The sequence below is a fragment of the Plantibacter lichenum genome (assembly GCF_050587525.1).
Classification (GTDB): domain Bacteria; phylum Actinomycetota; class Actinomycetes; order Actinomycetales; family Microbacteriaceae; genus Plantibacter.
The window spans coordinates 57672-114190 of record NZ_JBOBFT010000013.1 but is presented as its reverse complement, the minus strand read 5'-3'; the positions used below and the strand labels follow the sequence as shown (position 1 = coordinate 114190).

Here is a 56519-nt window from a genome sequence, read left to right as displayed (position 1 = left end):
GCATCGACCGCGAACCGCAGACTCGACACCTTCCCGACGACGCGCTGCACGAGCGGATCCTCCCTGGGCGAGGAGAGCCCGGGGACGCCGAAGGTCCGTGTGCGGGGGCGGACGAAGTCGATCGCCTCCCGCTCGGCCGCTCGTCCGATCCCCGCCAGCGCCGCGAGCAGGATGAGCTGGTACAGGCCCGCGATGTAGGCGTGCGGACGGACGGCGTCGTTCACGCTCGACGGCAGGATCTCCGCCGGATCGATCTCGACGTCCTCGAAGACCGTCGTCCCGCTCCCCGTCAGCCGTTGCCCGAATCCGTCCCAGTCGTCGATGCGGGAGACTCCGGCCGCCGTCGCGGACACGGCGAGGGCGACGAGCTCGCCCTCGTGGTGCGCCATGGACCAGATCCAGTCCGCGTAGAGGGTGCCCGTGGAATAGAACTTCCGGCCGTTGAGGAGGAGCCGTCCGTCCCGTTCGGTGATCGCGGTCGACGGATTCGTGGCTTCGCCGAGTTCGGCTTGCGCGTTGCCGAAGAGGATGTCCCGGTCGGCGATGCGACGGAACCAGCGGTCTCGACGCTCCGTCTTCGGGAGGGCGAGTTGCGTCTCGACGAACGCCACGTGTCCGCGGAGGAGCTGCGGAAGATTGGAGTCCGCGGCCCCCAGTTCGATGAGCAGCACGAAGAGTTCCTCGAGGCTCAGCCCGAACCCGCCGAACTCCGTCGGGATGCGCAGGGCGCCGAATCCCGCCGCCTTGAGCGCATGAACGGCGTCGAAGGGGAGGTCCCGGTCCGTCTCGCGTCGGACGGCCGTCTCGGCGATGTCGGCGAAGATCGGCCGGAAGAGCGCTGCGACGTCGTCGAAGCCGTGTGCAGCTGGGCCACTTGTCTCAGAGCCTTCAGCGGCGAGCCTGGTGGTGGTGGGGATGGTCATGGTGTGGTGCTCCTGATCTAGTAGCGGAGGACGCGGCGGGACACGCGGTTGCCGATGAACTGCACGAGCTGCACGATGATGACGATCACGGCGGTCGCCACGAGAGTGACATCCCACCGGAACACGTTGTACCCGTTGACGAGGGCGAAGTCGCCGAGGCCGCGCCCGCCGATGACCCCGGCGAGGGCCGACATGTCGACGATGCCGATGACGACGAAGGTGTAGCCGAGCACGAGCGGGCCGAGCGCCTCGGGGATGAGGACCGTGAGGATGATCCGGAGCGGGCGGGCTCCGGCGGCCCGAACGGCTTCGATGACGCCGGGATCGATGCTCACGAGGTTCTGCTCCACGATGCGCCCGATGTAGAACGTGGCTGCGACGATCATGACGAAGATCGCCGCGTTCGTCCCGATGTGGGTTCCGACGACCGCTCGGGTGACGGGGAGGAGGGCGGAGATGAGGATGATGAACGGGATCGGCCGGACGATGTTCACGAACAGGTTGAGGCCGGCGAACACGAACCGGTTCTGGAGAAGGCCGTTCGGGCGGCTCGTATACAGCGCGAGCCCCAGCAGCATGCCGAGAATCCCGCTGACGAGCAGCGTGACGGACACCATGTAGAGGGTGATCCAGAGGTTCGCCAGGAGTTTGGGGAGCAGGATGTCCCAACCGGTGTTCACGCGGCGACCTCCTCGACGCTCGTGACCGATCTGAGCGCGGCCACTCCGCGGTCGACGGCTGCCGTGTCGCCCGTGAGCGAGAGGGTCAGGCTTCCGAACTCACGGTCCTGCAACGAGTCGATGCCGCCGAAGGCGAGGGTCACCCCCACGCCGATCTCCTTCAGGTGGGCCAGCTGCTCGCTCAGGGTCGCGATGTCGTCGACGTCGACGATGACGACCCTGCCCGGGTGGTTGCGGCGGATGCGGGCGAGGTCCTCCTCGCTCGGACGGGTTCGGACGACGGTCTGCAGGAATCGCCTGGCGGTCGCCGTCTTCGACTCGGCGAACACGTCGTAGGTCGAGCCGAGCTCGACGACGCGGCCCTCGTCGAGCACTGCGACGCGGTCGGCGATCTCACGGATGACGTCCATCTCATGCGTGATCACGACGATCGTGACGCCGAGCTCGCGATTCGTCTTCGTGAGGAGGCGGAGGACGTCCTGCGTCGTCTCCGGGTCGAGGGCGCTCGTGGCCTCATCGGCAAGGAGCACGCTGGGGGAGACGGCGAGGGCCCGCGCGATGCCGACCCGCTGCTTCTGGCCACCGGAGAGCTGCTCCGGGTAGTCGTGCGCTCGGTCGAGGAGTCCGACGAAGTCGAGCAACTGGGCGACGCGCGCCTTCCGTTTCGCTTTCGGCCAGCCGGCCACCCGGAGCGGGAACTCGACGTTGCCGGCGATCGTGCGTGACCGCAACAGGTTGAACTGCTGGAAGATCATGCCGATGGTGCCACGAACGGGTGGAAGCTGTCGTTCGCTGAGCGCGGTGATCTCCACGTCGCCGACGCGGATGGTGCCGCTCGTCGCGCGTTCCAGTCCGTTGATGAGCCGCACGAGGGTGCTCTTGCCGGCTCCGGAGTAGCCGATGATCCCGAAGATCTCGCCGGCCTCGATGGCCAGGTCGACGTCGTCCACCGCCGTGATCGTCGTATTCCCGGAGGGGAATGTCTTCGACACTCCTTGGAATTCGATGATCGATGCCATGGTCCGCCTCTCGTCCTGCTCGCTCCGGTCGGAGTCGACTCCCGACGATAGGCGGCAGGAAGGACCGGTTTCCGGGCGCTCGGGAACATTTCGTAACCCGGTGTCACTCGGCTTCACACGATTCGTCCGGCGCATGCCCGGCCGCCACCATGGGGCACTCACCCGCCGATCGCCGATCGAGCCCAGACTCGAAAGAGGAACCATGTCGAACGACTCCCCAGCACCCGTCCTGCCAGAGAAGGCCCGCACGGGCAGACGAGGACTCGTCATCGGGATCGCCGTCGCGGTCGTCGTCGTCATCGTCGCGGCGGTCCTCATCATCCCGAACCTGTTCAAGGGCACGAGCGACGATGCGGCTGCCGCCGGCAAGCCCGTGACCGTGAAGCTCGGTGTGGTGGACGCGGGCAAGAGCTTCTGGGACATCGTCGTCAAGCGCGCGAAGGAGGACGGCATCAACCTGGAGATCGTCTCGTTCAGCGACTACACGACGCCGAACCCGGCGCTCACCAACGGTGACATCGACATCAACAAGTTCCAGCACGTGCGCTACCTCGCGCAATACGACGCATCGCAGCGCGAGGACCTCGTGCCGATCGGTGCGAGCGAGATCTACCCGATCGGCTTCTACTCGAAGAAATGGACGTCCGTCGCGGACATCCCGCAGGGCGCGGAAGTGACGCTCAGCAACAACCCCGCGAACCAGGTGCGTCCGCTGCTCGCCCTCGAGGCGGCCGGGCTCGTCACGCTCAAGGGCGACCCGGGGTGGAACGCGACGCTCGACGACGTCGACTACACGAAGTCCCGCATCGGCACGATCACCCCGATCGACCCGACGCAGACCGCCGCCTCGCTCGACAGCGTCGACATCGCGTTCGTCGACTCGAACTTCGCCCAGGCCGCCGGTCTCACGGTTGAGCAGAAGATCTACGAAGAGGATGCGGATCGCGACGACCTCGGCCAGTACATCAACATCTTCGCCGTCCGGGCGAAGGACGCAGACAACGCCGCGCTCACGAAGATCGTCGAGATCTACCAGTCGGATGAGGTCAAGAAGGCCATCCAGGCCGAGGACGGCTTCGAGGGCATCTTCAAGGACACCTCGGTGAAGGAACTGAACAGCATCCTGGAGCAGCAGAAGAAGCAGTTCTAGCGCCCGGCCGACACGCAGCAGCGCGGTCGACGGTCGCGGTGCTCAGCACGCGCACACCCGCCGAGGTGAGGCTTCCGGTTGCCCTGGGGGCGCGAAAACGACCGGAAGCCTCACCTCGGCGGCGAGGAAGTGAGGCTGAAGGGCGCACACGGGGCGCACACCGTACGCTGTCGGAAGACGAAACGAGGCGCACCGTGATCGACCCCGAACTGCTGGAGACCTTCCTCGTGGTCGCACGCACGGACGGCTTCAGCAGCGCGGCTCGGGAACTGGGCCTCCGGCAGTCGACCGTGAGCGGACACATCATGCGCCTGGAAGGACAGATCGGAAAGCGACTGTTCGACCGGGACCCGCACCGCGTCGAGCTGACCCCTGACGGCCAAGCGCTCGTCGGGTTCGCGCGCACGATCCTCGACGCGCTCGCCGCAGCCGAGGGCTACTTCGAGAGTCCGGACACGACGCAGGTGACCGGAAGCGTCCGCTTCGGAGCGTCCGAGGACCTCGTCGCGGAGGACCTCCCGCACCTGCTGCTGGAGTTCCGCAGGGCACATCCGCGTGTCGACCTCGAACTCCGGGTCGGTCTCAGCGAGACCCTCCTTGAACAGGTGCGCACGAACCACCTCGACCTCGTCTTCATCAAGCGGAGGCCGGGGGAGCAGCACGGAACCCTCGTCTTCGACGACGAGCTCGTGTGGGCGGGGCGCCCGGACGACGAGCAGGAGCAGGCGCAGGCGCAGCAGCAGTCGGCGGCGGCGACGGGACCGCGCGCACCGGAGCACGCACCGGAGCGCGCACCGGACACGAGCGCACCCGTCAACATCGTCACCTACCCGCTGCCGAGCCTCACGAGGCAGGCGGCACTCGCAGCCCTCGACGCGGCGTCCCTCGGCTACCGGATCACCTGCGTGACCGACAACCTCCTCGGGCTCCGAGCCGCAGCCCTCGCCGGCCTCGGGAACATCGTCCACGCCCGATCGCTCCTGCCGTCAGGGCTCGTCGAACGCACCGATCTGCCGTCACCCGGCCGAACGGAGTTCGTGCTCGTCACGAGACCGGGACCCGCCTCGCAGGCCACGGCGGCGCTGTCGAGACTCATCCTCGAGAATCGTGACCGCATCGGCCATGGCTCACGGGCGTGGAGTGCCAACGGCTGAGGTGGCGTCCGCCGCATCGGAGTCGACCTCCTCGCCCTCCAGCGCGGCCGTCCGCTTCGCCATCCGACCCGCGAGCACCGCGCAGACGATGAGCTGGATCTGGTGGAACAGCATCAACGGGACGATCGCCATGCCGAGCCCGGCGGCGCTGAACAGGACACCCGCCATCGGCAGACCGGCTGCGAGACTCTTCTTCGATCCGCAGAACAGCAGCACGATGCGGTCCGCCCGCTCCAGCCGGATGAGCTTGCCCAGCAGCACCGAGATCCCGAGGACGGCCGCGAGGACCACGATGCACAACACGCCGGTGAGGACGATCGATGCGGGTGGGAGGGCGTTCCAGACGTCGTCGCGCATCGCCTCACTGAACGCGGCGTAGACGACGACGAGGATCGAGCCGCGTTCGACGAGCTTGAGGACGACCTTCCGGCGTGACATCCAGCCGGCGAGCCACCGGTGCGCGATCTGCCCGGCCACGTACGGAGCGAGGAGTTGCAGGGCGATCGACACGATCGAGGACCCGTTGAGGGCGAGGCCGTGGCCGGTTCCGAGGACGAGGACGGCGAGCACGGGCGTCACGATGACGCCGAGGGTGTTCGATAGGGATGCGGCGACCACGGCCCCAGGCACGTTGCCGCCGGCGATCGAGGTGAACGCGATCGACGATTGCACGGTCGACGGCAGGAGGCACACGAACACGAGGCCACCGAGGAGCGCAGCGGGGAGGACGTTCTGCAGCGTGAACAGCAGCACGAGGCCGATGAGCGGGAACACGAGATACGTGACCGAGACGACCGACGCCTGCAGGCGCCAGGAGCGGAGGCCGTGCATCGTGTCGGCGAAGGAGAGGCGTGCGCCGTAGAGGAAGAACAGCGCGCCGATGAGGATCGTCGTCGTCCAGTCGGTGACGGGGACGGCGATCCCGCGCGCCGGGAGGAAGGAGGCGATGACGACGGTTGCGAGGATCGACAGGACGAAGCCGTCGATCGGCAGGCGGCGGAGGAGAGTCACCCGACGACGGTAGGACGATGCGGCGGCCATCGGCTACCGCGTCGACGCGTTCACGATGATCACGCTCCGTGATGGTAGCCCCACCCGAGGCGAGCGGCCTGCTCAGCGCTCGGCGATCGCCTTCAGGGCCGCGAGCGCAGGCGGCCACATCTCCTGGAACATCTCGGTGAACTCGTCGATCGAGTCCACTTCGACGGTCACGGTCGTGATGCCGTCGTGCTCGCGGAAGGAGTAGTTCTCGTGGCAGCCGATGAGCTTCTCGGCGAATTCGCTCGTCGTGTCGTCGACGCCGTCCTCGATCTGGCCCGTGTACTCGATCGACACGAATTCGTTCGGCCGGTTCGCGACGATCTTCCCGAGCATGCCGCTCTCCGGTCCTTCGTCCTCCGCACCGACGAATCGGATCTCGTCGCCGAGGTTCCAGCCGCCCGTGTAGCGGGAGCCCTCGTGGAAGGCGCCCGTCCATTCGCGGTAGGTCTCCTGATCGAGCATGGTCGACCAGACGCGGTCGGCGGGGGCGTTGATGTCGACGGTGAACTGCAACGTGTCCATGCCCGGCAGGGTACCTCCGCCGCTGCGCCGGGGACAAGGGGGATTCGGGCCGGTTCAGCGCCAGGGCGACTGCACGGCGAGCTCCACGACGATCCGCTTGTCGTCTCCTGGGTTCGTCCGGTCGTACCAGATGCGGGTCTCCTGCCCGTTGACGACGGGATCCTCGGCACGGATCAGCACGGGCCGCTGCACCCAGCGCTGAACGCCCTGCGGATCGGTGAAAGTGAAGGTCACGTTCGTGAGGATGCGGTTGCTCTCGTGGAAGACCGTGTAGCCCCTGTCGCTCACGGTGGCCGTCGTCGGGACGCCCGTGCGCATGATGTCGGCCTCGCGGCGTTTCGCTGTGGAACGACGACGGCTCGCCCAGACGCCGAAGCCGAGGAAGAGGACGGCGAGGGCGATGCAGGCGATGGCGATGACCGTGAGGAGGTACGGCTGCCCGACGCCGCGCGCCGCGAGCGCCACGCCGATGCCGCCGCCCAGCCAGAACGCGCTCCACCCGAAGAAGATGCCGAGTTCCGGCCGCTTCATGATGATCCCCATCCAGAGGATCGAGCCGATGATCGCGACCGGGAGGCCGCCGATCACTCCGACGAGCGATGAGGCGGCCGGCTCGAAGGTGTCCTCGCCCTCGAACATCGTCGCTCCGAAGAGGCTCAGCCACCCGTAGCCCATGCCGAGGCCGCCGGCGAACTGGAGGACGAGTGCGATGACGACGCGCGCGTTGCCCGGGCGACGGTTGCGACGGGCCAACCGGACGGCCACGGGATCGATCGTGCTCATGGCAACACCCTATCGAGCGGGTGCCGTTCGTGTACCGATTCACTCTTGTTATGGTGACCCACCATATGTCATAGTGACCTATGGTCACTGAGATCTTCATTCTGAGCGTGCTCCGATCCGGGCCCGTTCACGGCTACGAGCTGAAGCGTCGTGTCGCTCGGCCGCTCGTCGCACCCATGAGCAACAACACCCTCTACTCGGCGTTGCGTCGGTTGGAAGCGGAAGACGCCGTCACCCACGTGGTCGAACTCCAGGAGGGAAAACCGGCTCGGAAGGTCTACACGATCACTGATCGTGGGCTCGAGCTCCTGCATGAACGCGTTTCGGTGCTGCCGGCGACGCTCGCCAGGGATACCGAGGAGTTCCTCGTTCGGGTGAGCTTCTTCGGCGAGCTGACGCCGGAGCAACGCGCCGGAGTGTGCGATGCGAGGCGCCGGGTGCTCGACACCGCCGAGGCCCAACTGCGGCACGTTATCGACGAGAGCGCGATCGTCCCGGAGCGTGCGTGGCGGAACCTCGCGATGCGTCGGGTGCTGGACGACGTCGAACGCGAACTCGGATGGCTCGACGAGCTGGGTGGGCACGTCGACGAGGAATCGCCGGCGATGTGATGTGATGGCCTCCGCAACAGCTGCCTCCTCCGCAGGACCGGGCGCAATTCGCACCCTCGCGGGACTGGGACTGCTCGCAGGGCCCCTGCTGAGCATGATCGATTCGTCGATCGTGAACGTCGCGGTGCCCGACATCGGTCGAGAGCTCCACGCCGGTGTCGGCGAGGTGCAGTGGATCGTCAGCGGGTATCTGCTGTCGCTCGGGATCACGCTCTCCGCTACGGCATTCCTCGCCCGCCGGTTCGGCACGCTCCGCGTGTACCGGGTGAGCCTCGTGTCGTTCCTCATCGCCTCTGCCGGTTGCGCCCTCGCAGCGACGATGTCATGGCTCATCGTGTTCCGCGTCGCACAGGGGATCGCAGGCGCCCCGCTCATCCCACTCGCCCTCAGCATCCTGCTTGGGGGCCGCGGCGTCGGGGCCTCCGGCAGGATGCCGATCTCTGCGGCGCTCGTCCTGTTCGCGGCGCCGGCGCTCGGACCGTCCCTCGGAGGGCTCCTGATCGGTGCGGGCGGCTGGCGATGGATTTTCCTGATCAACATCCCTATCGGCCTCGTCGGGTGCCTCCTCACGGCCAGGCTGCCGAAGGACCTCGGACACCGTTCCGACCGAGCGGCACGGCTGGACGTCGTCGGCCTCCTGTTCCTCGCAACTGGCGTCGCCTCCGTGCTGTTCGGCGCGGCGACGGGCGCGGCGGACGGGTGGGGAGGCGGCGTCCCCGTGGCGGGCGTGCTCGTTGGCACGGTCTTCCTGGGCGGCTACGCGATCCGGTCGCGGCGGAGCGACCACCCGGTCCTCGACCTCCGTGTCCTGCGAGGACGCAACGGCCTGCTCGTCATCGTGCTCCAGACCGTGTGTTCCATCGTCGCGTTCGCGACCCTGTTCATCGTTCCCGTCTTCACCCAGGGCGTTCAGGGGCACAGCGCGTTCGCGACGGGCATCGCGCTCCTGCCCCCGGGCATCGTGATCGGTGTCGGGACGATCGTCGGGCAACGCCTCGCAGCCCGACTGCCGCTCGTGGTGCTCGTCGCGGGAGGCTTCGGTGTGCTCGCCGTGGCGAGCATCGCGCTCCTCCTGCTCCGGCCCGACACCCCGCTCTGGCAGACGGCGCTGCTCCTCACCGGTCGCGCGGTCGCGATCGGGCTCGTCACCGCGCCATTGCTCCGGACGATGCTGGCGCCGCTCGCCGACGACGAGCTCGCCGACGGCAATACCGTGTTCACCATCACGCAACGCATCGGGGGAGCGCTCGGGGTGAGCGTCTTCGCCTCCCTCCTCGTCACCACCGGTGGGGAGGCCGCCGTCATGGCGTCGTTCCGTCTGGTCGGCGGGGTGCTTGTGGCGCTCGCGCTCGTGGCAGCGCTCGGAGCGCTCTTCCTGCGATCCGAGGAGCCTCGGCCCGGCTCACGACGCGGTCATGAGGCGGTCACGACCCCTCGTCGGCGGATCGGAACACCGTCGCCCAGTCGTCGCGGACGCTCACGACGGTGATGCCCTGCCCGGCTGCGCCCGAGAGCGCCCGCTCAGCGCCCGCGTCGTAGGGAGCATCGCCTCGTCCGCCGTCGTCGTCGTGGTGGATGAGCAGGCTGAGACTGCGGGGATGCGTCTGGGGATAGCGCAGCATCGGCACGTCGCCGTTCGAGTTGCCCGCGGCGAGGATCGGTCGTCTGCCCGTCCTCGTCCAGATGCGCACGGGCTTCTCCGGTCCGTCGTTCATGAAGTCGAATGACGTCCCGTACTGCACCTGGTTCGCGTCCTGGTCGTAGTGCAGCCCGAGGGCGGAACCGATCACGCGCTCCGCAGGGATCCCGTAGTACTCGGCCGTCATGGGGCGCATGAAGTCGCGGTCCCCGCCCGACACGATGTAACAGGTGAAGCCGTGCCGTTCGAGGTACCGGAGGAGTTCGAACATCGGTTGGTAGACGGCGTAGCGGTAGGAGCGGCCGATCGTGGGGTGTACGGCGTCGCGATAGAACGCCACGACGGACGCCTCGTAGTCCTCGACGCTCATGTCCGCCGTCGTCCCGACGATCGCGCCGATCATCGTGTGGAGGTCGGAATCGTCGCCCACGTAGTGCTTCTCCACGGCGCCGCCCAACCACGACAGGTCACCCGTCGACGCCGCGAGGTACGGCTGCTTCGCGGCGAGCGAGGGGTCGGCCTTCGCCGCAGCCGCCCACTGCTCCACGATGTAGTGCAGTTGCGTCGGCATCGGTTTCTCGGTCCACAGCGTGCCGTCGTTGTCGAAGACTGCCACGCGGTCGCGGAACGCGACCGCTTCGGGGCCCTCGGTGACCGCCGCCACGAAGTCGATGATCGCCTGCCTGGTCGGGGTCTCCCGCCAGGACGCCAGTTCGGTGCTCATGATGCTCTGCCCTCCTGTGCTCTCTGCGGGGCTCATGCGGCGGTTCTCGCTTCTGAGCCGGTGTTCCCGGTCTCGTCACTCATGTCGCCCGACAATCGCCTGACCCACGCCGCATCGTCGTCGTTCTCGAGGAGCAGCGCCCGGAGGAGCAACGTCAGCGGGACCGACAGGATCGCTCCGACGGGACCGATCACGAAGGTCCAGAAGAACGACGTCGCGAGGCCGGTCACCGTGTGGACGATGGCGCCGGCCGCATTCACGAGCGTCGCAGGGTCGATCCGTCTCGTCGCATCCGCTGCGGCGTCAGCGTCGAAGCCCAAGCTCGTGAGGAGACCGGCTCCCTGGTCGACCACGATGTGCAGCTCGTCGGCGTGCTGCGGGATGAGCGCCGCGAACTGTCCTGCCGCGAAGAGGACGATGGCGCCGAGCACCGCGAGGACGAGGTAGGCGACCGCGATGACGGCGGTCGTCGCCAGCCAGCGCGGCCAGCCGTGCCGTTCGAGCGGTGTGCGGACGGGATGGACGATGATCACGAGGACCGCCGCCACGAACAGCGGCGTCAGGACGTCCCGTGCGAGTGACATGCCGACGAGGAGGATGACGGCGCCTGCGAGCGAGAGCAGGACGCGGGTCGACGGAGCGAGCGTCGGCTGCGAACCCGGCAGTGCGCTCGGCTCGGCATTCGGCCGTGCGCTCGGCTGGACATTCGGCAGTGCCGCCGCCTGGTCCTCCGCCGATTCGCCCATGGCCACATCCTCGCGTCCATCACCCGGCTCCCCATCACCCAACGAGGGTGAACGGGCCGGGCGGGAGGGCGAGGGCCGGCGGCGCGTCCCGTACGATGGTCCGGGTCGGCGCATCGGCCGACGCGACGGGGGTGTCGTGACGATGGCGGAGTTCGCGCGGCGGTCCGAGTCCTGGAGCGGTGTGCGCCTCCAGGGGATGTCGGTGCCGATCACGAGGTCCCAGTCGAGCAACGCCGAGATCTGTGCACGGCACTGGCGGTCGTTCAACGCGGCCTTGGCACGGACAAGCAGGACAGCGTCAGGCTCGTGGGAGAAGTTCGCCGTGACCTACGCCGTCGGCGAGGAGTACCGCTACTTCTGCGGCGTCCCGGCGACTGACCCCGTCCCTCCGGTGTTCGAGACGTTCGACGTCCCGGCGCACGATCACGAGGTCTTCGACCACCGTGGGCCGATGTCCGGTCTCGCAGCGACGATCTCGACGATCTACCGCGAGGAGCTTCCACGCGGGGGAGCCGTTCCGATGTCGGAGCAGCTGTTCCATGTCGAGCGGTACGACCGGCGTTTCCACTGGTCGAGACCCGATTCCGTCATCGAGATCTGGGTGCCAGTCTCGCGAGGGTGAACGGCGCACGGCAGGAAGCCGGGCAGGTCATGAGCGACGACCTGCCCGGCTTCGGATGCTGCACCGTCTACGGCACGAGGCGGTAGACCGTGATGGGCTGCGCGGGCGGCGTCTGGGACGGAGGCCGCGGCTGGTCCGCATTCGCCGGCATCGACTCCCACCGGAGCACGTAGCGGTCGCCGTTCTCCGCCGTGACGTCCACGGTCTTCACCTGGATGCCGGGGAACGTGGATTGCGGTGTGGTGATCGCGGCGGGGAGCGCCGGGGTCGGCACGTCGTACACGGGCTGGAACGTCGCGGGATCGACGATCCAGCTCCGGGACGGCCCGTCGTTCACGCCGACGCCGCCCACGCACTTGTAATCGACGCGGAGCATCCCGTCGGCGAGTGCGCTGACCGCGCCCACCCGGACGCCGCCCGAGAGCGAACCGCCTCCGGAGATGTGCCAGCGTCCGGTCCACTCACTGATCGGAGCGGACACCCACGCGCCGCCCGCATCCGTGTGCGCCAGGTTGAACTGGGTGCGCAACTGCTCGTCGAACTTCGTGTAGCTGATGACGGGCTTCCCTGCCCCGTCGAAGCCGAGGTTGATGTTGCTGTTGATGATGCCGCCGTAGATCGGCACGGGGTCGACGACCGTTGGGCTGTCGTAGGTGACCGGGAGCGTCAACGGCGTGCCCGTGCTCGTCTCCCAGTGCACGAGGTCGGTGCTCCGCATGTAGGAGAGCCGGGAGGTGGATCCCGCGTCGGTCGTGTCCCGCCACGTCCAGACGAGGTGGAAGAAGCCGTCGGGTCCGAGCTTCGGCGCCATCGGGTACGCGTTGCGGAGACCTTCACCGTCGAGGAGCGGCGTCGTGAGGAGCGCCGACCAGGTCTGCGTCGTCTCGTCGTACCGGTTGTAGAGCGTGACACCGTCGCCGCTCATGCCGTCCCGATGCGAGAACATCAGTTCGCCGGAGGGCCCGGTGAAGAACGACGGGTAGGTGACGCGCTGCTCGACGGCCGGATCGACCATGTTCGCGACCCGAGTGAGCGTCGTGACGTCGCCGGGAGTCGTCGTCCGGAAATAGACGAGCGGCACGTTGTGCATGTTGCCGGACAGGTGCAGGTTGCCGGCGGGGTCGAGGGCCATGGTCACGTAATTGTGGCTGTCCCACCCGAGTGTGCTGTCGACCTGCTTGATCGTCCACGTCGTCTGGTCGAGCGTTCGATGCGCCACCGTCATCACGCGGTTCTCGTCGTAGTACGCGGCGTACTGATCATCGCCGTGGTTCAGGATCTGCTGGGTGACGGGATGACCGGACCAGCTGTTCCCCAGCGGGACGACCTCGGCGACCGTGTTCGCGAGGCCGGGCAGCGTGTACCCGTCGGGCTGCGCGACCGTGCAGCTGAGCGGCCCCGGATCGGCGAGCGGCGCGCCAGCCGCGACCGTGGAATTCACGATCGTGACGTCGTCGAAGGTGTTCGCACCGCCGTGGGCGTAGAGGCCGGCGTATCCGCCGGACACGAGCGAGCCGAACGGCAGCGGCGCGTACTGGTACACGTCCTTCGTCACGGCGCCCTCCACACGGACGACGATACCGGTGCCGAGCGAAACCGATTCGAGGCCGAGCCGCACGGGCTGGCCGGCCGTGATGTCGGACCAGCCGCCCGTGACGTAGACGAGACCCGTCGCCGTCTGCGAATCGCTGACCTTCAACAGCTGCCAGTCGAGGCGGGACGCGTTGCCGAGCGCTTGCGCCGCACGCACCACGTAGAAGGTCTGGGTCCCGTTCCCGTTGTCGACGACATTGGCCGCGACACCGTTCCAGGCGCGGGACGCCGGCGCGGTGGACGTCGTCGAGACCGTCGCGGACACGGCGAAGGTCTTGCCGAGCGGGACCGACTCCTGCATGAGCATGCGCTCGGACGTCGAGCCGGACGCGGCGACGGCGCCAGAAGCGATCGCCCACGTGCCACGAGCGGCCCGCCAGCCGTTGCCGACGGCGCCGTTCGCGCGGTCGAACCCGTCGGTGAAAGTCGTCGTGTCCTGGGCGGACGCGGGCGACGGGTCGACGGCGAGTGAGCCGAGGCCCGCCGCGAGGGCGACGGCCGCGACGATCGCGATCCTCCTGGTCGTTCGTCGATGGTCGAGTGACATGCGGTGTTCTCCTTTGAACAGGTGTCGGTGCTGGGTGGACGGGTGTCGGTGCTGGGGGAGTTCAGCGCTCGGCCGAGACGAGCGCCTCGACCGGGACCGGGACGCGCGTGCGTCCGATCGCGACGTTGGGCGTGACGAGCCGATCGGCGGAGGCGAGCAGCAGGTACGCGTCGGCCAGACCGTCGTCGCCATCGAGCGTGAACTCGACGAGGACCTCGTGCCACCCCGCCGTGAGCTCGTACGCGGAGTACCGAGCGCTGAAGTTCGGACGCAGCAGCTTCGGCTCGATCGTCTGATTGGCCTGGTCGATCTGCACGCCGTCGAGCCAGACGGTGTTCGGCACGGTCGAGTCGACGCCGACCCGCACCAGCTCGTCCACGGGCGACTGCAGGAACGTGCGCAGGTACACCCGGCCGCCGCGACCGCTGAGCGTGTGCAGGGGCGAGCGGTTGCCCGATCCGTAGAGACGTTCCCAGTCGAGTTCGTCGACGTTCGGGTAGGCGGTTCCATCGCTCTCGGCGGGGGCCTCTGCGAGCTCCCACAGCGGCGCGCCGACGAGGACGAACGGAACGGCCGGCTCGGCCGGGTACTCGTCGAGTTCGGCCGCCAGGTACAGGACGTTGCGGTCGTCGACGGGCTGGTCTGGAGCCGTGATGGCGATGTCGAGCGAGACCGAGGCGCTCGCCGCGATCTGGAACCGTTCCACGGCGACGGCGGGCCAGCCCTCAGGCAGGATCCAGCGCAGGGAACCGGTCACGGCGTCGGGGTGCGGGTTGTGCACGGTCGCGACGACGGTGATCGTACGGCCGGGGGCGATGATCGGATCCCCGCCGTAGTCGACCGTGACGCTGTACTCGGGGAAGTCGTAGCGGACCTCGGTCACCGAGCGCGTCCACAGCTCGCGGATCGAGTCGTCGGCGTAGAGGCTCTCGAGCGAGACCTCGACGACGCCTCCCGCCGGTGTGACGCCGTGGTGGGCGAGGACCCGGTCCGTCTCCACCCGCAGGTCGTCGATGAGCTCCGGCAGGGTCTCGGGGATCGGCGTGCTCCCGTCGGACATGTGGCGGACGCCGTGCCAGTCCTCGTTCGTCGCGATCTCGATGCCGAACGGTTCGATCCACTTCTGGGGGAGCCGCGACTGTCCCGCGATGATGCCCCACAGGCTCCCGATGCTCGCACCGGACGAGTCGGTGTCGTAGCCGCAGTTCACTGTCGTGCAGATGGCGTCGCCGAAGTCTGCGCCGTAGAGGAGCCCGACCACCTGGAAGCCGATGTTGAAGGGCGAGTACTGGGCGATCCGCACCTCGGAGGTCGCGATGACGCGCTTCCGAGCCTCCTGCCAGGTGAGGCCCGCACGATGCGCGTCGCGCGCGGCTCGCACGGCGCGAGCGGTCTGGGAGTCCTCCGGCACGTAGGAGAGCCCGATGTCGAGGAGTTGTTCGTGGTCGTCGACGACGAACGCGGCGGCCTGCATCGCGACGTTGAACAGTTCGCCGTAGACGCCCTCGCCTCCGGCGTGATCGCAGATGGCGTCCTCGTAGGCGTAGCGTGCGGCGATGCGCGGGTGGCCGGGGGCGACGCATGCCCACAGTTCCGAACGGATGGGGCTGCCCATGCAGTGCAGGAACCAGTTGTTGAACGAGCCGCTCACGGGCGGGACGAGGCCGAGACGGAGGTTCGCCTTCGAGAGCCCGTACTCGTCCCAGTTGTAGCCGATGTGGTCGAGCCAGTACGGGGCGAGGTCGCGAGCGGTGAGCCCAGGACCGACCTGTTTGAGCGCCGCGAGCCAGATGAGCTGCATCTCGAGGTCGTCGTTGGGGATCCCGCCGGTCTCCAGCTTCGGGTACCAGTCGATGTCGAAGGGCTCGTCGCGCCCCCAGCCCTCTTCGAGCGGGGCGCCGAGCGTGCCGCCGGCGTTCTTGCCCATCCAACAGCCGAGGAGCTTGTCGGTGTACGTGGAGCCGCGGAGATCGAGCTTGAGCATGGAACTGGTTCCTTCGTTCGAGGTCTGGTGTGGATCGGCTGATGCTGACGCTGATGCTGATGCTGATGCTGATGCTGATGCTGATGCTGATGCTGATGCTGATGCTGATGCTGATGCTGATGCTGATGCTGATGCTGATGCTGATGCTGATGCTGATGCTGAGGACTGCGGATGGAGCGGTGCGCGGTTCACGGACGCGGCGGAGCGGTCGAACCGCGCACGACGAGCGAGCAGTCGTGACGGGTCGCGCTCGCCGGGATCGACGGGTCGGCGAGTCTGGCGAGGAGGAGGTCGATGACCGACTGGCCCATCTCCTCGGTGGGTTGGCGGACGGTGGTGAGGGGCGGGGAGGAGACGCCGGCGAGGGCGATGTCGTCGAAGCCGACGACCGAGAGGTCTTCCGGCACGCGTCGCCCGCGCCGGTGCGCCTCCTGGGCGACGCCGAGTGCGACGAGGTCGTTGACCGCGAAGACGGCCGTCGCCCGCTCCAGCGCCAGGCCCGTCGCATCGCCGAGCGCCGAAGCGGTGTCGTCGAGTCCGAAGACGAGCTGCGGATCGACCGTGATGCCGTGTTCCGCCAACGCGTCGCAGTAGCCCCGGTACCGTCCGCGGGCGAATGATTCCGCTGGTGCCCTGCTGACGAAGGCGATGCGGGTGTGCCCGAGCCGGAGCAGGTGCTCGACGGCGGCCTTCGCGCCCCCGTACGTGTCGGACGACACCCGGTCGGCCGGGGTGTCGAGCTCCATGCCGACGAGGACCACGGGGGTGCCGGATCCCGTGATGGTCTCGAGGTAGGCGTTCACGGCCGCCGACTCCGGCGGGGTCACGACGAGCCCGTCGACCTGTTGGCCTCGGAGGGCCGTGATGACCTCGAGGGCGCGAGCCTCGTCGCCGTCCGTGACCGCCGTCAGCACGCTGTGACCGGACTCGCTCGCGCGGAGCGCCATGCTCTGAGCGAGGAGCGCTGTGAAGGGGTTGATGAGGTCGCTCGTGATGAAGCCGATAAGTCCGGAGCGTTTCGTCGTGAGGCTCCGGGCCGCGTTGTTCGGCACGTACCCCGTCGCGGCGATGGCGGCGCGGATCGCCTCCTCCGATGCGGCGGACACGTAGCCGTTGCCGTTCACGAAGCGTGAGACGGTTCCGATCGAGAGCCCTGCCGCGCGAGCGACGTCGTACATGGTCACCATGGTGTGATCCCCTTCCGTGGGTGCGTGAAGCGACGGTACTGCGGCGACGCGTTACTTGTCCCGCTTGGCCAGCGCGGCCTGGAACTCGGTGCGCATCTGGTTGCCGCCGCCGGACTTCCAGCTCGCGACGGCGTCCTTCCAGGTGCCGATGGGTTGGCGTCCCTGCACGATCTCGTTGAACGTGTCGGTCATCTGCGTCGTGAGGGCGCCGTTCGACTTGTGGAAGGCCGCGGAGTCGAGGTAGTTCGTCGGGTTGAACTGGGCGAACTCGGCGAGATACTCCTGGAAGGAGTGCAGGCCCTTCACACCCTCGGGGTACTGCGTGTTGTAGATGACGTACGGCCCGGCGGCGAGGTCGGTCGGCTGGAACTGCTCGGCCGTCCCGAGGTCGGTGAAGGTCGGGTTGCCGTCCTTCCAGGTGAAGTGCTCGCCTTCCACGCCGCGGCGGAGGAAGAGTTCCTCGGTCGATCCGAAGGGTGCCGCGAGGTAGTCGACGACCCTCAAGATCGTCTCCACGCGGTCCTTCGACGCCTTGCCGATGCCGGCTGCGACGGACATCGACGGCCCGCGCCAGGCGGAGGGCGTGACCCCGGATTCGAAGCCGGGCGTCTTGAGCCCGGTGATCGAGAACGTGTCCGCCTGCTCCGGGTACGCGGTCGCGAACTGGCTGTAGTAGGGCGTCCAGGCGGACAGGCTGTCGCGCGCGAAGTAGGCCTGCCCGTTGTAGAAGCGTTCCTTCCACGCCGTGTTCGTGAACGCGTCGGGGTGGAGGACTCCCGCCTTGATGAGGCGGATGCCGGCGTCGAGCGCCGCTTCCTGCTCCTCGTACTCCCACGCACTCGTCAGTTTGCCGTTCTTCTCGGACCAGCCGTTCGGGATGCCGAGCATCTGCTGCAGGTAGTCGGAGGGGAAGTTCGCGAGCGCCCAGCGCCCGTTGGCGGGGTCGTTGATCTCCACGCACAGTTCGAGGAACTCGTCGAAGCTCGACACCTCCGGCGTGATGCCCTTCTCGGCGAGCAGGTCGGAGCGGGTGAAGAGGATGACGGTCGGGAGGATGCCGCGCGAGACGGGGATCGAGTAGATCCTGCCGTTGTGGATGGCGCCGTTCCAGGCGTCGGTCGGCTGATTGGCGATGTTCGGGTAGGCCTTGACGGCGTCGCCGCTCAGGTACTCGGTGAGGTCGACGGCCTGCGACTGCAGGAGGCGGGGGAGCTGCGGCTGCGGCACGATCGTGAAGAGGTCCGGCAGCTTGCCTCCGGCGATCGTGGTCGCGAATTTCGCCGTGTAGTCGGGCCCGGGCACGAGCTGGACGTCGAAGGTGCCGCCGAGGCGTTCGTTGAGCGCCTTCCAATAGGAGTTCGAGGCCATGCCGGGTTTCGCGGACGCCCACCACTGGGTCATCGCGGTGATGGGGTCGCCGTCGCCGGGCGTGCCCTTGACCGTCGCGACGAGGCTGGCGGCCGCCGGGAAGGCGATGTATGCCGCGTTGACGCCCTTCTCGGTGCCGGGGAGGTCGGGCTTCGGGCCGTTGAACGGCACGTAGGTGGGCAGGACGAGTCCGCCGGGGCCCGCGCTCGCGCCGGCCGCGCCGCCTCCGGTCGGGGCACAGCCGCTGAGTGCGAGGGCGCCGAGCGCTGCTGCGCCGACGCTCGCGGTGAGGAAGCCGCGACGGCTGAACGCTGCGGGGACGGTGCCGGTGGTGACGGGGTTCATGGTGAGCTCCTTTGCTCCGTGAATCGGGAACGTGGTTGGTGGATGTGCGTGGGGCGATGGGCAGGGGCGCTGAGCAGGGGTGTTGGGCAGCGGTGCTGCTCAGCCCTTGACGGCGCCCGTCAGGACGCCCTTCGCGAAGTGCTTCTGCAGGAACGGGTACACGACGACGATCGGGAGCAGCGCAATCACGAGGAGGGCCATCTGGATGGTCGGCTGGGCGGGGATGAGGTCGGCCGGGAGGTCCGTGAGCGCGAGCGGTTGCTCGTTGACCACGAACGTCCGGAGGACGAGTTGGAGCGGCCACATCGACTGGTCGTTGATGTAGAGCAGTGCGGAGAAGAACGAGTTCCAGAAGCCGACGGCGTAGAAGAGGCCGATGACCGCCATGATCGCCTTCGAGAGCGGGAGGACGATGCGGCGGAAGATCTGCCATTCGCTCGCGCCGTCGATCAGGGCTGAGTCGATGAGTTCCTGCGGGATGCCCTGGAAGAAGGCCCGCATGACGACGACGTTGAACGCGTTGACGGTCACGGGGATGATGAGCGCCCAGATGCTGTCGATGAGCCCGTACTGCTTGACGGCGAGGTACATGGGGATCATGCCTGGTGTGAACAGGAGGCTCACGAGCAGCAGGATCATGAAGGTGCGGCGACCGGGGAGGCGGGGCCTGGCGAGCGCGTAGGCGAGGAGCGAGGTGATCGTCAGTGCGATCGCCGTGCCGACGAGGGTCACGAAGACGCTCACGCCGAGCGATCTCGTCACGACGCCTCCGGCGAAGATCGCCTGGTAGGCGCTGAAGTCGATGCTCTCGGGGATGAAGACGAGCCCGCTCGCCTTCATGACCTGTTCGGCGGGCGCGACGGAGGTGGCGATCATGCCGACGAACGGCATCACGATGATCGCGCAGATGATCGTGAGGACGATGCCCTTGAGGATGCGCATGGGCACGGGCGCCGGTGTCTGACCGCCCTGGATGCGGTTTCGCGGGCGTTTCCGTTCGAGCGTCGTCCGACCTCCCGCGCCGGTTCGCTTCGCTGCGCGGTCGTCCGGTTCGTGGGACGGGGTGGTCATGTCTGGTCCCCTCGTGATGGTGGTCATCGCTGGTACACCCCCGGCTGGCCGAAGAGGTGGGCGATCTTGTTGGCGCCGAAGACGAGGATCACGCCGACGAGCCCTCTGACGAGCCCGACCGCGGCCGCGACCCCCCAGTCGCCGCCGATGATGCCCTGGTTGTAGACGTAGGTGTCGAGCACCTCGGACGCTCGGAGGCCGACCGCCGGCTGCTGGAGGATGATCTGCTCGAAGCCGACGCTCAGGGCGTCGCCGAGCCGCAGGATGAACAGCAGGATGATGACGCCCGTGAGCCCCGGGAGGGTCACGTGCCACATCTGCCGCCAGCGGGAGGCCCCGTCCACGGCGGACGCCTCGTAGAGCGAGGTGTCGATCTGGGACAGGGCAGCGAGGAACAGGATGGTCGCCCAGCCCGTGTCCTTCCAGATCACCTGCGAGGTGATGAGCGCGATGAAGGCGTCCGCGTTGCCGATGATGTTGAGGCCCTCGCCGCCGTGCTGGCGGATGAAGGTGCTGATGAAGCCCGCCCCGCCGAGGAACTGCTGGAAGAGCGCGACGATGAAGACCCACGACAGGAAGTGGGGGAGGTAGGTGATCGACTGGACGATGCGCTTCCACCGCTCGGAGATGAGCGAGTTGAGCAGCAGCGCCAGCACGATGGGGAGCGGGAAGACCAGGAGGGTCTGGACGCCCGTGATGATGAGCGTGTTCTTGAGCGCGTTGAGGAACGCGGGGTCGCCGTCGAAGATGACGCGGAAATTATCGAACCCGGACCAGTCGGACTCCCAGACGCCGAGGAACGGCAGGTAGTCCTTGAACGCGATGACGTTGCCGAACAACGGCACGTAGTGGAAGGCCAGGAGTACGGCCATCCCGGGGAGGGCGAAGGCGAGCAGGGTGGTCTTGTCGCGCCATCTGGCCCAGCGGCCGGTTCGCGTCGTGGCGGGCCGGCCCGGGGTGATCCGGCCGGTGGGCGGGACCGTGCGCTCTTGCCGTCTGGGACGGGTCGCGGCGAGGTCGGTGGTCATCGGCTTCCTCTCGAGCTTCGTTGCTGAGATCGGATCGGTGCTGATCCGATGGAGGTGGTGGGCTGTGCGTCGGCGGAGCCCTGACGGTGCGCCGGCGAATGTGTGACCGGTTACACAAACCGTTCGCACATCCTAGACACATGCGGTGCCGCCCCGTCAAGAGCCGGAATTCCGCGGATTTCGGGCGGGTGGGCGGCGCCGGGCGCGACGGAGCGCCCGGCGCCCTGCGAGCGTCTGGTGGACGAGTTTCGGCCCTGTCAGGGGCTCGCGCGCGGCATCATTCGGCCACCGCCAGAGGCGCGGTCCGGCCCGCGACGGCCGACTCCCAGAGCCCGCGCATGTAGCCGACCGCGTAGAGCCTCCCGAGGATCTCGTAGCCCGGGAAGGTGTTGTCCTCGCCGGCGAGGGTCGGCACGTGGTCGGAGCGCATGGGCCCGTCGTAGCCGATCGCGGCGTACGCGGCCATCGCAGCGGCCATGTCGGTCTGCCCTTCGTCGTGGAAGGTCTCCGTGAACGCCTCGGGGGAGCCGAGGACGTCGCGGAAGTGGACGAAGCGGATGCGGTCGGCGAACCGGTGGATCGAGGCCGGGACGTCGGCGCCCATCGTCGAGAACGTGCCCTGGCAGAAGGCGAGGCCCTGCGCCGGACTGTCGCTCAGCGACATCGCCCGTTCGATCGCGTCCGGCGACGTCATGATGCGGGCGACGCCGCGATAGGTGGAGACGGGCGGATCGTCCGGATGGAGGGCCAACTGGATGCCGTGCTGTTCCGCGACGGGGACGACGGCGCGCACGAAGTACTCGTAGTTCGCCCACATCTGCTCCGCGGAGATCGTCTCGGGGTGCTGCGGGAGCGCGTCGAGGTCGTGCACGTCGAATCCCGTGACGAGTGCACCGCCGCGGCCCTGTTCCGCCCACCGCGTCCGGCCCCAGCCGAACGCCGCCATGAAGTTGTGGCAGAGCACGGGGATCTCGAGGCGCTCCATCGTCCGGATGAGGTCGTGGATGCGATCGATCTCCTCGTCGCGTCCCGGGAGTCCCTGCTTCACCCGCTCGAAGGGCGGCAGCGGTTCGATGACCTCGACGGTGAAGCCGGCTTCACGCACTTCGGCGACGGCGGCCTCCACTGCCCGGAAGTCGCCCGGCATCGTTCCGTCGGGGAGCTCCGGGAGGCGCAGGACGGCGTGGTCGACCCCGATCTGGCGGAGTAGCCGCATGAGCTTCGGCTGATCCAGACGGACGTATTCGGCGATCTTCATGGCAGGACCTCCTGGTCGTCGCGGGTGCTCGTCATCACAGCCGCCCGTACTTCTTGTAGACCTCGACCGGATCCATGCCGCTCTCGAAGTCGCGACGGGCACTGTTCTCGGTCGTGATGAGCTCCTCGGTCTTGACGACCACCTCGACCACGAGCTCGCGCGGGATCACGACGGCGCCGTCGAGGTCGCCCATGATGAAGTCGCCAGGGTGCACAGCGACGACGCTCGAAAGCGCTCCTCGGAGGGCGATCTGCTGCTGCCACTCGTAGTAGCTCCACCGCATGTACGCCTCCACCGGCGTCAGGTATCTGGCCATGACGGGGAAGTCGCGGTCGAGCAGAAACTTCGTGTCCCGTGATCCGCCGTCCACGACTGCGCCGACGACACCGCACGATGCGCCGACCGTCGCGTTCATCTCGCCGTAGTGCGCCACCTGGGTGTCGAAGCTGCAATCACGGACGTCGATGAGTGGAACGCCCGTCGCCCGCATGTCGTTGAAGAGGTGGATGCGGCGGTCGCGGAGGTCGGGGTCGCCCGCGGTGTCGGGGATGCCCTTGACCGTGAACGCGGGTCCGGCGATGACCATGTCCTGGCGGATCGGCTTGATGTCGGTCGCGAGAGCCTGGTTCGGGAGGCCGAGGCCGTCGAGGACGTCGTAGATCGCGCCGGAGTAGAGCGCTCGGTAGCGTCTCACCAGCTCGGTCACGTCGGTGCCGTATTCGTACAGGTCGCTCATGCTGTTCCTTCGGTTCGTGGTGCTGTGGGACGTTCGTGGTGCTGTGCCCTTCGACGGGCTCAGGGACCGTGCGCCGTTCATCCGCGGATCGCCTGACCGCCGTCGACGGCGAGGACGGTTCCGGTGACGAACGAGGAGAGCCCGCTCGCGAGGTAGAGAACGGCGCCGGCGACGTCGTCCGGTTCGCCGAAGCGGCCGAGCGGGATGCGGGAGCCCGCGTCCGCGGACGTGCGGGGATCGGTGAGCGCGGCACGGTTGAAGTCGGTCCGGATGGCGCCGGGGGCGATCGCGTTCACCCGGATCCCCCGAGGGGCGAGCTCCACCGCGAGGGCGCGGGTCAAGCTCTCGAGCCCGCCCTTGCCAGCCTGGTACACCGAGTCGTCAGCGAAACCGCGCCCGGCGCGCACGGACGACACGTTGATGATCGACCCCGTGTCGGGCATCGCCGGCGCGAGCTCGCGGATCAGGAGGTGCGGCGCCAGGAGGTTCACGGTGAGCATCGCGGTCCACTGCTCGGCCGTCACGGCGTCGAGCGGTCGTTTGTCGCCGACGGCCGCGTTGTTCACGAGCACGTCCGGTGCGAGGCCGAGTGCGTCGAGCCACGCCCTGACGCCCGTGGCGGAGTCGGGCGCACCGAGGTCCACGAGACGGCTGTGCGAGCACCCGGCCGTCTCGGGGACCGGCTCCCGATCGACGCCGACGACGAGTGCCCCGGCCGCAGCGCACGCGCGGGCGATCGCGAAGCCGATGCCGCGTGCCGCGCCGGTGACGAGGACGGTGCGGCCCGTGAGGAGCAGCGGGGTTGTGGTGGTCATGCAGGCGCCTCGGCGTTCCACGCGGAGACGGAGAGACCGGCGAGGTCGGGTTCCGCCTCGGTTCCAGCGCCAGCGTCAGGCGCTTCGACGAACGAGGAGGTCAGGTACGCGGGGGAGAAGCGGACGGCGATGCTGCGCCGCTCACCCGGTTCGAGCCAGAAAAAGTCGTCGTCGGCATCCAGGATCCATGCGCCGTCGGACCAGGACCAGCGGACGAAGGCCGCGGGAACCGTGCCCGTGTTTGTCACGGTCGTGATCACCTGACGCACGACGCCGTGCGGATCGGTCACGCCGCCCAGGGTCCGCATCGCGCCGTCCAGGCTCACCTGGAGCGTTGTCGACCGTTCGGCGATCGCTGGACGGAACGCGCGCTCGCCGAACATCGCCGTCGGGGTCGGCGCGCCCCGATACGCCGCACGCGCATCGGCGTCCGCCAGCCCCGGACTGATCCGCAGCAGCCGGACGGTGCGCGCGAGCCGTTCCCCGTCGGAACCGATGGCGTCGGCGATGACGTCGGCGATGACGTCGGCGATGATCGCGAGTGCACCGGCATCGCTCGGCACGGTGCAGACGATCTCGGGGAAGGTGTCGGCGGAGATCGGGGTGGTGAACCGCCCGCGGAGCACGAGGGCGTCGTCGTACACGCGCACCTCGACCGACGCGGTCGCGAGGGTCGCGGCGTCGGCGTCGCGGTTCACGGCGAGCTGCACACGGAGCTCCTCGCCGGCAGCGAGTGCTTCGTGCCTGACGCGGACGGCGATCGCGATCGGCGCATACGCTCGACACAGCGCCGCGTGGCCGGGCGTCGGTCGTCCGGAATGGTCGAGCACCTGCATGCCGACGGACGGCCACGGCCTGCTGAACACCCACGGCAGGATCATCGTCGCGTCGACGTCCGAAGCCCGGAAGTCGAGCGCGACGGTCTCGGTGATCTCCGCGGCGCCGAGGGCGACCGCCTCGACGAACCGTCCGTTGTCGCCCGTCGCGAGGTCGTCGAACAGGGCCGCACGGCCGAGCATCCGCGGAATACGGATGGGACGGAACTCCGCCCAGCGGTGGCGGAGGGCCCGATGCGTGTCGCCGAAGCGCTCGGCGTCTGACGTGTCGAGGATCGCGAGCGGGCGATCCAGTTCCTCCGGCGACAGGAACTCGCGGAGGCTCTCGATCGGTGGGAGCGCATGCCCGCCCCACTCCGTGATCGCCGGTGCGTGCCGGTAGAGCGGCAGGTACCAGCTCGTGTCCGCGTCGAGGTACGGATGCACGTCTCCCGGGTCCGAGCAGGACCGGACGAACGGACGGCTGCCATCGAGCCCGGCGACCGTGCGTTCCATGATCCCGACCGCCGCGGCGTTCACGGGAAGGTACGGATCGAACTCGTTGCCGCCGCACCACACGACGAGGCTCGGGTGATTGCGGAGGCGCGTGACGCTCCAGGCGACCTGCTGCTCCCAGACGTCGAGCGGTAGGCCCTCACAGGTGTACTCCGTGTTGAGGGGGAAGTCCTGCCACACGAGGAGGCCCAGTGCATCGCATCGCTCGTAGAACTCGGTCGTCTCGATGAGGCCGCCTCCCCACACGCGGATGAGCTGGACGCCAGCATCGCGTGCGAGCCGGAGGAAATGGTCCAGCTTGGCGGCGGTCAGGTGCAGGAGATCGACCGGCATCCAGTTCATGCCGAGGATGAAGAGCGGTTCGCCGTTGATCTCGGCCTGCCAGTCCATCCACCGCTCCGCCGTCCGCGGGGCCGCCGAACGGGTGAGCGTGAAGCTGCGGATGCCGACGGTGCTCGTGAGCTCGTCGAGGGCGTTCGCCGACGGGTCGTGGCGCTCGCCGCCGTCGGCCGAGTCGTGAGCGGCGCCGTGGAGGGTGAGCCGCAGCGTGTACTGGTGCGCGTCACCGAGGCCGTGCGGCCACCAGAGCTGCGGATCCGCGACATCGAGTGCAAGGCGCGTCCACTGGCGGCCCCGCCCGAACACGACGTCCTGAACGGACGTCGCGACGACTGCACCGGCCGCGTCGATGAGGACCGCCCTGACCGTGCCGTGGTGTTCGCGGCGTTGTCGCTGCTGCTGCTGCTGCTGCTGCTGCTGCTGGGCGCCGACGTCCGCGCCGATGCTCGCGTTGCTGCTGCTCCGCGGATCCTCCAGCAGATCCTCGCCGAACCGTGGATCATCGAGCGGCGGCTGCTGGCCGTACCGCACGACGAAGCGCAGGTCGGGGGAGACGTCGGCCCGGACGACCTCGACCTCGACGTCGACGCGCGCCCGCAGGACCGAGCCGTCCGCGGTGCGCTCGATCGAGGTCGTCACCAGCGGACGCTCCAATCGCTCGGCGGTCGTCGCGACCAGGCGGACGGGCCGCCAGATGCCGGCCGTCATGAGATCGGGGTTGTTGATCCACGTGCTGTAGGTCTCGGACTTGACCAGGCGGCCGGTCGTGCCCTCCTCCTTGCCCGCACCCGTTCCGGCCGGCGTGATCAGCACCACGACCTCGTGGGCCGAGCCGGCGGGTGCCTCGAGGAGTGTGCTCGCATCGATGGCGGGTCCACCGAACGCGCCGAAGTGCTCTCCCGTGCTGACGCCGTCGATCCACACGGTCGCGTCGTGGTCCACGCCGTCGAAGACGAGGTCGAGGCGGCTGAGGGGTGTCGCCCGCCCTCGTACCGCCGGCCCCGGCGCCGTCCAGTCCTCCGGCAGCGTGATCGCCGTCCGGAACCACCAGCGCTGTTCCGCCATCCACCGGTACTCGGCACTGTTCGTCCCGAGGTAGGGATTGGGCCCCAACCCTGCGAGGTGCCACTGCCACTGGATCATCGCGCCGGGGACCACGTCGTGCCAGTCGAGGGCGTCGAGCCGATCGACGTCGGCGTCGAGGGGGGCGCTCTGCGGCGTCCAGGCGAGCTGCCAGTGCTCGAGGAGGATCTGCCGATCTGCTCCGCGGGGCCAGACGTACAGCGGATGCTGTGCTGGCGCGGACGGCACGGATTCCCGCCTCACGCGAGACCGCGCGCCGTGAGGAATCGGCGCCCGACGGCGATCCCCTCGAAGACGTCTCCCGCGTAGGCGTCGAACTCGACGACGGCGAACTCGAGCTCTGGGACGGCGTCGAGCGCGGCGGCGAGCGGGACGTCTCCCTCACCTGCGGGACGCTGTCCGATCACGTCGCCGTCGAGAGGGCCGTCCTTGACGTGGACGAACGCGACCCGGGAGGCGTGCCGGGAGAGGAGTGCGGCGACGTCCTGACCGGCGACGGCCGCCCAGTAGACGTCCACCTCGAGGACCACCCGAGGGTCGAGGCGGTACACGAGGTGGTCGAGACCTGTCACCGTGTCTGCGCGCGCAACCGCACCTGCGCTCGCGTCAGCTCCGGACCGGTCCGGCACACGACCGAGCAATTCGCCGTCGTGGTTGTGGTACCCGACGCGCATGCCGCGGCGGTCGGCGAGCTCGGCGGCCGCGTTGAGCGACTCGGCGATCCGATCGATCTCCGCTGCGTCCGTCCACCGGGCCGGATCGGTCTTCGGTTCGATCACGGTCGTGACGCCGAGGCGTTCCGCGGCATCGAGCGCGGCGGACTGATCGGCGTCGACGAGCGCCGCGTGCACGCTCGGTGCCGTGAGACCGTGGGCGGCGAGGGCCGTCTCGTACTGGGCGCCGAAGCGAGCCAGTCCGTACAACTCGACGGCGGTGAAGCCGATGGCGGCGACCCGTCCGAGCGTCTGGTCGACGTCGTCGGACAGGGCGTCTCGCACGCTGTAGAGCTGGAGTGCGATCGTCGCGGTCATGGGACTCCTCGGTGAGTTCAGGCCGACGTCATCGGGCAAATGTTGCCAAATGTTCACATCAGTTCCGTATTGCACATTACTGTAGCTGCATGTTTGCAAGAGAACAAGACTCGAGTCGGCCCACGAGAATCGCGCTCGTCGGGATCCACGGCTACGGCGTGATCCACCTGCGGCACCTCGCAGCGATGGGGCGCGCCGTGCAGCTCGTCGCCGTCGCGGACCCGCAGCCGCCCGTCGTCGGAAGCCTTCCGGACGGGACCCTCGTCTTCCCGGATCAGGCCGAGTTGCTCGCTCGGGTGACCGATCTGGACGTCGTGATCATCGCGACGCCCATCAGCACCCATTTCCAGCTCGCGACCGAGGCGCTGAAGGCTGGCGTCGACGTCTACCTCGAGAAGCCGCCCGTCACCTCCCTGGCCGACCTCGACGAACTGCTCGCGATCGAGGCCGCCAGCCCCGGGGTGCTGCAGGTCGGCTTCCAAGGTCTCGGCCTCCACGGTTCGCCGGAGTTCGCAGGCGCCGTCGCATCGCTCGGCGACGTCCTGTCGATCGGCGCGGTCGGACTCTGGCAGCGTTCGCCGGCCTACTGGAACCGTTCCAGATGGGCCGGCATGCGCACGCTCGACGGTGTGGACATCGTGGACGGCGCCATCACGAACCCCTTCGCTCACGCCGTCGTCTCGGCGTTGCGCCTTGCCGGTGTGGCGAATCGCGACGACGTCGGGACCGTCGAACTCGACCTCTACCGTGCGAATCCGATCGAGGTGGACGATACGTCCGTGCTGCGAGTGCGTGCGGCTGCGGGCTCGCTGGCTCCCGTGAGCATCACGTGCGCGTTCACCGTGTGCGCCGAGCGGACGGCCGAGCCGTACGTGCTCGTCGTCGGTGCGGCCGGCACCCTCCGGTTCTTCTACACCGAGGACCGGATCGAGCTCATGGGCGCCGACGGCGCCGTGTCGCACGTGGCCCTTCCGAGACGCGATCTCCTGGAGAACCTCATCGCCCATCGTCTGGTCGGTGAAGCGCTCGTCTCACCGCTGTCGGCCAGCGCGCCGTTCATGCGGGTCCTCGACGCGATCCGGACGTCGCCGCTCCCGAGGGTCATCGGTTCGGCCCTCACCGAGGTGCGATCGGACGGGACGATCGTCGTCTCTGACGTGACTGCGTGGGCGGAACGCGCGGCTCTCGAGGGGCGGACGTTCGAGGAGCTCGGGGCGCCCTGGGTGCAGCCCGATCGGCCTCGGGTCGTGCGCCCGGATGTCGAAGCGATGTTCATTTCCTCGTGAAACGCACATGATCGTGCACAATGAACATGGCGGCTGCGCGCACGCGCGACCGGAATGCCGCCGGAGAGGACCGCCACGATGTTGGTGACCCAACGCCAGGAGCTCATCGTCACGAGGGCCAAGGAGCGCGGATTCGTGCGCGTCGCCGAGCTCGCGGCAGAGCTCGACGTCACGGGGATGACGATCCGCCGTGACCTCGACGACCTCGTCGAACGGGGTCTGCTGCGCCGGATCCGCGGGGGAGCGGTGCCCGTCACGGAGTCGGGCGGTGCGGGTGGCGCCCCTGGGCATCCGGTGCATCGGTCCAACCGGCACATCGGCATCGTGCTCCCCGACATGGCATCCGGCGCCACCGCGGAGGCCTCGGGCGCCCAGGCCGGCGGATCGAGCCTCGTCTACTACTTCGGACGGGTCCTGGCCGGTGCGCGGCACGAGATCGAACGCACGGGAGGTCGGGCGAGCCTGATGCTCCTGAGCCGCTCGGGCAGCTCGGTCGGTGAAGCGACGGAAGCCGAGATCGCTGAAGAGCGTCGAGCCGTCGAAGAACTCGCGGGCCGCGTCGACGGCATCCTGTTCACGCCCAACGTGCACCTGACGGCGGACGTCCGCGAGTACGTCGCCTGGCTGGAAGGACTGGGCGTCCCGGTCGTCCTGATGGAGCGCGAGATCCCGCTGAAGACGGCATCGAGGAACATCTCATCCGTTCGGTCCGCACACGGTCACGGCGTGGGCGCGGCGATCGACGAGCTCCTCGAGCACGGACACGCCCGCATCGCCCTCCTCGCGCACCAACCGTCGCAGACGGCCACGTGGATCCGTGAGGGGTGGGCCGAGGCGACCGCCGACCGCGGCATCGCCGGTGCGGTCACGGGCATCGGCGAGCTGGTCGGCTGGCCGGCGCCCTCCGCCGTCGGCTCCTACGTCGACGGGCTCCTCGCAGACGGCGTCACCGGCCTCCTCTGCCACAACGACAACAATGCGTACGCCGTCCTCCTCGCGCTCAAAGCGCGCGGTGTCCGGGTGCCGGAGGACTTCTCGCTCATCGGATACGACGACGACTACGCGGCGATGTTCGACCCGCCCGTCACCTCGGTCGCGCCGTCGCGCCGCTACGTCGGCGTCCTGGCCGCCCGACTGCTCCTCGATCGGATCGAGTTCGGCGAGGAGTCCGCCGCCTCCCACGTGCAGGTCGAGCCGCAGCTCATCATCCGCGAGTCCGTCGCCGTTCCTGCTGGAGCCTCCCCAATGACACACGAATGAACCTATGATGTTCGCTAGTGAACATCGCTGGTCATTCGAGGGCCGGTCATTCGAGGGGGAATGCGCGTGGATCGAACCGGACTGTCCCGACGGAGCTTCATGGGCGGCACCGTCTCGGCGGCGTTCCTGGCCGCCGCATCGACACTGACGGGGTGCGGGCCGGCGGGCGGGCCGGCCGGCGGCGGAGCCGGAGCCACGACGGCGACGAGCGGCGCCGGCGGTTCCGCCGGAGTGCTGCCGAGCTACCTCCCGTTCGCCGGAGCGACGCCGGACAGCCCCGGCGTCCCTGGCCGTTCGATCGACGTGTTCTTCAGCTATCCCGCCGACCCCGTGCGCGTCACGAACGGCACGCCGGGGGACGGGGCCGAATTCACGGCGCTCACGCTCGCGGATCAGGCGCCGCCGCCGCTCGAGACGAACCGATACTGGCAGATGATGCACGAGCGACTCGGTTCGCCGTATCGGCCGAGCTTCGCACCCGGCGCCGAGTACCCGGCGAAGTTCGCGACCGTCACCGCCTCCGGCGCGATGCCGGACTTCTTCACGGTGCTCCCCGCCGCACCCGCCCAGCCGAAACTGCTCGCGGCGACCGCAGCCGACCTCACCGAGCACCTCGCGGGTGACGCCGTCGCCGAGTACCCGTTCCTCGCCAACATCCCGACCGAGTCCTGGCGCGGCACCGTCTTCGACGGCAGGATCCGCGCCCTGCCCATCCCGCGCGGCATCCAGAGCACGTTTGTGCTCTACGGACGCACGGACCTGCTCGCTGCGGCGGGGATCACCGATGATCCGCGCGACTTCGCGGAGTTCCGGGCGCAGCTCGAGGCGACGACCGATGCGAGGCGGAACCGGTGGGCGCTCGCATCCGTGCCGCTCGACTACGTGCGCCAGACGCTCGCGGTCCCGAACGTCTGGAGCGAACGGGACGGCGTCTTCCGGTCCGCGCTCCTCCACGACGCGCAGGAGGACGCGCTGGAAGCCACGCGACGCCTGTTCGCCGACGGGCTCGTCCACCCCGACGTCGCCGCGATGGCGGGCGATCGGCAGAAGACCTGGGTGCAGAACGGCACGAGCGTGTTCGGCTGGTTCACGCTGAGCGCGTGGCCGACTCTCACGACCGCGGAGACGGGCGCCCACGACGCCCGCGGCACGACGGTCCCCGCCTTCACCCGGGACGGGTCGGGCAGTGGTGCGGGCACCGCCTGGCTCGGGGAGCCGAACCACAGCATCGTGGCGATCAGCGCCGATGCGGGCGAGCGCGTCACGACGCTGCTGCGGATCGCGGACTGGCTCGCGACCCCGTTCGGGACGGAGGAGTACCTCGTCCGGAACTACGGCGTGGAGGGCGTCCACTACACGCTCGTCGACGGCGTGCCGCGGACGATCGCGGACACGGTCTCAGAACGTGCGCTCGGCCTCGGCTATCTGAGCGCCCCGCCGCGGGTGAACTTCTCGACGGAACGAGAGGTCCTCCTGGCGAACCAGGCGTTCGAGTACTCGCTCACGGGAACCGCCGTCGCGAACCCGGCCAACGGGCTGTTCTCCGAGACGCAGGCGAAACGCGGTTCGGTCCTCGGCCTCGCGATCGCCGATCTCGAGCTGGAGATCGTTCGCGGCCGGAAGCCGGTCTCGGCGTGGAAGGACGGCGTCGCGGCGTATCGCACGGGCGGCGGCGATCGCATCCGTTCTGAGCTCGAAGCGGCCTTCGCCGCGGCCCGGGAAGCACAGCTCCGCTGATGGTGGGGACGGATCACGCACACGCATCGGAACTCGTGGATCGCATCAGGTTCACGGCCGGAGGACGGCTCCTCGCCGACTATGTGCACTGTCCCGCCGATCCGCAACTCGAATCGCCGCGACCGTACTTCCACCCCCTGCGCACGCTCGGCGGTGCACTCCTGACCGACGTCCGGCCGGACGATCACGTGTGGCACAAAGGGCTGTCGTGGACGTTGCCGGTCGTCGGCGACGAGAACTTCTGGGGCGGGCCGAGTTACCTCGCGGGCGTCGGCTACCGGCAGCTGCCGAACAACGGGACGCAGCGACATCGTGCGTTCATGGAGGTCGCGGGCACGGGCTTCGTCGAACGGCTCGACTGGATCGCCGAAAGCGGTGCGCTCCTCCTGGACGAGCAGCGGAGGGTGACCGCTACCGTGCTGGACGAGTCGACGTGGGTCCTCGGCTTCACGACCACCCTTCGGAACACGAGCGATGCGCCGCTCGTCTTCGGCTCGCCGACCACCCGCGGGCGCCCGAACGCCGGCTACGGAGGCCTCTTCTGGCGTGGACCACGATCGTTCATCGGCGGGACGGTGCTCTCCGCGGCGGGCGCGGGTGGCGACGCCCTGCGCGGGGCCGATGCGGTCTGGCTGGGCTACACCGGACGGCACGACTCCGGCGCGCGGTCGACCGTGGTCATCGTGGACCGGCTGGCCGCCGCCGGAGCCCCGCAACGGCCGTGGTTCGTCCGCTCGGAGGAGTACGCGTGCCTCTGCCCCGCGCCCTTCTTCCATCGCGAGCACGTGCTCGAGCCGGGAGCGTCGTTTCACGGTTCCTACGACGTCGTCATCGCGGACGGGGCCCCCGATGCTGTGGGGCTCGTCGCGCAGGCAGCGGCCCTCTCTGGCGGGCGATTCGGATGACCGGAACTGCAGGCGCCGATGCCTTCCCTGGCCCGGCCAGCCGCATCACCCCGGGGCGCTGGGACGCCGACGCCGGACGCTGGACCGGTCGTGAGCGCATCTCGGTCCCGATGAACCACGATCCTGCCGTTCCCACCCCGCTCGTCCTCTACTTCCACGGCCACGGTGGAGACGTCTTCACGCCGTTCACCGGTCGGGCGAAGAACTTCGAGACGGCGAGCGTCGCGGCAGGCTGGCTGTTCGCCGCCGCCGACGGGCACAGCCCATCGCACTTCGGTGCGCAGCCTGCGATCGACGCGTATCTGCACCTCGTGGCGACGGCTCGGGAGGCGTTCGCGATCGACCGCATCGTGATCATGGGGGAGAGCATGGGCGGTCTGGCGAGTCTCACGATCCTCGGCAGGCGACTCGTGCCGGAGGTCGTCGCGTGCGTGGGCGTCTACCCGCTCACGAGCGTGGCAGAGGCGTCGGCGACGAGCGAGGAGTGGGCGGCGCAGATCCGCGCGAGCTACGACATCGCTCCGGACGGATCCGACGCCGCCGTGCGCACCGACGGCCACAGTCCGATGCTGGCGCCCCTCGAATCGTTCCGCGACGTGCCGTTCCTGTTCTTCGCGAGTCCGGAGGACACGGTCGTGAGCGCCTCGGCGAACACGCACGCGTTCGCAGCGCGCATCGCTCCGGTCGCGGGGTGCGTCGAGGTCGTGGCGACCGCGGGTGAACACGGCGACGCGTCGACGTTCACCGCCGACCGCCAGGACGACCTGCTGCGGTTCCTGGGAGCGGCGCGGCGCCTCCCCGCAACACGGACTCGCCCCGCCACCGTGGGGTGACGAGGCGAGTCCCTGGCGTGAGCCCGGCGCTGGACGCTAGAGCGTGATGAGACCGCTCGTGGTGGTGCGTGCGCGCTCGAAGCGGGCCGCGACGTTCTCCCAGTCGACGATCGTCCAGAATGCGGTCACGTAGTTCGCGCGGACGTTGAGGTAGTCGAGGTAGTACGCGTGCTCCCAGACGTCGAGCATGAGCAGCGGCACGAGACCGGCCGGCAGGTTGCCCTGCTGATCGAAGAGCTGCACGATGATGGGGCGCTGACCGAGCGTGTCCCAGGCGAGGACGGCCCAGCCGGAGCCCTGCACGCCGAGTGCCACGGCCGTGAAGTGCGCCTGGAAGGCGTCGAACGAGCCGAACGCGTCATCGATAGCCGCAGCGAACTCGCCCTCGGGGCGCAGGCCGCGCGCGGGACCCATGTTGGTCCAGAAGATCGAGTGGTTGACGTGGCCGCCGAGGTTGAACGCGAGGTCCTTCTCGAGCTTGTTGACGCCTGCGAAGTCGCCGGACTCGCGTGCTTCGGCGAGCTTGTCGAGTGCCGTGTTGGCACCCGTCACGTAGGCCTGGTGGTGCTTGCCGTGGTGCAGCTCCATGATCTTGCCGCTGATCGCGGGCTCGAGCGCCGCGAAGTCGTAGGGGAGTTCGGGGAGGGAGTACTGGGACATGGTGTTCCTTTCGATTGACGTGACGCCGATGAAGTGTGTGTGTGTGTGTGAGCGCGTGCCCGTGTTCAGCTCAGGGCAGGATCGTGTGCCCGCCGAGGCCGTGGAATGTGCGGTCGTGGTACACGAGGGGGCTGCCGGGTTCGCCGAGTTCGACGTCGAGGACCTCGGCGACGATGAGGGTCGAAGCGCCGACCGGGACGGTCTGCAGCGGGCGGCACCAGAGCGCGACCGCTGCGCCGGACAGGACGGGCTCGCCGGAGTGCCTCGTCGAGAAGCCCTGCTCCGGGGTGAACCGCGGGGAGCCGTGGACGGCGAAGGACTTGGCGATGTCGACGTGCTCGCTGCGCAGGAGGTTCACGACGAACGTCGGCGCGGTGAGCACGGTCCCGGCGGAACCGGCCGAGGTGGTGACCGAGAAGACGAGGACGGGCGGGTCGGCGGAGACCGATGCGACGCTCGAGGCCGTGAGCCCGACGGGGCCGTCGGGACCCTGCGTCGTGACGACGGCGACGCCTGCCGGGTGGTTGCGGAACGCTGCTTTGAATCGGTCGACGATCGTGGGTTCTTCGCCGGGTGCTGCAGTGTTTCGCGACACGGTGTCGGTCATGGAGTCTCCTTCGCTCGCAGATTCCTCAACGTTGGGGATCCATCCGTATTCCACGCTAACATCTCAAGTGAACTTGAGATCAACGCTGACTCGTTTCTGCAGCGGAACGGGATCGGCAAGGCGGCACCCGAATCGGGTGCCGGAGAGGTGGAGCGATGCACGGTCCGTACCGTCCGGAAGACCTCCTGTCCATCGGGCAGGTCGCCAAACGCGCCGGCGTGCCCGTGTCCACCGTTCGCTACTACGAGTCGATCGGCCTCATCCCCGCCATTCGTTCCGTGGGCAACAATCGACTCTTCCCGAGGCACGTGCTGCGTCGCATCGCCCTCGTGCAGGTGTCCGTCCGCTACGGCATCGCGCTCTCCGAAGTCGCCGAGCTGTTCGTCGATCTGCCGGCTGACCGGCCACCGAGCCGTGCCGACTGGCAACACATCTCTGCCACGTGGGCGGAGCACCTCGCCAAACGACAGGAGGTGCTCACCCGGATGCAGGAGGAACTCAACGGGTGCATCGGCTGCGGATGCCTGTCCCAGACGAGGTGCGCCGTCGTAAACTCCGACGACCGCCTCGCCGACGAGGGCAGCGGTCCACGCCGAGTGTTGTAGACCACGAGTTCATGAGCTGGTCACCAGCTGAACCGACAATTGTTGATTGCAGGAGCAGGCAGCATCTGGGATAGTTTTCGGATGCTCTTCTCATAGTTCGCACTGCCGCGACCCGCACCCTGCCAATCGCATCCGCCGATCGCTCCGGCGCTTCACCGCCGTGAGCCTCCTCAGTCGCTGTCCACGGTCCTGCGCCGTGTGTCCCGAAGCGACACCGCTCCTGGAGCGCACCGGACTCGTTCCTCCACCGAGTCCACCCGTCGGAATCCCAGGGATTCCCGCGTCATCTCCCATCCGCGGCCGTCTGTCGGCGACCGCACCAGCACCGTGAGGAACTCCCGTGGTTCTCGTCCAGCTCGCACTCAAACATGCGAAACCGTACACGTCGTGGATCGTCGCCGTGTTCGTCCTCCAACTCATCGCCACGATCGCGGCGCTCTACCTGCCGAGCCTCAACGCCCAGATCATCGACAAGGGCGTCGCCACCGGCGACAGCGACTTCATCTGGTCGACGGGCATGATGATGCTCACCGTCTGCCTCGTGCAGGTGATCGCGGCGATCGGCGGCGTGTACTTCGGCGCCAGGACCGCGATGGCGGTCGGCCGCGACCTGCGCCGCGAGGTCTACCGCAAGGTGGACTCGCTGAGCGCCCTCGAACTCGGCCACTTCGGCACGGCGACGCTCATCACGCGCGGCACGAACGACGTGCAGCAGGTGCAGATGCTCGTGCTCATGACCCTCAACTTCATGGTCTCGACGCCGATCATGTGCATCGGAGGCATCATCATGGCGCTCCGCGAGGACGCGGGGCTCTCCTGGCTCGTGTGGGTCTCCGTGCCCGTCCTCTTCATCGTCGTCGGCTTCATGGTGTACCTGCTGATGCCGCTCTTCCGGCAGATGCAGGACCGCATCGACGGCATCAACAGCGTTCTGCGTGAGCAGATCGTCGGCATCCGGGTCGTCCGTGCCTTCGTCCGCGAGCCGTTCGAGTCCGAGCGCTACCGCACCGCCAACGAGGCGCTCACCCGCGTCTCGGTTCGGGTCGGCAACATCTTCGTGCTCATGTTCCCGGTGATCATGATGGTCCTCCACCTCGCGACCGCCGCCGTCCTCTGGTTCGGTGGCCACCGAGTGGATCTGGGGGAGATGCAGGTCGGATCGCTCACTGCCTTCCTCCAGTACCTGTTGCAGATCCTCATGGCGGTCATGATGGGCGTGTTCATGGTCATGATGATCCCGCGCGCCGTCGTGTGCGCCGAGCGCATCGACGAGGTCCTCTCGACCGAGTCGAGCCAGGCGGTCACCTCGGAGCCGACCGTCGACACCCCGACCCGGGGGCGGGTCGAGTTCCGTGACGTGCGCTTCGGGTACCCGGGTGCGGAGCGTCCCGTGCTCGACGGCCTGAGCTTCGTCGCCGAACCGGGCAAGACCACGGCGATCGTCGGTTCGACGGGGTCCGGCAAGACCTCGCTCGTGAATCTCATCCCCCGGCTCTACGACCCGCAGGCCGGCGAGGTGCTCATCGACGGCGTGCCCGTCCAGCAGCTCACGCGCGCGCAGGTCTCGAGCGTCGTCGGGCTCGTCTCGCAGAAGCCGTACCTGTTCTCCGGGACGATCGCGTCCAACCTCCGCTTCGGGCGGGCGGACGCGACGGACGAGGAACTGTGGCACGCGCTCCGAGTGGCGCAGGGTGAGGACTTCGTCCGTGAGAAGGCGAAGGGACTCGACTCGCCGATCGCCCAGGGCGGCACCAACGTCTCCGGCGGCCAGCGCCAGCGCCTCTGCATCGCGAGGGCGCTCGTCAGCACCCCTCGGGTGTACCTCTTCGACGACTCGTTCTCCGCCCTCGACGTGTCAACCGATGCGCGCCTGCGCGAGGCGCTCGGCGAGGCGACGGCCGGAGCGACGGTCATCATCGTGGCCCAGCGCGTCTCGACCATCACGGACGCGGATCAGATCATCGTGCTCGACGACGGCGTCATCGTCGGTCGCGGCACCCACGAGGAACTCGTGGAACAGAACGACACGTATCGGCAGATCGTCGAATCGCAGCTGAGCGTGGAGGAGGTGGCCTGATGGCCAGACGTGACAGGAAACGAGCGGAGAAGTCCGCAGTCGTGACCGATGAGAGCCCGCTCGTCGATGACGAGGCGGCGCTCCTCGAGGACGAATACGTCCCCACGGAGGCCGACGGCGGCATGTTCGGCGAAGCGCCGGCGAAGAAGGCACAGCACTTCTGGCCCTCCGCGAAGCGCCTCATCGGACTCCTGAAACCGGAACGGGCGAAGTTCTCGCTCGTCGTCGCGCTCGTCATCGTGTCGGTCATCCTCACGGTGATCGCGCCGAAGGTCCTCGGGCAGGCGATGGACGTCATCTTCAACGGCGTCCTCGGCTCGCAGCTGCCGTCCGGCCAGACGCTGCAGCAGGTCATCGACCAGGCTCGTGCCGCCGGCAACGACCAGTTCGCGGACATGCTCCAGGGCACGACGATCGTCCCCGGCCAGGGCATCGACTTCGCGAGGCTCGGCATGCTCATCCTGACCGTGCTCGTGATGTACACGGTCGCGTCCGTGCTCATGTGGGCGCAGGGCTACGTGCTCAACCAGCTCGTCATGCGAGTCGTGTACCGGCTGCGGCAGGACATCGAGACGAAGCTCAACCGGCTGCCGCTCAGCTACTTCGACACCCGTCAGCGCGGCGATCTCATGTCCCGCGTGACGAACGACGTCGACAACATCCAGGCGGCCCTCCAGCAGGCGTTCTCGCAGCTCGTGCAGTCGTTGCTGACGGTCGTCGGCATCACGATCATGATGTTCATCGTGTCGTGGCAGCTCGCGATCATCGCACTCATCGCCCTGCCGCTGTCCGCGCTCATCGCCGGCGTGATCGGCGTGCGTTCGCAGAAGCTGTTCGCCGCCCAGTGGAAGAACACCGGAACGCTCAACGGGCACATCGAGGAGACGTTCTCCGGGCAGGAGATCGTGCGCGCGTTCGGTCGGGACAAGGAGATGCTCGCCGAGTTCGACGAGCGGAACGAGAAGCTGTACTCGGCCTCGTTCGGTGCGCAGTTCGTGTCCGGCATGATCATGCCGGCCATGACCTTCGTGTCCTACCTCTCGTACGTGATGATCGCCGTCGTCGGCGGTCTGCGGGTCGCGAGTGGGCAGATGACCCTCGGCGACGCGACTGCGTTCATCCAGTACTCGCGGGAGTTCTCGCAGCCGATCAGTGAGATGGCGAGCCTCGCCAACATGCTGCAGTCCGGCGTCGCATCGGCCGAGCGGACGTTCGAGCTGCTGGATGCAGAGGAGCAGGAGGCGGATGACGTCACGGAGCACCTGCCGGAGCGTCCGGACGGTCACGTGGAGTTCGAGCACGTGTCGTTCAGCTACGCGCCGGAGACCCCGCTCATCGAGGACTTGTCGTTCTCGGCCCAGCCGGGGCAGACGGTCGCGATCGTCGGTCCGACCGGTGCGGGCAAGACGACGCTCGTCAACCTCGTCATGCGGTTCTACGAGCTCACGGGCGGTCGGATCCTCCTCGACGGCGTCGACGTCACGGCGCTCTCGCGTGCCGAACTGCGATCCCAGGTGGGCATGGTCCTGCAGGACGCCTGGCTCTTCGAGGGCACGATCCGCGAGAACATCCGCTATGGACGGCTCGACGCCACCGACGAGGAGGTCGTCGCCGCGGCCCAGGCGACGATGGTCGACCGCTTCGTGCGCCAGTTGCCGGACGGCTACGACACGGTCCTCGACGCGGACGGCGGCAGCGTCTCGTCCGGTGAGCGGCAGCTCATCACGATCGCTCGCGCGTTCATCGCGAACCCGTCGCTCCTCATCCTCGACGAGGCGACGTCATCGGTCGACACCCGGACCGAGCTGCTCGTGCAGCAGGCGATGGCTGCGCTCCGCACGGATCGCACCTCGTTCGTGATCGCGCATCGCCTGTCGACGATCCGTGACGCGCACATGATCCTCGTGATGGAGGCCGGGCGCATCGTCGAACAGGGCAACCACGAGGCGTTGCTCGCGAAGCGCGGCGCGTACTACACGCTCTACCAGGCGCAGTTCCTCGGCGGTGCTGAGGAGCCTGAGCCCGAGACGGAGCACGTTCCGGCCACCTGAACGCCGAGGTGAGGCTTCCGGTCGTTCCTGAGCGCTCTGGACGACCGGAAGCCTCACCTCAGCTGCAGGGGCGAGCGCGAGGGGGCGAGCGCTAGGCGACGACGACGCCGAAGTGGGCGGCGAAGAGCGGCGCGAGCTCTGCGACCTGGTACTCGGTGATGGTCGCACCCTTCAGGCCCTCGAGCCCGGTCAGCCTGCGGAGCTCGAGGCCGCGCAGATCCGTGTGCGTGAGCGTCGCTCGGGTGAGGTCGAGGCTGTTGACCTCCGTTCCGATGAACGCGACCCGGTTCGCGGTCGCCCCGCCGAGGTCGAGTTCGTCGATCGTGCAGTCCGTGAAGAGCACGTCCTGGAGTTTCGCGCCGCGCAGGTTCACGTAGCCGAGCTTCGAGTTGCGGATGTGGACCGACTGCCAGTCCGCTTCGTACAGTTCCGCGGAACCGAGGCGGGACTGATCGATGACCACGTCGCGGAACCGTGACCGAGGTGCCGGGAAGATGGGTGCGTTCAGCCGATCGAAGACCGTTTCGACGAAGCCCGACGCACGCAGTTCTGTTTCGTGCGCGGTCACGTTGACGAGTTCGCACTCGGTGAAGGTCGTGCCGGCGAGATCGCGATGGCTGAGGTCCGCATCGTCGAAGCGGTAGCCCTCGTACCGCTCGTGTGCTTCGAGCGTGTCCGGATCGCCTTCCAGCAGGTCCTGCAGGCGGATCGTGTCGAGTCTGGGGGCGATCGTCGCGGGCTTCTTGACCATGCAGCCAGTGAAGCACACCCGACCGACACCTGTTCTACAGGCAACATGTCCTCACGCTACGCGCGCTCGTCGCGCCGGAGAATCGCACCGCCTACGCTGACGAATCACAGCACCGAGCGGTGCGGGAACGGGTGGGTGGCATGACTGGGATCGAGACGGCGACGGAGACCGGAACTGAGACCGGGACCGCGACGGAGACGACGTCGACGTCGACGGTCGCAGCGCCGACGGACGACTGGGACGGCTTCGGCTTCGAAACCAGGCAGGTGCACGCGGGAGAACGTGAGGACGCGTCGCACGGGGCGAGGATCACGCCCGTCTACCTCAGCAACGCCTTCCGCTTCGACTCGTTCGACCACACCGCCGCCCGATTCTCCGGTGCGGAGGACGGCCAGCTGTACTCGCGGCATCGGAATCCGACGAACGAGGTCGCCGAGCGCCGCATCGCGTCGTTGGAAGGGGGCACAGGGGCGATCGTCGTCGGTTCTGGACAGGCGGCGATCAGTGCCGTGCTGCTCGGCCTCCTGGAGTCGGGGGACCGGTTCGTCTCGACGGCGAGCATCTACAGCGGGACACGCATCCTCTTCAGCCGTGCGTTCGCGCGCCTCGGCATCACGGTCGACTACGTCCGAGACCCGTACGACGAAACGGAGTGGGAGGCCGCGATCCGGCCGGAGACGAAGGCCGTGTTCACCGAGACGATCCCGAATCCCAGGAACGATGTCGTCGATGTCGCGTTCGTCGCCGGGATCACGGCGAGTCACGGCATCCCGCTCGTGATCGACAACACGGTCGCCACCCCGTACCTCACCCGCCCGATCGAGGACGGCGCGAACATCGTGGTGCACTCGTCCACGAAGTTCCTGTCGGGGCACGGGGCCGTCATCTCCGGCGCGATCGTCGACGGCGGCACGTTCGACTGGCGGGCGACGGATCGCCGGTACCCGCTCCTGACCGATTCGCAGGCGCCGGGCGCGCCCTCGTTCCTCGACGCGTTCGGCGTCGAGCACGCCTTCGAGCGCTACCTGAGGGTCACGGCAGTCAACGACTTCGGCCCGGCGCTCTCACCGTTCAACGGCTTCCTCCTGCAGCAGGGCGTCGAGACGCTGTCCCTGCGGATGGAGCGCCACGTGGACAATGCTCGCGCCGTCGCCCTGTGGCTCGCCGAGCAGCCGGAGGTCGAGCACGTCGATTACGCGGGGCTGCCGGGGCATCCGCTCGCCGAGGTGGCCGAGCGGGTGTACGGGGGCCGGACGGGCTCGGTGTTCGCCGTCACCGTCCGTGGCGGACAGGAGGGGGCGCGTGCGTTCATCGACGGACTCCGCGTGTTCTCCCGCATGACGAACATCGGCGACACCCGCTCGATGGTCCTGCACCCGGCGACCACGACGCATCTGTCGTTCGGCCCGGAGGAACGGCGCCGACTGCGGATCCACGACGGGCTCGTGCGTCTGTCGGTCGGCATCGAATCGCTCGACGACCTGCTGTCCGACCTCCGGGGCGGGCTCGATGCCGTGGGTCGCGTCCTCGGGGACGCCCGCGTCGCCACGGGGGTCGGTCAACAGGCGTTCACGCAGGCGTGACCGCGTACCTGCGTTCGAGCTCGGCTCCGAGGAACCGTGCGACGGCGACGGCGCCGGATGCGTCGCGGTCCGCCTCGACGTCAGGGTTGTAGTTCGTGTTCGTGTTGACGTCGTAGGGCACGATCCGGTCGTCGACAGTCTCGATGAATTCGATTCCGGCGATCTCGATGCCGTGGTCGGCGAGGAACGTCTCCAACCGGACGATGAGGGGATGCGTCCCATCGATGTCGAGTCGCCGCGTGAAGAGCGGTGCCGGTTCGACGGGTTCGACGGCGGCCCCGCTCGTGGTCGCGCTCGGGACCGCGCACGCCTCGGCCGGGCACAGCTCGAAACTGCCGGAGGAGGTGTCGACGCGGACGGCGTAGAGGAAGCGTCCGCCGACGAACTCTGCCCGGGTGATGAACGGTTCCCTCGCCTGCAGGTACTCCTGGAGCAGGGTGATCCCGTCGATCGGCTCCTCGAAGTCGTCGCCGACCACGTAGGCGTCGAAGTCGTCGTGGCTGTCGAATCGCCGGACGCCGAGTCCTTTGCCGCCCTGGTTGTGCTTCGTGATGAACGGCGCCGTGAGTTCTCTCGCGCGTTCGCGCAGCCCGTCGCGTCCGAAGACCGCGATCGTCTTCGGAACGTCGAAGCCGGCTCCGGCGAGGGCCAGATGCTGGGCGACCTTGCTGACTTCGAATTCGAGCACCCCGCTGCCGCCCACGACACGACGACCGTGGGCTTCGAGCCAGCGGAGGGTCGCCCTCGTGAACTCCTTGGCGGATGCGTTCCCGCGGGTATGCGACGACGCGCTGAACCGCGACCAGAACACGCCGTCGGGCGGTGCTCCCGTGAGGTCGAGCGACCCGCCGGTGAGCGGCCACTCGCGGTACGGAACGCCCTCAGCTTCGAGTGCGGCTGCGAGGGGCGGGATCCAGTCCGCGTTCTCGTGCAGGATGTGCACGACCGGTCGGCTCGCGAGCAACGCGTCCGTCGGCGTCGTCATGCGCGTGCCTCGATGCGAGCCGCTGCACGGTGCGCGGGCAGCGCGGGCTTCGCGAGGCCGAGCGTCTCCCGGAGCGTCGCTCCGAGGTGCGGCTGGAAGGAGCCTCGGCGTTCGAGGACGGGCAGCACGTGGTCGACGAACAGGCGTGCGTCCTCCGGCAGCACCGGGAAGGAGACGTTGAACCCGTCTGCCGCGCCGGCATGCCACCAGTGTTCGATGTGATCGGCGATCTGCTCCGGCGTCCCGACCGTTCCGGAGCCGACGAGACGCCGGCCGAGGTCTCGGAGCGTCAGCTGCTCGGTCCGCGCGAGGTGCAGGATGCCCTCTCTCCGGCTCTTGGACCGGTTGGTGTCGGGGATGTCCGGGAGGGGCGCATCGAGGTCGGCGTCGCTCAGGTCGGTGTCCCCGACGTTGTCCTGCACGGCTCGGCGCAGCACATCGTCGTGGACGAGGTCGAGGAGTCGCTCGTGCTTCGCTCTCGCCTCCGACTCCGTCGAACCGATGAACGGCGTGAGGACGGGCCACACCCGGACGTCGTCGGGGGAGCGCCCGGCTTCGGCGAGGTCCCGGTCGAGCGCGTTCCGATAGCCGATGGCCTCGTCGATCGAGTGGGGCGCTGCGAAGATGACCTCGCCCACCGTCGCGGCGAACCGCCGGCCCGTCTCGGAGGCGCCGGCCTGGAAGATCACCGGGTGGCCCTGCGGTGGTCTGGAGGTGTTGAGCGGTCCGGCGACGCTGAAGAACTCGCCGACGTGATCGATCGCGCTCCTGCCGCCCGGGAGGAAGTACCGTCCGGCTTCGCGGTCGCGGATGACGGACGCGTCGTCGAAACTGTCCCAGAGCGCGGTCACGATGTCGACGAACTCGGCAGCCTTGCGGTAGCGGTCCGCGTGGGAGAAGTGCTCCTCGCGGCCGTAGTTCGCCGCTTCGAGCGGGACGACGCTCGTGACGACGTTCCAGCCGGCCCGGCCTCCCGAGAGGTGGTCGAGAGAAGCGAACTTCCGTGCCACGTTGTACGGCTCGTTGTAGCTCGTCGTCACGGTCGCCACGAGTCCGATCCGCTCCGTCACGGCTGCCAGCGCCGAGAGGAGGGTGAGCGGCTCGAAGTAACTGGCGCGGGTCGTCCGGCTGAGCGAGTCGAGGTGGTGTCCCCAGATGGCGACGACGTCGGCGACGAAGATCGCGCTGAACCCGCCGGCCTCGAGCGTCTTCGCGACGGCGACGTGGTGCGCCAGGTCGAGCTCTCCGTCGGCGGTCCCTCCCGGGTACCGCCATGCTGCGAGGTGTCCGCCGGAGCCGTGCAGGAGCGCGCCGAAGTCCAGCGGGCGTCGTGTTCGGGTGGTCTGTGCAGTCATGCGATGTGCTCCTGTTCGGTCGCTGCCGGTGTCGAGTGCCCTGCAGCCGGGTATCGCGATGCTGGCCGGTCGAGGCCCAGATGGTCCCGCAGGGTCCTGCCGCGGTAGTCGGTGCGGAAGAGTCCCCTCCGCTGCAGCTCGGGCACGACGAGGGAGGTGAAGCGGGTGAGCGAGGTCGGCAGGTACGGGAAGGCGACGTTGAAGCCGTCCGCGGCGCCGGCGGTGAACCATTCCTCGATGTGGTCGGCGACGTCCTCCGCGGTGCCGGCGACGGCCTGTTCGGATCGGCCGACCCGGTCGGCGAGCTGCCTGATGCTGAGCCGCTCGTCGCGAGCCAGGGCGACGAGTGTGGCGCGTCCGCTGCGGCTGGCCTGGTTCGTGTCCGGGATGTCCGGGAGGGGGCCGTCGAGGTCGTGGGAGCTCAGGTCGACGCCGCCGAGGAAGTACTCGAGGTCGGCCAGGAGGACCCGCGGGTGCAGGAGCGCTTGGATTTCGTCGCGTTCGTCCTCCGCCTGGGCCCGCGTCGGCGCGATGAAGGCGGTGAGGGCCGGGAGGACGAGCACCTGGTCGGGGTCTCGTCCCGCGAGGACCGCGCGTCGCTTGATGTCGCGTGTGAATGCGAGCGAGGTGTCGAAGTCACGGGCTGCGGAGAAGATCACCTCGCCGATCTCGGCCGCCAGGTCGCGACCGGCTTCCGAGGATCCGGCCTGGGCGATGACGGGACGTCCCTGCGGCGGCCTCGCGATGTTGAGCGGCCCAGCCACGCGGAACCGCTCGCCCCGATGGTCCAGCCAGTGCAGCCGGTCCGGTTCGAAGTAGGTGCCGCTCGCGACGTCGACGGGGAACGCGTCGTCGTCGAAGCTGTCCCAGAGGCCCGTCACCACGTCGAAGAACTCGCGGGCCCTCGCGTACCGGTCTCCGTGGGCGAGGTGCTCGGTCAGCCCGAAGTTGCGCGCTTCGGCGTCGACGAGCGAGGTGACGACGTTCCAGCCGGCCCGCCCGCCCGAGAGGTGGTCGAGCGAAGCGAAGGCCCTCGCCAGGGTGTACGGCTCGTTGTAGCTCGTCGAGGCCGTCGCGATGAGGCCGATGCGTTCCGTCGAGGCCGCGAGCGCCGCCAGGAGCGTGATCGGTTCGAAGCCGTCGTTGACGACCGACACCCGCGAGAGGACGTCGTCGCCGGAATCGGGGACCGCGATGAGGTCGGCGATGAAGATCGCGTCGAACTTCGCCTCCTCGAGGGTTCGGACGAGTTCGGTCACGTAGCGCAGGTTCACGCCGGCGTCCGGCACGGCGTCCGGGTGCCGCCATCCCGCCAGGTGGGTCCCTCCTGGTTTCAGGAAGCCGTTGAGGTGGAGTTCGCGTGTCATGCTGCGTGCTCCGTCCGGGTGCTCGTCGCCGCTGAGGACGAACCACCGGTTCCCTTCGCCACCGGACGCTTGGCGGACCAGCCCAACCGGGGTGCGATCTCGGCGGCGATGACCTCGAGGTTGCGGATGGCGTCCGGGATGCTCGTGCTCTCCGCCTGCACGGCGAGGACGAGGTCGGAGGCGTACGGGAGGACGGGATCGCGGCGGAGGGATGCGACGATGTCGTCCGGCGTCCCGTACTGCACGTTGAGCGCGGCGAGGGTTTCGGCCGCGGTCGAACCGATCCGCAGTGTGCCGGAGGTGATGAGGTGCTCCGTCATCCGCTGCACGTCCGGTGCGAGCGTGCGCTCCCGTTCGAGTCTGCTCTCGCCAGGGAACACGCCGCGGAACGCTGCGATGCGCGGCGGCGTGTTCGGGTGGCTCGCGCGGTGGTGCTGCCGGTACAGCCCGGCGAGCGGTTCCTGGACGCTGCGCGCCGGGCCGATGCCGAGGAGGAGGCCGCGACCGTGCGTCGCCGACTGGGCGACCTCTGCCTGGCGGTAGTGCGAGTCCCACAGCCGGTCGAGGATTCCTGCTCCGGAGGGTGAGAGGCGTTGGCCGCCGACGACGGTCCGTTCGGCGAGGAGGTCGACGAGGGCCACGAACGCGCGCTCGTAGGCGCCGTGGCGTTCGTCGGCGTCACGGCCGAACGCCGCGAACTCGGCGGCGCTGGGACCGCCGGTTCCGAGGCCGAGTTCGAGGCGTCCTTCGGAGATCGCATCGACGGTCGCTGCGTCCTCGGCGAGCCGGACGGGCTGTTCGAGGGGGAGGACGATGACGCTCGTGCCGAGTCGGATCCGGCTCGTCCGTTCCGCGACCGCTCCGAGGAGCACGAGCGGCGACGGCAGCCGTCCGTTCTCTGCGCGCAGGTGGTGCTGGGCGACCCACCCGGATTCGAAACCGAGTTCTTCTGCTGCCACGTAGAGGTCGACGAGTCCAGGCAGGAGCTCGCGGGCGGGAGCGTGCCCGTGGACGTGGGTCTGGAAGCCGAGGCGGAAGGAGGTCATGACGACACCTCCTGCAGCTCGCGATCGGCCGCGCCGTCCGGTTCCCGCCCGGAGCCGTCCGGTTGCCGTCTCGCTCCGGGCGGAACCCAACCGAATGCGGGAGCGATCTCGGTCGCGATGATCTCCAGGCGGCGGATGACGTCGTCGACCGGGGTGAATGCATGATCGACGACGGGGATGAGGTAGTCGGCGAAGGGGAAGAGCGCCGGATCCGTCGCGAGGCTCGCGACGATCTCCTCGACGGAGCCGAAGTGCACGTTGAGGGAGGCCGCGATCTCAGCGGTCGAGCGATCGCCGTCGGCCGCCCAGCGCAGCGAGCCGCGCTGGGCGTAGGCCGGTGCGATCTCGGCGAGGGCGCGTTCGCGGTCGACCGCGGGCCAGATCGCGCGGACGACGCCCACGCGGGGAGCGGCTTCGTGGTTCCAGGCGCCGAGGTAGCGGTCGAGGAGCGGACGCTGCACGGTGAGCGGATCGTGGAATGCGGTGCCGAGGAGCAGTCCGTCGCCGTCGGCGGCGATGCGGGCCGCGCGTTCCGGGCTCGACGTCGACCGCCAGATCCGCTCGGCCACCGACGCCGCCGGCGGCTGCAGGACGAGCCCGGTGTCGCGGATCGGTTCGCCGCGGAGCGCGGATCGGAGGGCGGCCGTCTTCTCGTCGCCGATGGCTCGTGCCTCTTCGGAGTCGAGGCCGAAGGCCGTGAACGCGCCCTGGTTGGCGCCGCCGGAGCCGAGTCCCAGTTGGAACCGGCCGCCGGAGAGCGCGTCGAGGACCGCCACGTCCTCCGCGAGCCGCAGGGGGTCTTCGAGGGGGATCGTGGTGATGGCGGTGCCGAACTCGATGCGGCTCGTCCGCGCCGCTGCAGCGGCGAAGGTCACGAGGGGCGACGAGACGCCGATGTCGGTGCTGAGGTGGTGCTGGGCGATCCAGGCGCCGTCGTATCCGAGGTCCTCGGCCGCCTGGATGACGTCGAGGACCTGTCGGTAGTGTTCGCCCGGCGTGCGGCCGCTGGCCGTGCCGTGGCTGAGGAAGCCGAGTTTGAAGGGCTTCGGTGCTGCGTGGTCGGTCATGTCAGATCGTCCTTTCGATGAGGGTCGGCACGGCTCGGAGCAGTGCCGCGGTGTAGGGGTGCTGTGGGTCCTCGAGCACGGCGTCGGTGTCGCCGACTTCGACGACGCGACCGTCGCGCATGACGGCGATCCGGTTGCAGAGATGGCCGACGAGTCCGATGTCGTGCGAGACGAACACGATCGTGAGGCCGAGCTCGGCCCGCAGCCGCCGCAGGAGTTCGAGGATCTGCGCGCGGATCGTGACGTCGAGGGCGCTGAGCGCTTCGTCTCCCACGAGGAGTCGGGGTCGGTGCACGATGGCTCGTGCGATCGCGATGCGTTGTCGTTGCCCGCCGGACAGCTCGTGCGGGTACTGGCGCGCCCGCCACGTGTGGAGGCCGACCTGTTCGAGCGCTTCGTGGACGAGCGCGCGGTGGTCGCCGGCGGTGCCGAGCGCGCGCAGCGGCTCGGAGACGATGCGCCCGACGGACTGTCGCGGGTCGAGTGACGAGTACGGGTCCTGGAAGACGATGCCCGTGCGGCTCCTGAACCAGTGGAGTGATGCCGCGCTGCCCGGTTCCACGGGGCGGCCGTCGAACTCGACCGTTCCCGCGCTCGCCTCGTCGAGGGCGAGCATGGTGCGGACGAGGGTCGACTTGCCGGAGCCGGATTCGCCGATCACGGCGATCGCGTCGCCGTCGAAGACGTCGAGGTCGACCTCGCGGACCGCGTGCCGCACCGGTGCAGGTGCGAAGAGGTGCTCGCGGGGGAGCCGGTAGTCCCTGGACAGCCCGCGCACCCGGAGGAGCGGCGTGATCGGCTCAGAGACGGCAGAGGTGTTCGCGACGGTCATCGCGCACCCCCTTCCGCCGGCGCGCGGTGGACCCAGCTGGTCGCCCTCGCTGCGCGGATGAGGTGCTTCGTGACGGTGTGCGTCGGTTCGTGCACGAGGTCGACGACTGCGCCCCGTTCGACGACGCTGCCGCCGGCGAGGACGACCGCGTGGGTGCTGATGCGCGACAGGACCGCGAGATCGTGGGTGATGAACAGGAGCGAGGCCCCCGTCTCCTCGACGAGGCGTTCGAAGAGGGTGAGGATCTCGGCCTGGATCGTCACGTCGAGGGCCGTGGTCGGTTCGTCGGCGATGAGGACGGCCGGGCTCGTCGAGAGCGCCGCCGCGATCGCGACGCGCTGGCGTTGGCCGCCTGAGAGCTGGTGCGGGTAGAGACGGACGGTGCGCTCCGGATCGGGGAGGAGGACGCGGGCGGCGAGCTCCACCGCGCGTGCATGCGCCTCCCTCCTGGACACGCGGAAGTGGGCCCTGATCGGTTCGGAGATCTGGCGTCCGACGGGGAGGAGCGGGTTGAGGGCGGTCTGCGGTTCCTGGAACACCATGCCGATGCGGCGTCCTCGGATGGCCGCGAGGTCGAAGTCGTCCCGGCCGAGGAGCTCCACGCCGTCGAGGGTGATGCTTCCGGTGGCGGTCGCCTCCTCCGGGAGCAGCCCGAGGATCGCGAGCGCCGTGAGCGACTTTCCTGAGCCGGACTCGCCGATGAGGCCGAGCCGTTCGCCGGTGGACAGGGTGAAGGAGACGTCGTCGACGACTCGTCGGCCGCCGAGCTCGATCGTCAGTCCGTCGACGACGAGCGAACGGTCGTCGTGCAACGCTGCCGTCCCGCTCACCGCGTCACCTCCGCTCACCACGTCACCTCTGCAGCGGTCTGCTCGTCCGAGGCCGGGATGCGGCCCCGCTTCAGGCGGGGGTCAGTCGCTTCGCGGATCGCGTCGCCCAGGAGGCTGAGTCCGAAGACGAAGAGGGCGATCGTGAGGCCCGGCCAGATGACCGACCACGGGTGCGTCGTGATGGAGCTCTGCGAGTCGGCGAGCATCCGGCCCCAGGACGGTGTATTCGGCGGGGCGCCGTAGCCCAGGTAGGACAGCCCGGCCTCCGCGAGGACCGCGACGCCGCCCGCGATCGAGAGCTGGACGATGAAGACGGAGCCGACGTTGGGCACGACGTGCTCGACGAGGGTCCGGGCTGGGCCGAAGCCCGCCGCACGCCCCGCGAGCACGTAGTCGCTCGCGAGCACCCGTGTCATCTCGGCTTTCGTGACCCGACCGATCGAGATGCTGAAGCTGATGCCGACGGCGAGGATCACGACGGCGAGGGACCCGCCGAAGGACGATGCGAGCATCATCGCGATGAGGAGTGTGGGGAACGCGACGAGGACGTCGATGAGGACCGCCGTCGCTTCCCGGAACCAGACCGAGGTGAGCGAGCTCAGCGCTGCGAGGAGGATGCCGAGGACGCCGGAGAGCGCGATCGCCGCGAACGCGACGACGAGTGCCGTCGAGGTGGCCGCCATGAGTCGGCTGAGCGTGTCGCGTCCGAGCGCATCGGTGCCGAACGGGTGCTGCCAGGACGCCGGGAGCCACTGCTGGTAGGGCGCGGCCTGCACGGGATCGTGCGGCGTCCAGACGACGGCGATGAGCGCGACGGCCACGAACAGTGCGACGACGGCGAGGCCGATGGCGCCGTTCGGGCGCCGCACGAGCTCCCGCAGCCAGAGCGGGGCCCGGAGGCCCGGACGGGATGCGGTGATGCGGTGGATGGCGGTCGCGGTCATCGTGTCCACTCCTGGGTGTGCGTGTTCATGCTGCTCGCTGTCGTTGTCGGGGATCGATGAGGCGGTGGACGATGTCGATCGCGAAGCCGACGACGAGGACGAACGCCGTCATCACGAAGATCTCGCTCTGCACTTTCACGAGGTCTCGTCCGCCGACGTCGCCGACGAGCATGCGGCCGATGCCCGGCAGGTTGAAGAGCTGTTCGATGACGACGGCGCCGACGAGCACGGTCGCGACCTGCAGGCCGAAGACGGTCACGAGGCTGAGGCCGGCGTTCGGCAGGCCGTGGATGAGCAGCGCCTGCGTCCTGGTGCGTCCATGGGCCGCTCCTGCTCGGACGTAGTCGGTCCCGACGACCTCGAGGACCGCGGAACGGACGAAGCGGAGCAGCACGGCGCCTTCGATGAGGGCGATCGTGATCGCTGGCAGGATGAGCGCGACGAACGCCTTGCCCGGGTCCGCCCAGCCGTCGCGGGGGAATCCTCCGACGGGGAGCCACCCGAGCACGAGACCGAAGACGATCGCGAGGACGAGTCCAGCCCAGACGGCGGGGATCGATGCGATCGCCTGTGCTCCGAAGGACAGGACGGTTCCGGCCGGACGGCGATGGTGGACGGCGGCGAGGAAGCCGAGCGGGAAGCTGATCAGGATCGAGAAGCCGAGGGAGAGGAGCGCGAGCGGGACCGTCACCTGCGCCTTCTCGGCGAGCTCCGCCGCGACCGGTGACCCGGTCACGAGCGAGTGGCCGAGATCGAAGCGCACGAGCCCGCCCACCCAGTCCAGGTATTGGACGGGGAGCGGGCGGTCGAGGCCCAGGTTCTCCCGGATCGCCGCGAGCTGCGCATCGCTCGCCTGCATCCCGCCGAGCACCTGCGCCACATCGCCCGGGAGGACCCGGAGCGTGAGGAACACGAGGAGGCTGGCGAGGACGAGGCCGGCGACGAGCAGGACGAGACGCGCCGAGAGGAACCTGAGCATTGGGGCGACCTACTTCGCGCTGCCGACGACGACCTTGGACAGGTCGAGCCGTGCGTTGGTGTTGCTCGTGGGGAAGCCCGAGATCGTGTCGCGGATCACCTGGTTGCCCGAGGAGTTGTACAGCCAGTCGGCTGCGGCGTCCTCGGAGACGAGCTTCGCGGCCTGGGCGAGGAGCTTGGACGACGCGTCGAGGTCCGTCGTCTCCTGCGACTGGGCGTAGAGATCCTGCACCTGCCGGTTGTCGTACCCGAAGTAGTAGTCGGGGTTCGCGTAGTTCGCGAAGTCGCGAGCTTCGGCGTGGTCGACGTAGCTGAGGTCGTAGTCGTGCTGCTTGTAGACGGTGTCGAGCCAGGCCGGGAATTCGACCTGCTTGACGGTCAGGGTGATCCCGACCTCGCGCAGCTGGGAGGTGAGCAGATCGCTCACGGTCGCTCCGTAGAGGCTCGGGATGGTGAGCGTGAGGTCGAGGCCGTTCGCGTAGCCGGCTTCGGCGAGGAGCTTCTTGGCTGCGGCCGGGTCGTACGGGTCGATCGAGGTGAGGTCGGTGTAGCCGGGGTCGGAGTCCGGGATGGGGCTGCCGAGCGCCTTGCCGCTCACGTCGTCGAGGGAGAGGAACGCCTTGTGGTCGATCGCCTGACGGATGGCCTGCCGGACGCGGACGTCGTTCAGCGGGGCCTTCTGGTTGTTGAAGGCGAGTGTCCAAACGTCGCTCGAGCTCGTCTCGTTCACGGTCCAACCGGTTTTCGAAGCGTAGCCCTTCGCCACCGTCTTGGTCGTGCCGCCGACGTCGAGGTCGCCGGCCTGCAGCGCGTTGTCGAGGGCGGACTGATCGGAGTAGTAGACGAACGTCACGGACGCGATCGACGGTGCGTCGCGGTAGTAGTGCTCGTTGCGGTCGAGCGTGAGGCTGTCGCCCTGCTTCCAGCCGCCCTTCGCGATCGTGAAGGGGCCGGTGCCGTTCGCCGTCGTGGCGAGGTCGTTCTTCGCCGCTTGCTCGAGGACGATTCCGGCGCGGCCGGTGAGGGACCACAGGAAGCCGAGATTCGGCTTGGCCAGGTCGATGACGACCGTCTTGGCGTCGGGCGAGGAGATCTTCGTGACGTCGGAGAAGTCGCCGTGCCCGTTGACGCTGTCGTCGTCCTTGACCGTGTTGTAGGACCAGACGACGTCCTCGGCGGTGAGCTTTGCGCCGTCGTGGAAGGTCACGCCGTCCCGGAGGGTGAAGGTGTACTCGAGCCCGTCCGACGAGACCTCGTACTTCTCGGCGATGCGGGGCACGTAGGTGTTGTCCGGTCCGCGGGTGATGAGGCCTTCGTAGACGTTGTCGAGGAGGACCTGGTCGAGGGCGATGCCGCTCGTGGTCCTGACGTCGAGGTTGTCCGGTTCGAGGCGGAGGCCGACCGTGACGGTCGCGGAGGTGTCGACGACGCCACCGGCGCTGGCCTCGGAGGAACCGTTCGCCGTCACGGCCCAGACGATGCCGCCCGCGACGAGTGCTGCCGCGACGACGCCTGCGATGACGAGCGGGGCGGTCCGGCGACGGCGGCGCTCCTTGGGCTGCTTGAGCTGCTCGGACTGGTCGGGCTGGTCGGTCGGCGGCGGAGTGGATGCCGGCGGGGTGGTCGGTTCGCTCATGGGGTGACCCTTCGGAAGGCTGCTGGTGTGGCGCAGCCGGTGCGCTGCGGTGCCAGTCAGTGTTCCACCGGGTCAGGTGGCCTTCCGAGGATGTTGCCCTGTGTTGATGTGTGTGACGAGTTGTTGCGTGTGTCCGGTCCCTGAGCGTGCTGTCCCCGGTCCCTGAGCTTGTCGAAGGGCGTCACCATTTCGACAAGCTCAGTTACCGGGTCTCGGCTCAGCGACCGGACGCGCTCAGCCCTGCACCTTCGCGAGGGCGGCCTGCAGATCGTCGAGGAGTGCTTCCGCCATCGCATAGCTGCCGCTGTAGAAGTGACCGCTCTGGATGACATGGCCGTTGACAGCGGCTCTCGTCGCACCGAAGACGGCGTTCGAGGTGACGGGCGTGGCGTCGTCGGTCGTGTCGGCGGACACGAAGATCAGGTCGGTGTCGGCGAGGAGTCCGTACTGTTCGGGGGAGTACTGCACGTAGCCGTCCTTCTGATCGGCTCCGGCGTTCAAGCGCGCACCTGCATCGGTCAGGACGCGGCCGGGCGCCGAGCTGGGACCGTCGAGGTACCAGTTGTCGGTGTCGCCGCTCAACGCGTCGATGGTGTGCGTGGAGAGGTAGTCGGCGTACGTCGCCTTGATGTCGGCGGCCTTCTCGGCGTACGACGCCTTCAATGTGTCCAGTTCGGCCGTCTTGCCGACCGCTTCCGCCGTGCTCTGGGCTTCGTTCTCCCAGTTCGCCGCTGCCGGCTTCCATTCGAAGATCGCCGTCGGCGCGATGGAGGACAGCTTCGCGAAGGCGGCCTTGTCCGCCTTGTCCGCGAACTCGGAGCCGATGATGAGGTCGGGCTTCAGCGAGGCGATCTTCTCGAGGTCGGGCGTCGCGTTCGCGTCCTCGACCACGGGGATGTCCTTGAAGAAGCTGTCGTAGGCCTCGAGCGGCGGAATGTAGTTCGTCCGTCCCACGGGGGCGATGCCGAGGTCGGCGAGCGTCGTGGCCTCGGTGAAGCCGATCGCGACGATGCGCTTGGGCGTCTTCGGGACGTCCACCGTTCCGTAGATGGTCTCGATGGAGCGGGTCTCGCCGGACGTGCCGGCGGCGTCGCCGCCGGCCTGGCTCGAGCAGCCGGTGAGGGCCAGAGCGACGACGGCCGTGCCGAGCACGGCACGCGCGACGAATGGGGTGATGATGCGCATGGGGATCTGGTCTTTCGATTCGGTGCGGGAGGGTGGCAGAGGGAAGCGGAGCTCTGCGATGGGGTGTGGCCGCGTCGTCGGGACCGTGGAAGTCAGGTGAGGCTCACCAAACTTCGCGCTTCGTTTTCAGCATATCCAGCGCTGCCCGCCCGGATGTCGCCCCGTCGCCAATGGATGTCGCTGCCCCGCCAGAGCGCGCTCGTGCGGAGATCGCGCGGGTTCGGAGCCTCGCCTTCCCCCGACTCATTCGTTCCGAGTGAGACGCACGTCTCGCGTCGTCGCTACAGTGAAGCTGGCCGCACGCGTGCGGGAATCGGCTGACGCCGGACGGAAGCTGCCCGCACGCATGCGGGAATCGGCTGACGCCGAACGAACTGGGGAGTCATCATGGCGCGCAGCACGAACGCGGATCTGCTCCGACGCATCGAGGAGCTCGAGTCGGAGAATGCGACCCTGCGCGTGCAGGTGCTGCCCGTGTCAGCGGCGTCCGAGCGACCGGTGCGGGTGCAGCACCGGCGCAACTGGTCCTGGACCCTCCTCGCCACCGTCCTCGTCGTCATCGGCGCCGTCCTCGCGCCCGTGGCGGTCGTCGCGTCCTGGGCGAAGATCGAGCTGACCGACACGACCCGATTCGTCGCCGCCTACGCCCCGCTCGCGAAGGACCCGGCGGTGCAGGCGTTCATCACGGACGAGGCGCTCGACGTCATCAACCAGCAGGTCGACGTGCCGAAGCTGACCTCGGACGTCTTCGACGGCATCGCGGAGCTCGGCACCGGGCCCGTCGCCACGCGTGCGCTCGAAGCGCTCAAGGGACCGGCCGCGCAGGGCATCCAGTCGCTCATGCGGAGCGGGGTGCAGGGCTTCGTCGGCTCGCCCGCGTTCGCCGATGTGTGGGCTGAAGCCCTCCGCATCAGCCACTCGCAGCTCGTGAGTGCTCTGCAGAGCGATCCGGGGTCCGCGATCAGCCTCGGCGACGACGGTTCCATCGGCATCCAGTTGGCTCCGATCATCGAGGCCGTCAAACAGCACCTCGTCGCACAGGGCATCACCTTCGCGAGCCAGATCCCTGCAGTCGACCGGACGATCACCGTGGCGCAGTCCGATGCGATCCCGACCGTCCAACTCGCCTACGGCCTCGCGCTCGCGGCGGGAGCGTGGCTGCCGTGGGTGTCCTTGCTGTTCCTCGCAGCGGGTGTCCTCGTGGCGCGCCGCCGCGCGCTCGCACTCGTCTGGGCGGCGATCGGTCTCGCCGTCGCGATGGCGGCCCTCCTCGTCGGGTTCGGCGTCGGGAAAATCGTGCTCGTGTCTTCGATCAGCCCATCGCTCGTGCCTGCGAACGTGGCCAGGATCCTCTTCGAGGCGGTCGTGCAGGCGATGCGCGACACCGGGGTGTCCGTCCTCGTCCTCGCAGTCGTCGTCGCGGTCGTCGCCTGGTACTCGGGTCCGTTCCGCATCCCCAGGCGTCTGCGCGGCTTCTTCGCGAGCGGGGTGCGCTGGATCCGCGAGTCGGCGGAGCAGCACGGGGTCACGACGGGCGCGACCGGTGTGTGGCTGTACCGCCAGCGTGTGCTGCTCCGGGTCGTCGTCGCCGTCGGCTCCGCTGCGATCGTGCTCCTCGTCCGGCCGCTCACGGCGGGACTCGTCGTCTGGACGCTCGTCGTCGCCGCGATCGTCATCGCGCTGCTCGAACTGCTGCAGCGCCCTGTGGTCGAGGTGCCGGAGGGCGCCGACGAGGGCACACCGGTCGTCACGGTCGGCTGAGTCACGGTCGGCTGAGTCACGGTCGGCTGAGGCACGGTCGGCTGAGGCACGGTCGGCTGAGCGCGCGCACCAGACACCAGCCTCCGGTACGAGGCGAACCGGGCAGGTCTCATCCTCATGGACGATTCCAAGACGGGGCATGGTCCGTAGCGTGGACACGGACGATCTCCCGTTCCGCGTCACGAAGGACCGACCATCATCAGTACACCCGACAGTCCTGCCGTTCCGTCCGAGCAGCCGGTGCGCGCCGAGCAGCCTGTGCAGGCCGAGCAGCCTGGGCACGTCGACCGGACGCCCGGTCGCATCGTCCGCTCGACGAGCGCGATCGGACGGTACCTCGCGTCCGTCCCCGTCGCCGTCGGCTTCGCGTTCGTCATCCTGACCGCCGCGCTCGTGTCCGGGACGGCGTTCGCTACCGCGACCACGCTTGCCGTCGCGCAGTGGGGGACCGGTGTGGAGACCGTGTTCGCCGACGGCCACTGGTGGACGATCTTCACGGCGCTCGTGATCCCGGAGGGTCCGCTGCGGCTCGTCCTCCTCCTCGCCGCCGTCCTCGGCGCCGTCGGCTGGTCCGAGCGTCGACTGGGCCATGGCCGTACCGCGCTCGCGTTGGGCGTCACCGGTGTCGCCGGCGTCGGATTCGGTCTCGTCGCCCAGTGGCTCGGCAACCTCATCGGCGAGGCGTGGTCGGCGGAGACCTGGACGGACAGCACGGTGGATCCGCTCATCCCCGTCGTCGGGGCGCTGCTCACCGCGAGTGCCTTCGCAGGTCCGCTCTGGCGTCGGCGTGTCCGCATCGGCGGTATCGCGGTCCTCCTCGTCCTCGCGCTGTTCAACGGTGCGTCCTC

The 56519-nt window shown here is 68.7% G+C and carries 49 protein-coding genes (2 of these 49 cut by a window edge); 16 read left to right on the top strand and 33 right to left on the bottom strand.

The features are described from left to right. The 3 genes in view from ACQ3HB_RS16875 to ACQ3HB_RS16865 are tightly spaced (at most 59 nt apart) and all read right to left on the bottom strand, a layout consistent with a single transcriptional unit that may run on beyond the window. Nucleotides 1–923: the 5' portion of an acyl-CoA dehydrogenase family protein gene (locus ACQ3HB_RS16875; protein WP_430921559.1), read on the bottom strand. 406 nt of this gene lie to the left of the window's left edge; only the first 923 of its 1329 coding nucleotides appear in the window; its start codon is at nt 921–923; its stop codon lies off the left edge, out of view. Between the two features lie 17 nt (nt 924–940). Next, the gene (locus ACQ3HB_RS16870) at nt 941–1540 is read right to left on the bottom strand and encodes a methionine ABC transporter permease (RefSeq protein WP_430921600.1); all 600 of its coding nucleotides are present in this window, start codon (nt 1538–1540) and stop codon (nt 941–943) included. A gap of 59 nt (nt 1541–1599) precedes the next feature. Further along, complete coding sequence (locus ACQ3HB_RS16865) at nt 1600–2622, bottom strand: methionine ABC transporter ATP-binding protein (protein WP_430921557.1); 1023 nt, start codon at nt 2620–2622, stop codon at nt 1600–1602. A 202-nt stretch (nt 2623–2824) separates the two neighbouring features. On the opposite strand from ACQ3HB_RS16865, the gene ACQ3HB_RS16860 reads away from it, so the two are divergent. Together ACQ3HB_RS16860 and ACQ3HB_RS16855 are read left to right on the top strand one after the other, a co-directional pair. Next, nucleotides 2825–3772 carry a MetQ/NlpA family ABC transporter substrate-binding protein gene (locus ACQ3HB_RS16860; RefSeq protein ID WP_430921555.1) on the top strand — a complete coding sequence of 316 codons (948 nt, stop codon included), beginning with the start codon at nt 2825–2827 and terminating at the stop codon, nt 3770–3772. A 194-nt stretch (nt 3773–3966) separates the two neighbouring features. Continuing rightward, nucleotides 3967–4926, top strand: coding sequence for a LysR family transcriptional regulator (locus tag ACQ3HB_RS16855; protein ID WP_430921554.1), 960 nt, complete (start codon nt 3967–3969; stop codon nt 4924–4926). On the opposite strand, the gene ACQ3HB_RS16850 is transcribed toward ACQ3HB_RS16855, so the two are convergent. The 3 genes from ACQ3HB_RS16850 to ACQ3HB_RS16840 all read right to left on the bottom strand — a co-directional run bounded on the left by ACQ3HB_RS16850 (nt 4900) and on the right by ACQ3HB_RS16840 (nt 7272). Further along, nucleotides 4900–5937: a bile acid:sodium symporter family protein gene (locus ACQ3HB_RS16850; protein ID WP_430921553.1), complete on the bottom strand. Its 1038-nt coding sequence runs from the start codon at nt 5935–5937 to the stop codon at nt 4900–4902. The genes ACQ3HB_RS16855 and ACQ3HB_RS16850 overlap by 27 nt on opposite strands. Nucleotides 5938–6039: 102 nt before the next feature. Next, entirely contained in the window at nt 6040–6489 is a 450-nt protein-coding gene (locus tag ACQ3HB_RS16845) for an SRPBCC family protein (RefSeq protein ID WP_430921551.1), read from the bottom strand. A 54-nt stretch (nt 6490–6543) separates the two neighbouring features. After that, nucleotides 6544–7272, bottom strand: a complete 729-nt coding sequence (locus tag ACQ3HB_RS16840) for a hypothetical protein (protein WP_430921549.1) — start codon at nt 7270–7272, stop codon at nt 6544–6546. 80 nt (nt 7273–7352) lie between these two features. On the opposite strand from ACQ3HB_RS16840, the gene ACQ3HB_RS16835 reads away from it, so the two are divergent. Then, nucleotides 7353–7883 (top strand): PadR family transcriptional regulator, encoded by a 531-nt coding sequence (locus ACQ3HB_RS16835; RefSeq protein ID WP_430921548.1) that lies wholly within the window; start codon nt 7353–7355, stop codon nt 7881–7883. Between the two features lie 4 nt (nt 7884–7887). Further along, nucleotides 7888–9372, top strand: a complete 1485-nt coding sequence (locus ACQ3HB_RS16830) for a DHA2 family efflux MFS transporter permease subunit (protein WP_430921546.1) — start codon at nt 7888–7890, stop codon at nt 9370–9372. Here the strand turns inward: ACQ3HB_RS16830 and ACQ3HB_RS16825 are convergent. Then, nucleotides 9308–10246 carry an HAD family hydrolase gene (locus ACQ3HB_RS16825; protein WP_430921544.1) on the bottom strand — a complete coding sequence of 313 codons (939 nt, stop codon included), beginning with the start codon at nt 10244–10246 and terminating at the stop codon, nt 9308–9310. The two genes, ACQ3HB_RS16830 and ACQ3HB_RS16825, sit on opposite strands and share 65 nt — an antisense overlap. A 32-nt stretch (nt 10247–10278) precedes the next feature. After that, a complete protein-coding gene (locus tag ACQ3HB_RS16820; RefSeq protein ID WP_430921542.1) occupies nt 10279–10992 on the bottom strand; it encodes an AI-2E family transporter in 714 nt (237 codons plus the stop codon). Here ACQ3HB_RS16820 and ACQ3HB_RS16815 point away from each other — a divergent pair. After that, nucleotides 10991–11614 carry a GyrI-like domain-containing protein gene (locus tag ACQ3HB_RS16815; protein WP_430921541.1) on the top strand — a complete coding sequence of 208 codons (624 nt, stop codon included), beginning with the start codon at nt 10991–10993 and terminating at the stop codon, nt 11612–11614. The two genes, ACQ3HB_RS16820 and ACQ3HB_RS16815, sit on opposite strands and share 2 nt — an antisense overlap. A 67-nt stretch (nt 11615–11681) precedes the next feature. Here the strand turns inward: ACQ3HB_RS16815 and ACQ3HB_RS16810 are convergent, their stop codons facing one another. The 11 genes from ACQ3HB_RS16810 to ACQ3HB_RS16760 form a co-directional block, all read right to left on the bottom strand. Next, nucleotides 11682–13754 (bottom strand): BNR repeat-containing protein, encoded by a 2073-nt coding sequence (locus ACQ3HB_RS16810; protein ID WP_430921539.1) that lies wholly within the window; start codon nt 13752–13754, stop codon nt 11682–11684. Nucleotides 13755–13815: 61 nt separating this feature from the next. Further along, nucleotides 13816–15738: an ADP-ribosylglycohydrolase family protein gene (locus tag ACQ3HB_RS16805; protein ID WP_430921537.1), complete on the bottom strand. Its 1923-nt coding sequence runs from the start codon at nt 15736–15738 to the stop codon at nt 13816–13818. A 188-nt stretch (nt 15739–15926) separates the two neighbouring features. Further along, nucleotides 15927–16925 (bottom strand): LacI family DNA-binding transcriptional regulator, encoded by a 999-nt coding sequence (locus ACQ3HB_RS16800; RefSeq protein WP_430921535.1) that lies wholly within the window; start codon nt 16923–16925, stop codon nt 15927–15929. A gap of 51 nt (nt 16926–16976) precedes the next feature. Next, nucleotides 16977–18638, bottom strand: a complete 1662-nt coding sequence (locus ACQ3HB_RS16795; protein WP_430921533.1) for an extracellular solute-binding protein — start codon at nt 18636–18638, stop codon at nt 16977–16979. 99 nt (nt 18639–18737) lie between these two features. After that, nucleotides 18738–19709: a carbohydrate ABC transporter permease gene (locus ACQ3HB_RS16790; RefSeq protein ID WP_430921531.1), complete on the bottom strand. Its 972-nt coding sequence runs from the start codon at nt 19707–19709 to the stop codon at nt 18738–18740. A 23-nt stretch (nt 19710–19732) separates the two neighbouring features. After that, entirely contained in the window at nt 19733–20737 is a 1005-nt protein-coding gene (locus ACQ3HB_RS16785) for an ABC transporter permease (RefSeq protein ID WP_430921530.1), read from the bottom strand. A gap of 277 nt (nt 20738–21014) precedes the next feature. Then, a complete protein-coding gene (locus ACQ3HB_RS16780) occupies nt 21015–21995 on the bottom strand; it encodes a mannonate dehydratase (protein ID WP_430921528.1) in 981 nt (326 codons plus the stop codon). Between the two features lie 34 nt (nt 21996–22029). Continuing rightward, on the bottom strand, nt 22030–22731 hold the full coding sequence (locus ACQ3HB_RS16775; RefSeq protein WP_430921527.1) for an RraA family protein: 702 nt from the start codon (nt 22729–22731) through the stop codon (nt 22030–22032). A 77-nt stretch (nt 22732–22808) separates the two neighbouring features. After that, on the bottom strand, nt 22809–23546 hold the full coding sequence (locus tag ACQ3HB_RS16770) for an SDR family NAD(P)-dependent oxidoreductase (RefSeq protein WP_430921526.1): 738 nt from the start codon (nt 23544–23546) through the stop codon (nt 22809–22811). Then, complete coding sequence (locus ACQ3HB_RS16765; RefSeq protein WP_430921524.1) at nt 23543–26527, bottom strand: glycosyl hydrolase 2 galactose-binding domain-containing protein; 2985 nt, start codon at nt 26525–26527, stop codon at nt 23543–23545. Before ACQ3HB_RS16765 ends, ACQ3HB_RS16770 begins: the two co-directional genes overlap by 4 nt. 11 nt (nt 26528–26538) lie before the next feature. After that, nucleotides 26539–27330: a sugar phosphate isomerase/epimerase family protein gene (locus ACQ3HB_RS16760; RefSeq protein WP_430921522.1), complete on the bottom strand. Its 792-nt coding sequence runs from the start codon at nt 27328–27330 to the stop codon at nt 26539–26541. Nucleotides 27331–27419: 89 nt separating this feature from the next. On the opposite strand from ACQ3HB_RS16760, the gene ACQ3HB_RS16755 reads away from it, so the two are divergent. The 5 genes from ACQ3HB_RS16755 to ACQ3HB_RS16735 all read left to right on the top strand — a co-directional run bounded on the left by ACQ3HB_RS16755 (nt 27420) and on the right by ACQ3HB_RS16735 (nt 33351). Next, complete coding sequence (locus tag ACQ3HB_RS16755) at nt 27420–28616, top strand: Gfo/Idh/MocA family protein (RefSeq protein ID WP_430921520.1); 1197 nt, start codon at nt 27420–27422, stop codon at nt 28614–28616. Nucleotides 28617–28694: 78 nt separating this feature from the next. Then, nucleotides 28695–29876, top strand: a complete 1182-nt coding sequence (locus ACQ3HB_RS16750; RefSeq protein WP_430921518.1) for a LacI family DNA-binding transcriptional regulator — start codon at nt 28695–28697, stop codon at nt 29874–29876. 66 nt (nt 29877–29942) lie between these two features. Next, on the top strand, nt 29943–31613 hold the full coding sequence (locus ACQ3HB_RS16745) for a type 2 periplasmic-binding domain-containing protein (protein ID WP_430921517.1): 1671 nt from the start codon (nt 29943–29945) through the stop codon (nt 31611–31613). 35 nt (nt 31614–31648) lie between these two features. Then, on the top strand, nt 31649–32518 hold the full coding sequence (locus ACQ3HB_RS16740; RefSeq protein WP_430921515.1) for a DUF6807 domain-containing protein: 870 nt from the start codon (nt 31649–31651) through the stop codon (nt 32516–32518). Continuing rightward, nucleotides 32515–33351 (top strand): alpha/beta hydrolase family protein, encoded by an 837-nt coding sequence (locus tag ACQ3HB_RS16735; protein ID WP_430921513.1) that lies wholly within the window; start codon nt 32515–32517, stop codon nt 33349–33351. Before ACQ3HB_RS16740 ends, ACQ3HB_RS16735 begins: the two co-directional genes overlap by 4 nt. Nucleotides 33352–33387: 36 nt before the next feature. On the opposite strand, the gene ACQ3HB_RS16730 is transcribed toward ACQ3HB_RS16735, so the two are convergent. Both ACQ3HB_RS16730 and ACQ3HB_RS16725 read right to left on the bottom strand, forming a co-directional pair. After that, nucleotides 33388–34011, bottom strand: a complete 624-nt coding sequence (locus ACQ3HB_RS16730) for a superoxide dismutase (protein WP_430921511.1) — start codon at nt 34009–34011, stop codon at nt 33388–33390. Nucleotides 34012–34081: 70 nt separating this feature from the next. Then, nucleotides 34082–34618: a flavin reductase family protein gene (locus ACQ3HB_RS16725; protein WP_430921510.1), complete on the bottom strand. Its 537-nt coding sequence runs from the start codon at nt 34616–34618 to the stop codon at nt 34082–34084. A gap of 155 nt (nt 34619–34773) precedes the next feature. Here ACQ3HB_RS16725 and soxR point away from each other — a divergent pair, with 155 nt between their 5' ends. The 3 genes from soxR (at nt 34774) to ACQ3HB_RS16710 (ending at nt 39351) form a co-directional block, all read left to right on the top strand. Beyond that, nucleotides 34774–35223, top strand: coding sequence for a redox-sensitive transcriptional activator SoxR (gene soxR, locus ACQ3HB_RS16720; protein WP_430921508.1), 450 nt, complete (start codon nt 34774–34776; stop codon nt 35221–35223). Between the two features lie 340 nt (nt 35224–35563). Beyond that, nucleotides 35564–37300 (top strand): ABC transporter ATP-binding protein, encoded by a 1737-nt coding sequence (locus ACQ3HB_RS16715; protein WP_430921507.1) that lies wholly within the window; start codon nt 35564–35566, stop codon nt 37298–37300. Next, the gene (locus ACQ3HB_RS16710) at nt 37300–39351 is read left to right on the top strand and encodes an ABC transporter ATP-binding protein (RefSeq protein WP_430921505.1); all 2052 of its coding nucleotides are present in this window, start codon (nt 37300–37302) and stop codon (nt 39349–39351) included. The genes ACQ3HB_RS16715 and ACQ3HB_RS16710 overlap by 1 nt, the downstream gene beginning before the upstream one ends. Nucleotides 39352–39442: 91 nt before the next feature. Here the strand turns inward: ACQ3HB_RS16710 and ACQ3HB_RS16705 are convergent, their stop codons facing one another. Next, on the bottom strand, nt 39443–40102 hold the full coding sequence (locus ACQ3HB_RS16705) for a pentapeptide repeat-containing protein (RefSeq protein WP_430921503.1): 660 nt from the start codon (nt 40100–40102) through the stop codon (nt 39443–39445). A 140-nt stretch (nt 40103–40242) separates the two neighbouring features. Between ACQ3HB_RS16705 and ACQ3HB_RS16700 the strand changes: the two genes are divergently transcribed. Then, on the top strand, nt 40243–41685 hold the full coding sequence (locus tag ACQ3HB_RS16700; RefSeq protein WP_430921501.1) for an O-acetylhomoserine aminocarboxypropyltransferase/cysteine synthase family protein: 1443 nt from the start codon (nt 40243–40245) through the stop codon (nt 41683–41685). Here ACQ3HB_RS16700 and ACQ3HB_RS16695 read toward each other — a convergent pair. The 11 genes from ACQ3HB_RS16695 to ACQ3HB_RS16645 form a co-directional block, all read right to left on the bottom strand. Then, complete coding sequence (locus tag ACQ3HB_RS16695) at nt 41672–42670, bottom strand: ATP-grasp domain-containing protein (RefSeq protein WP_430921499.1); 999 nt, start codon at nt 42668–42670, stop codon at nt 41672–41674. The genes ACQ3HB_RS16700 and ACQ3HB_RS16695 overlap by 14 nt on opposite strands. Further along, nucleotides 42667–44025: an LLM class flavin-dependent oxidoreductase gene (locus tag ACQ3HB_RS16690; RefSeq protein ID WP_430921497.1), complete on the bottom strand. Its 1359-nt coding sequence runs from the start codon at nt 44023–44025 to the stop codon at nt 42667–42669. The genes ACQ3HB_RS16695 and ACQ3HB_RS16690 overlap by 4 nt, the downstream gene beginning before the upstream one ends. Next, the gene (locus ACQ3HB_RS16685) at nt 44022–45392 is read right to left on the bottom strand and encodes an LLM class flavin-dependent oxidoreductase (protein WP_430921496.1); all 1371 of its coding nucleotides are present in this window, start codon (nt 45390–45392) and stop codon (nt 44022–44024) included. Before ACQ3HB_RS16685 ends, ACQ3HB_RS16690 begins: the two co-directional genes overlap by 4 nt. Further along, nucleotides 45389–46438 carry an LLM class flavin-dependent oxidoreductase gene (locus tag ACQ3HB_RS16680; RefSeq protein ID WP_430921495.1) on the bottom strand — a complete coding sequence of 350 codons (1050 nt, stop codon included), beginning with the start codon at nt 46436–46438 and terminating at the stop codon, nt 45389–45391. Before ACQ3HB_RS16680 ends, ACQ3HB_RS16685 begins: the two co-directional genes overlap by 4 nt. Then, nucleotides 46435–47505 (bottom strand): LLM class flavin-dependent oxidoreductase, encoded by a 1071-nt coding sequence (locus ACQ3HB_RS16675; protein WP_430921493.1) that lies wholly within the window; start codon nt 47503–47505, stop codon nt 46435–46437. The genes ACQ3HB_RS16680 and ACQ3HB_RS16675 overlap by 4 nt, the downstream gene beginning before the upstream one ends. A gap of 1 nt (nt 47506) precedes the next feature. After that, the gene (locus tag ACQ3HB_RS16670) at nt 47507–48337 is read right to left on the bottom strand and encodes an ABC transporter ATP-binding protein (RefSeq protein WP_430921492.1); all 831 of its coding nucleotides are present in this window, start codon (nt 48335–48337) and stop codon (nt 47507–47509) included. Further along, the gene (locus tag ACQ3HB_RS16665; protein WP_430921490.1) at nt 48334–49185 is read right to left on the bottom strand and encodes an ABC transporter ATP-binding protein; all 852 of its coding nucleotides are present in this window, start codon (nt 49183–49185) and stop codon (nt 48334–48336) included. Before ACQ3HB_RS16665 ends, ACQ3HB_RS16670 begins: the two co-directional genes overlap by 4 nt. Continuing rightward, the gene (locus tag ACQ3HB_RS16660) at nt 49182–50111 is read right to left on the bottom strand and encodes an ABC transporter permease (RefSeq protein ID WP_430921488.1); all 930 of its coding nucleotides are present in this window, start codon (nt 50109–50111) and stop codon (nt 49182–49184) included. Before ACQ3HB_RS16660 ends, ACQ3HB_RS16665 begins: the two co-directional genes overlap by 4 nt. A gap of 25 nt (nt 50112–50136) precedes the next feature. Further along, on the bottom strand, nt 50137–51090 hold the full coding sequence (locus ACQ3HB_RS16655) for an ABC transporter permease (protein WP_430921487.1): 954 nt from the start codon (nt 51088–51090) through the stop codon (nt 50137–50139). 9 nt (nt 51091–51099) lie between these two features. Then, entirely contained in the window at nt 51100–52725 is a 1626-nt protein-coding gene (locus tag ACQ3HB_RS16650; protein ID WP_430921486.1) for an ABC transporter substrate-binding protein, read from the bottom strand. Nucleotides 52726–52959: 234 nt separating this feature from the next. After that, nucleotides 52960–53910 (bottom strand): ABC transporter substrate-binding protein, encoded by a 951-nt coding sequence (locus ACQ3HB_RS16645; RefSeq protein ID WP_430921484.1) that lies wholly within the window; start codon nt 53908–53910, stop codon nt 52960–52962. 387 nt (nt 53911–54297) lie between these two features. Here ACQ3HB_RS16645 and ACQ3HB_RS16640 point away from each other — a divergent pair, with 387 nt between their 5' ends. Both ACQ3HB_RS16640 and ACQ3HB_RS16635 read left to right on the top strand, forming a co-directional pair. After that, nucleotides 54298–55671, top strand: coding sequence for a hypothetical protein (locus ACQ3HB_RS16640; protein WP_430921482.1), 1374 nt, complete (start codon nt 54298–54300; stop codon nt 55669–55671). A 240-nt stretch (nt 55672–55911) separates the two neighbouring features. Then, nucleotides 55912–56519, top strand: the 5' portion of a protein-coding gene (locus tag ACQ3HB_RS16635) for a bifunctional lysylphosphatidylglycerol flippase/synthetase MprF (RefSeq protein ID WP_430921481.1). 1957 nt of this gene lie beyond the right edge of the window; 608 of the gene's 2565 nt are visible here — the first part of the coding sequence; the start codon lies at nt 55912–55914; its stop codon lies beyond the right edge, outside the window.

What these genes read in the sequence shown, in the direction of transcription:
- ACQ3HB_RS16870 (WP_430921600.1), bottom strand. Translation starts at nt 1,540, where the DNA reads ATGGTGTCCGTCACGCTGCTCGTCAGCGGGATTCTCGGCATGCTGCTG.
- ACQ3HB_RS16865 (WP_430921557.1), bottom strand. Translation starts at nt 2,622, where the DNA reads ATGGCATCGATCATCGAATTCCAAGGAGTGTCGAAGACATTCCCCTCC.
- ACQ3HB_RS16860 (WP_430921555.1), top strand. Translation starts at nt 2,825, where the DNA reads ATGTCGAACGACTCCCCAGCACCCGTCCTGCCAGAGAAGGCCCGCACG.
- ACQ3HB_RS16845 (WP_430921551.1), bottom strand. Translation starts at nt 6,489, where the DNA reads ATGGACACGTTGCAGTTCACCGTCGACATCAACGCCCCCGCCGACCGC.
- ACQ3HB_RS16840 (WP_430921549.1), bottom strand. Translation starts at nt 7,272, where the DNA reads ATGAGCACGATCGATCCCGTGGCCGTCCGGTTGGCCCGTCGCAACCGT.
- ACQ3HB_RS16835 (WP_430921548.1), top strand. Translation starts at nt 7,353, where the DNA reads ATGGTCACTGAGATCTTCATTCTGAGCGTGCTCCGATCCGGGCCCGTT.
- ACQ3HB_RS16830 (WP_430921546.1), top strand. Translation starts at nt 7,888, where the DNA reads ATGGCCTCCGCAACAGCTGCCTCCTCCGCAGGACCGGGCGCAATTCGC.
- ACQ3HB_RS16825 (WP_430921544.1), bottom strand. Translation starts at nt 10,246, where the DNA reads ATGAGCACCGAACTGGCGTCCTGGCGGGAGACCCCGACCAGGCAGGCG.
- ACQ3HB_RS16815 (WP_430921541.1), top strand. Translation starts at nt 10,991, where the DNA reads ATGGCCACATCCTCGCGTCCATCACCCGGCTCCCCATCACCCAACGAG.
- ACQ3HB_RS16820 (WP_430921542.1), bottom strand. Translation starts at nt 10,992, where the DNA reads ATGGGCGAATCGGCGGAGGACCAGGCGGCGGCACTGCCGAATGTCCAG.
- ACQ3HB_RS16810 (WP_430921539.1), bottom strand. Translation starts at nt 13,754, where the DNA reads ATGTCACTCGACCATCGACGAACGACCAGGAGGATCGCGATCGTCGCG.
- ACQ3HB_RS16805 (WP_430921537.1), bottom strand. Translation starts at nt 15,738, where the DNA reads ATGCTCAAGCTCGATCTCCGCGGCTCCACGTACACCGACAAGCTCCTC.
- ACQ3HB_RS16800 (WP_430921535.1), bottom strand. Translation starts at nt 16,925, where the DNA reads ATGGTGACCATGTACGACGTCGCTCGCGCGGCAGGGCTCTCGATCGGA.
- ACQ3HB_RS16795 (WP_430921533.1), bottom strand. Translation starts at nt 18,638, where the DNA reads ATGAACCCCGTCACCACCGGCACCGTCCCCGCAGCGTTCAGCCGTCGC.
- ACQ3HB_RS16790 (WP_430921531.1), bottom strand. Translation starts at nt 19,709, where the DNA reads ATGACCACCCCGTCCCACGAACCGGACGACCGCGCAGCGAAGCGAACC.
- ACQ3HB_RS16785 (WP_430921530.1), bottom strand. Translation starts at nt 20,737, where the DNA reads ATGACCACCGACCTCGCCGCGACCCGTCCCAGACGGCAAGAGCGCACG.
- ACQ3HB_RS16780 (WP_430921528.1), bottom strand. Translation starts at nt 21,995, where the DNA reads ATGAAGATCGCCGAATACGTCCGTCTGGATCAGCCGAAGCTCATGCGG.
- ACQ3HB_RS16775 (WP_430921527.1), bottom strand. Translation starts at nt 22,731, where the DNA reads ATGAGCGACCTGTACGAATACGGCACCGACGTGACCGAGCTGGTGAGA.
- ACQ3HB_RS16770 (WP_430921526.1), bottom strand. Translation starts at nt 23,546, where the DNA reads ATGACCACCACAACCCCGCTGCTCCTCACGGGCCGCACCGTCCTCGTC.
- ACQ3HB_RS16760 (WP_430921522.1), bottom strand. Translation starts at nt 27,330, where the DNA reads ATGACCGCGACGATCGCACTCCAGCTCTACAGCGTGCGAGACGCCCTG.
- ACQ3HB_RS16755 (WP_430921520.1), top strand. Translation starts at nt 27,420, where the DNA reads ATGTTTGCAAGAGAACAAGACTCGAGTCGGCCCACGAGAATCGCGCTC.
- ACQ3HB_RS16750 (WP_430921518.1), top strand. Translation starts at nt 28,695, where the DNA reads ATGTTGGTGACCCAACGCCAGGAGCTCATCGTCACGAGGGCCAAGGAG.
- ACQ3HB_RS16735 (WP_430921513.1), top strand. Translation starts at nt 32,515, where the DNA reads ATGACCGGAACTGCAGGCGCCGATGCCTTCCCTGGCCCGGCCAGCCGC.
- ACQ3HB_RS16730 (WP_430921511.1), bottom strand. Translation starts at nt 34,011, where the DNA reads ATGTCCCAGTACTCCCTCCCCGAACTCCCCTACGACTTCGCGGCGCTC.
- ACQ3HB_RS16725 (WP_430921510.1), bottom strand. Translation starts at nt 34,618, where the DNA reads ATGACCGACACCGTGTCGCGAAACACTGCAGCACCCGGCGAAGAACCC.
- soxR (WP_430921508.1), top strand. Translation starts at nt 34,774, where the DNA reads ATGCACGGTCCGTACCGTCCGGAAGACCTCCTGTCCATCGGGCAGGTC.
- ACQ3HB_RS16710 (WP_430921505.1), top strand. Translation starts at nt 37,300, where the DNA reads ATGGCCAGACGTGACAGGAAACGAGCGGAGAAGTCCGCAGTCGTGACC.
- ACQ3HB_RS16705 (WP_430921503.1), bottom strand. Translation starts at nt 40,102, where the DNA reads ATGGTCAAGAAGCCCGCGACGATCGCCCCCAGACTCGACACGATCCGC.
- ACQ3HB_RS16700 (WP_430921501.1), top strand. Translation starts at nt 40,243, where the DNA reads ATGACTGGGATCGAGACGGCGACGGAGACCGGAACTGAGACCGGGACC.
- ACQ3HB_RS16695 (WP_430921499.1), bottom strand. Translation starts at nt 42,670, where the DNA reads ATGACGACGCCGACGGACGCGTTGCTCGCGAGCCGACCGGTCGTGCAC.
- ACQ3HB_RS16690 (WP_430921497.1), bottom strand. Translation starts at nt 44,025, where the DNA reads ATGACTGCACAGACCACCCGAACACGACGCCCGCTGGACTTCGGCGCG.
- ACQ3HB_RS16685 (WP_430921496.1), bottom strand. Translation starts at nt 45,392, where the DNA reads ATGACACGCGAACTCCACCTCAACGGCTTCCTGAAACCAGGAGGGACC.
- ACQ3HB_RS16680 (WP_430921495.1), bottom strand. Translation starts at nt 46,438, where the DNA reads ATGACCTCCTTCCGCCTCGGCTTCCAGACCCACGTCCACGGGCACGCT.
- ACQ3HB_RS16675 (WP_430921493.1), bottom strand. Translation starts at nt 47,505, where the DNA reads ATGACCGACCACGCAGCACCGAAGCCCTTCAAACTCGGCTTCCTCAGC.
- ACQ3HB_RS16670 (WP_430921492.1), bottom strand. Translation starts at nt 48,337, where the DNA reads ATGACCGTCGCGAACACCTCTGCCGTCTCTGAGCCGATCACGCCGCTC.
- ACQ3HB_RS16660 (WP_430921488.1), bottom strand. Translation starts at nt 50,111, where the DNA reads ATGACCGCGACCGCCATCCACCGCATCACCGCATCCCGTCCGGGCCTC.
- ACQ3HB_RS16655 (WP_430921487.1), bottom strand. Translation starts at nt 51,090, where the DNA reads ATGCTCAGGTTCCTCTCGGCGCGTCTCGTCCTGCTCGTCGCCGGCCTC.
- ACQ3HB_RS16650 (WP_430921486.1), bottom strand. Translation starts at nt 52,725, where the DNA reads ATGAGCGAACCGACCACCCCGCCGGCATCCACTCCGCCGCCGACCGAC.
- ACQ3HB_RS16645 (WP_430921484.1), bottom strand. Translation starts at nt 53,910, where the DNA reads ATGCGCATCATCACCCCATTCGTCGCGCGTGCCGTGCTCGGCACGGCC.
- ACQ3HB_RS16640 (WP_430921482.1), top strand. Translation starts at nt 54,298, where the DNA reads ATGGCGCGCAGCACGAACGCGGATCTGCTCCGACGCATCGAGGAGCTC.